Consider the following 56158-nt stretch of genomic DNA (forward strand, 5'->3'; position numbering starts at 1 on the left):
GTGGACTCGGTGACCACGGTCTCGATGAGCGAGGCACTCCCCCGCGGTACCAGGACGTCGACGAGACCGCGGGCGTTCATGAGGGCGCGCGCGCCCTCCCGCCCGAAGTCGTCGACGCTCTGGATCGCCTCGGGGTCGACGCCCTGCGCGCGCAGCGCGTCGCGCATGACCCGCACGAGTGTGGCGTTGCTGCTCTGAGCCGCCGAGCCGCCGCGCAGGACGACGGCGTTGCCGGATCGCAGCGCGAGCGAGGCGATGTCGACGGTCACGTTCGGACGCGCCTCGTAGATCGACCCGACCACGCCGAACGGCACGGCGACCTTCTGCAGCGCGAGACCGTTGGGAAGCGTGCGCGTATCGAGCACCCGGCCCACGGGATCGGGCAGCTCGGCCACCTCCCGCACGGCGGCGGCCAGGGCGGCGACGCGTCCCGCGTCGAGGCGCAGGCGGTCGAGCAGCGACTCGCCGATGGCATCCGCTCGACCGCGCTCGAGGTCTTCGGCGTTGGCGGCGACGATCTCGGAAGCGGCCTCGTCGATCGCCTCCGCCACGGCGAACAGCAGTGCGCTCTTGCGTGCGGAGTCGAGCAGCGCGATCTGACGCGCGGCGTCCTTGGCCAGACGCAAGCGCTCGTCGACGGATGCGGCGATCACGGTCATGCGCTCAGTGTACCGGCGCGCCCACAGCGCCCACGGGGCCCGTTGTCAGGGTGACGGGGTCGGGATGGGGAGCGAACCAGGTGCCCACCGCATCGCCGGCGAGGGCGGATGCCACCAGGTCGGCGCTCGTGACGAGCACCCCGACGCCGGCGGTGGAGGCGAGCTTCGCGGCGGAGGCCTTCGTGGCCGCTCCCCCGGTGCCCACGCCGTTCACGACGCCTGCGCCGAACTCGAAGTCGGACAGGTCGTCGCCCCAGGCCACGTCGGTGATCGGGCGGGCGCCGGGCTCGCTCGGCGGGCGGGTGAAGAGGGTCTCGATGTCGCTCAGGAGCACCAGGGCGTCGGCGCCGACGAGCTGGGCCACGAGCGCTGCGAGGCGGTCGTTGTCGCCGAAGCGGATCTCGTGGGTCGCGACCGTGTCGTTCTCGTTGACGATGGGAAGGATGCCGAGACCGAGCAGACGCTCCATGGCGCGACGCGCGTTGGAGCGGTGGGTGGCGTTCTCGAGGTCGCCGGCGGTCAGCAGTACCTGCCCCGCGAGCAGACCGAAACGATCGAGGGAGGTCTGATAGCGCCACATGAGCACGTTCTGGCCGACGGCGGCGGCCGCCTGCTGAGTGGCCAGATCGTTGGGGCGCCCCTCGAGATCGAGCAGGGGCAGGGCGGTGGCGATCGCACCCGACGACACGAGCACGACCTCGGTGCCGGCGCGGTGGGCCCGCGAGAGCGCGTCGACGATCGTGTCGATGCGGTAGGCGCCGTCGCCGCTGATCGACGACGACCCGACCTTCACCACGACGCGGGCGGCGCCGGGGATGTCGGCGCGCGTCGTCGCGGTCATCGCTCCTCGTCCTCGAGCGTCAGGGCCGTGGAGTCGCCGTCGGGCGAGATGCCCGCCGCACGCGCCGCGCGGCGTTCGGCCTCGAGCTCGGCGCGGGCGTCGGCCTTGGCATCCATGCGCTCGTGATACTGCTCGCGACGCTCCGAGGAGGTGCGGCGGGAGTTCTGGATGAGACGCGGGTCGGTGCCTCGCGGCGCCGTCATGAGCTCCGCCGCCGAGGTGAGCGTCGGCTCCCAGTCGAACACGATGCCGTCGCCGGGGCCGATGACCACGGTCGCTCCGGCGACCGCACCCGCGCGGAACAGGCCGTCTTCGACACCGAGACGTGCGAGGCGGTCGGCGAGGTAGCCCACGGCCTCCTCGTTCTGGAAGTCGGTCTGCTGCACCCACTTGACCGGCTTGTCGCCGAGGATGCGGTAGACGGGGCCGTACGTGCCGCCCTCGACCTTGATCTCGAAGTCCTTGACGGCGCCCTTGGGGCGGATCACCACGCGCTCCGCGGGGGCCTCGGCGATGGAGGCGATGCGGTGCTGCTCGACGATCTCGCCGAGGGCGAAGGTGAGCTCGCGGAGCCCGGCGCGGCTGACGGTGGAGATCTCGAACACGCGGAATCCGCGGGCCTCGAGGTCGGGGCGGACGAAGTCGGCGAGCTCGTGCGCCTCGGGGACGTCGATCTTGTTCAGGACGACGATCTGCGGACGCTCGAGGAGGGGGATCTGCCCCTCGGGCACGGGATAGGCGGCCAGCTCGGCGAGGATGATGTCGAGGTCGCTCAGCGGGTCGCGGCCCGGGTCGAGCGTGGCGCAGTCGAGCACGTGGACGAGCGCCGTGCAGCGCTCGACGTGACGGAGGAACTCGAGCCCCAGTCCCTTGCCCTCGCTCGCACCCTCGATGAGGCCCGGGACGTCGGCGATCGTGTAGCGGGCATCACCCGCCTGCACGACGCCCAGGTTGGGGTGGAGCGTGGTGAACGGGTAGTCGGCGATCTTCGGCCGTGCCGCCGACACGGCGGCGATCAGGCTGGACTTGCCGGCTGAGGGGAACCCGACCAGCGCCACGTCGGCGACGGTCTTGAGTTCCAAGACGACGTCGCCCTCCCAGCCGGGGGTACCGAGCAGCGCGAAGCCAGGGGCCTTGCGCTTCGGCGACGCCAGCGCGGCGTTGCCGAGACCGCCGAGGCCGCCGGGGGCGGCGACGAACCGCATGCCGGGGGTGAGCATGTCGACCAGCACGTTGCCGTCGGGATCCTTCACGACGGTGCCGAGCGGGACGGGAAGCTCCTGGTCTTCGCCCAGGGCGCCCGAGCGGTGGTCGCCCATACCGAAGCCGCCGTTACCCGCGGAGCGGTGCGGCGAGTGGTGGTACGACAGCAGCGTCGTCACCTGCGGGTCGGCGACGAGCACGACGTCGCCGCCGCTGCCGCCGTTGCCGCCGTCGGGACCGGCCAGCGGTTTGAACTTCTCACGGCGCACCGAGACGCAGCCGTTGCCGCCCTTGCCCGCACGCAGGTGCAGGGTCACGCGGTCGACGAAGGTGACCATGGCGGGTCCTTCCGGGTGGGCGGCGGCGGGGCCGACGCGGCGGGAGACGGGGATGCCGTCGGTGCAGGCGAGGTTCGGGTCAGCCGTGCACGGGAAAAAAGACGAGGGGGCGGGCAGTGCCCACCCCCTCGGAAGCGCCGGAGCGCTGAGGATTACTCCGCTGCAGCGACGATGTTGACGACCTTGCGGCCGCCCTTGTTGCCGAACTCGACCGCACCCGCGGCCAGAGCGAACAGCGTGTCGTCGCCACCACGGCCGACGTTGGCGCCGGGGTGGAAGTGCGTGCCGCGCTGGCGGACGAGGATCTCGCCGGCGAGGACGGCCTGGCCGCCGAAGCGCTTCACGCCGAGGCGCTGTGCGTTGGAGTCACGACCGTTACGGGTGGAGCTTGCGCCCTTTTTGTGTGCCATCTCTGCGTCTCCTGGCTCTTACTTGATGCCGGTGATCTTGACGCGCGTGAGGTCCTGACGGTGGCCCTGGCGCTTCTTGTAGCCGGTCTTGTTCTTGAACTTCTGGATCACGATCTTCGGACCGCGCTCCTCGCCGAGCACCTCGGCCGTGACCGAGACCTTCGCGAGCTTGTCGGCGTCGGTCGTGACCGCGTCGCCGTCGACGAACAGGACGGCGGGCAGCTGGATGCTCTCGCCGATCTTCGCCTTCTGGCGGTCGAGCACGACGACCGTGCCGACCTGGACCTTCTCCTGGCGGCCGCCGGCGCGCACAACTGCGTAAACCACTTCACACCTGTTTCGTTCGGGAGCGCACGGCTCCGGTTGTCTGATGACGTTGGGAGGGTCTGATGACCCAAGTCTCGGTGCGATCCGGCCGACGAAAGTCAGCGGGGTCACGCTCCGATGAGAGCGGACGCGACGCACCAAGGGTCAAGTTTAGCTCACCCGGGAGCATCCGGCAAAAGCATCCGTCCCGCGTGTCGACCGTAGGATCGCGGAATGGCGATCCTCATCGACGACCCGCAGTGGCCCGCGCACGGACGACTGTGGGCGCATCTGGTGAGCGACACCGATCTCGACGAGCTGCACGCCTTCGCCGCCGCCGCCGGCATCCCTTCGCGCGCCTTCGACCTCGACCACTACGACGTCCCCGATGAGCGGCACGCCGACCTGGTCGCGGCCGGCGCCGAGCACGTGGGCGGGAAGGAACTCGTGCGCCGCTTGCGCGCCTCCGGCCTGCGCATCACCGCCCGGGAGCGACGCGACGCGAGGCGCTGACGCCGATATCACCGACGGCTGGTCGCAGCGAACACGTGCGGTCGGTGGCATCCATCCCGTCCGACCGCATGCGTGAGGGGCCGCACGCCGTCGCCAACGATGCTCGGCGACGCAGGACGACCCCTCACGGGATGACGGCTCAGGACTCCGGGTTCGGCTGCGCGTTGACCGGGGTGCCGGTGAGGGCGGCGGTGGTCACGCGACGACGCGAGCGCCCCTGTCCCGGAGCCTTGGGCTCGGGCAGCGCCTCGAGCACGGACTCCAGGAGCGCGTCCTTCTCGGTGCGCGGGGCCTTGGGTTCGCGCTTCTTCCGCGGACGCTTCTCACGCGCCGGGGCGGCGGGCGCCTCGGACTCGGACTTGGCCTCGAGCACGGCCTCGACGGAGGCGACGACGGCCGCCTCGACGACGGCCGGGTCGTCGATGGTCGGCTTGACGGTGGATGCCGCGATCTGAGCGAGCGCGGACTTCACGCCCTCCGTGATCACGTGCGTGCCGCCGGCCGGGGCTGGCGCGGAACCGCCGTTGCCGCCGTTCTGCGCCGAGCCGTTGCCGGAGCCGCCGTTCTGCGCGTTGCCGTTCTGTCCGTTGCCGCCGCGACCGCGACGGTTCGACGAACCGCCGTTGCCGCCGTTGCCGTTGCCCCCGTTGCCGCCGGCCGATCCCGAGGTGCGGTGACGCACCACCGGGTCGTGGTGCACGACGACCCCGCGACCGGCGCACACCTCGCACGCCTCGCTGAAGGTCTCGAGCAGGCCGAGACCCAGCTTCTTGCGGGTCATCTGCACGAGACCGAGCGAGGTGACCTCGGCGACCTGATGCTTCGTGCGGTCGCGGCTCAGGCACTCGATGAGGCGGCGCAGCACGAGGTCGCGGTTGGACTCCAGCACCATGTCGATGAAGTCGACCACGATGATGCCGCCGATGTCGCGCAGGCGCAGCTGACGGACGATCTCCTCGGCCGCCTCGAGGTTGTTCTTCGTGACGGTCTCTTCGAGGTTGCCACCGGAGCCGACGAACTTACCCGTGTTGACGTCGACGACCGTCATCGCCTCGGTGCGGTCGATGACGAGCGAACCACCGGAGGGCAGCCAGACCTTGCGGTCGAGGGCCTTCTCGATCTGCTCCGTGACGCGGAACGCGTCGAACGGGTCCTGCTCGCCCTCGTACTTCTCGACACGCTCGAGGAGGTCGGGGGCGACGCCCTGGAGGTAGGACGAGATCGTCTGCAGCGCCTCGTCGCCCTGGATGAGCATGCGCGTGAAGTCCTCGTTGAAGACGTCGCGCACGATCTTCACCAGCAGATCGGGCTCGGAGTGCAGCAGGGCCGGCGCCTGAATGGTCTTCACCTGGCTCGACACGTGCTCCCACTGCGAGGTGAGGCGCTGCACGTCGAGGGTCAACTGCTCTTCGGTGGCGCCCTCGGCGGCGGTGCGCACGATGACGCCCGACGACTCGGGGAGCACCTCCTTGAGGATCTTCTTCAGGCGCGCACGCTCGGTGTCGGGGAGCTTGCGCGAGATGCCGTTCATCGTGCCGTTGGGCACGTAGACGAGGTATCGGCCGGGCAGCGAGATCTGGCTCGTCAGACGCGCACCCTTGTGGCCCACGGGGTCTTTGGTGACCTGCACGAGCACGCGGTCACCCGACTTGAGGGCCAGCTCGATGCGGCGGGGCTGGTTGTTGGTCTCGACGCCGTCCCAGTCGACCTCGCCGGAGTACAGCACGGCGTTACGTCCGCGGCCGATGTCGACGAACGCCGCCTCCATGCTCGGCAGCACGTTCTGCACGCGACCGAGGTAGACGTTGCCGATGAGCGAGGCGTCCTGGTTGCGGGCGACGTAGTGCTCGACGAGCACGTTGTCTTCGAGCACGGCGATCTGGATGCGACCGGCTTTCGAGCGCACGACCATGACGCGGTCGACGGCCTCGCGGCGTGCGAGGAATTCGGCCTCGGTCACGACGGGTCGGCGGCGACCGGCTTCGCGACCGTCGCGGCGACGCTGCTTCTTCGCCTCGAGGCGCGTGGAGCCCTTGATGCGCTGCGGTTCGGTGATGACCTCGACCGCGCGCTGGCGGACGGGGGCGGCCGGGGCCTCGGGGGCCTCGTCGGCGGACCCGGTGCTCGCTCCCCCGCGGCGGCGGTTGCGGCGGCGCGCGTTCGCGGAGCCGCGCTCGGCGGGGCCCTCGTCGTCGCGGTCGTCACGGTCCCAGGACTCCTCGCGCGCCGGTAGCGGCGGCAGCGCGGGGGCGTAGAAGTGCAGCGCGGTCGACACGGCCGACACGAAGTTCTCGGGCAGCAGGCCGAGCGACACGGCCGTGGGGCGCACCGGCTTCTCGGGCTCCGCAGCGACCTCGGGCTCGGCGGGCACCTTGGGCTCGGCCGGCGCCTCGGGCTCGGCGGCGGTGTCGGGCTCAGCCGGGCTCGCGGACTCGGCCGGGGTCGCGGGCTCGGCCGGGGTCGCGGGCTCGGTCTGCTCCGTGACCGCGTCGGACGAGGTCGGCGCCTCGTCGGGAACCGGAACGGATGCCGCGACGGCGGCGTCCTCCGAGGTTGGCGCCACGACGTCGTCGGGCGCCGGGATGTCCGTCACGTCGAGCACCGCGGGAGCCTCGGTGTCGTCGGACGCCGCGTCCTCGGCATCCTGGACCGCCGCCTGCTCCTCGTCGACCACGTCAGCGTCCGATGACATGGCGGTGTCGGGTGAGACCTGCGTCTCGTCGGCGGGGTTCTGTTCGTCTGTCACATCGGCCATATCGGGGTACTCCCTGGCGGGCGACACCGCGCGTCGCCCGACGAAATCTCATGCAGCGCCGCACCCGGCGGGGCCGCGAACTCACTCGGTCTGCAGCCGGCCTGCGGCTCGGGCTGCGAAGGGCGGTCATCGCCCGAAGTCTTCTGGGTGATGTTCCTGCGGCGCGGCCGCGGTCACATCAGCCTTCATTATCGCATGAACCGCCGCGAACGCTCGCGACCGCGCGGGACCGACCCATCGCATCCGCCCTTCCACGCCCGGAGGGGCCTGGGTAGGCTCGGAGTTCTGGCGAAGGGGGCCACCATGACCTGGTCCGAGGACTCGCTCAGCGCTCCGGAGCAGGCACGCGCACGCGTGCAGGCCCAGACGGCACAGGCCAGGGCGCTCGCGCACGATGCGGCCCGCATGGCCACCGACGTGCGCACCACCACCGCCACGCGCACTTCGGTCGGGCGGGAGGTGCGCGTTTCGGCAACCGCGGGCGGACGCGTGAATCGCGTCGATCTGTCCGCAAGCGCGATGGATCTGGATGCCGCGACCCTGTCGCGCATCATCACGGAGACCGTGCGCGAGGCGCAGCGCGACGCGGCGGACACCGCGCTTCGAACGATGACGGAGAGCCTCGGGGATTCCTCGGAGCTCGTCGCCACGACACGCCGGCGCATCGAGGAAGAGTACGCCGGTCCGACCACAGGGAGGCTGGACGCATGATCGATCATCTGGAGGTGACGCCGGCTCGACTCGCGACCGCCGCGCAGAACATCAAGGACGCGGGGTCGCGGATCGACCAGCTCGTCGAGACGCTGACGCGCGAGGCCGCGACACTTAGCACGCAATGGAGCGGAGAGGCACAGCAGGCCTACGCGTTCGCCCAGGCGCAGTTCGGCACGAGCGCGGCCAGCCGCACAGCCCTGCTGACGAGGACGTGCGGGGCGCTGGACGACCTCGCCGCCGCCTACAGCGAGGTCGACCTCGCCGGTGCTCGCGGTCTGGGGGCGACGGCATGAGGCGTCTCGTCCGCACGATCGCGGTCGTCGGCCTCGCGGTGGTCGCGAGTCTCGCCGCGGGCTGCAGCCAATCGCCGCTCGCCGACGATTCGTACAAGACGGAGATCCCCGCCGCACTCGAGGCCGCCGACCTCGGCATTTCGGATGCCTACGCCGATGTCAGCCTCGACGGGTTCACCGAGACCCTGACGGTGGGGGGAACCGTCACCCTCCCCACCGGGGAGGGGACGGAGGCGTCGCCGGAGTTCGTTCGCAGTGTGATCGGAATCGCCCTGGACGGGCGAAACCTGAACATGGAGTACCTCGACGTGGCTTTCCGCGACGGCGACGACACGAGGATCGACGTGGCATCAGCGCTCACGAGTCTCGGTGCGACGCCGAACTACGACGGGTCGAGCATCACCATGGACGAGGCGAGGACGATCGCGGAGGGGGCGACACGATGACAGCGGCGAACCAGCGCATCGAGATCGACGGCGGCGTTCTGAAGCAGCAGGCGTCCCTGGTGCGCGATGCGTCGGGCGCTTTCGCCTCGGCCGCGGACGGCGTTACCGCCGATCTGCCCCAGTGGGAGCAGCAGTACGCCGCACAGCACGGAGGCCCACCCCCCGGCCTCGACCTGTTCACGGGAGAGGTGGTCGATCACAGCGTCTTCGCGACGCGCGAGTGAGGCCGTTCGAAGCGACCGCATAGCGCGACGGTGCGAGAATCGCCTCCATGAGTGAAGCCGCCGCCCCCCGCCGTCCGGTCGTCGTCGCGATCTGGCTGATCTTCGCCGGGGTCGTCGGCTGGTGGGCGGCGTTCTCGCTCACCATGGAGCGCTTCCACCAGCTCATGAACCCGGGGGCCGCGGCATCCTGCGACTTCAGCGTTCTCGTCCAGTGCTCCACCAACCTGCAGTCGTCGCAGGGCAGCGTCTTCGGCTTCCCCAACCCGATCATCGGCCTGGGGGCCTGGATCGCCCCGATCGTGGTCGGAATGGCCCTGCTGGCGGGCGCCCGCTTCGCCCGGTGGTTCTGGGTGCTGTTCTGGCTCGGCTTCGTCTTCGCGATCGGTTTCGTCGTCTGGCTCATCTCGCAGAGCCTGTTCGTGCTGGCGACCCTGTGCCCGTGGTGCATGGTCACGTGGGCGGTCGTCATCCCGTCGTTCTTCGTCGTGACGCTGCACGTGCTCCGCGAGGGCGTCATCCCGGGCGCCCCGAAGGTGCGCGAGGTCGCCGACCGACTCATGGTCTGGGTGCCGCTCATGGCCTTCGCGTGCTACGTCGTCGTCGCGGTGCTGGCGCAGGTGCGCCTGGACGTGCTGTCGCAGCTCTGACGCGTCGGTGCGTCGCGCTGCGCACATCCTCCGCCATGCGCATGACCTCAGCTCGAGCGACCCGGATGCCACTGACCCGGCGCGCATCGCCGAGGTAGTGCGCGCACGGGCACCGGTGGCTTCGACAGGCTCAGCCACCTCGCGTCGACGCCGGGGCTCGTGTTCCCGGCCGCGTCGGAGGTCGCTGAGCTCGTCGACGATCGTCGGACCCCCGAAGGTCCCTGAGCTTGTCGAAGGGACCGGGAGCCGCGGGTAGGTAGCTTCGACAGGCTTCGCCACCTCACGTGGACGCTGCCCGCGGTGGCTTCGACAGGCTCAGCCACCTCGGGCCGCTCCGCACCTAGGGGAACGACGAAGGCCGCCGCCCTCACGGAGCGACGGCCTTCACGGCATCCGGGATCAGGCGAACCAGATCGCGAGCTCGCGCTCGGCGGATTCGACGCTGTCGCTGCCGTGCACGAGGTTCTGCTGCACCTTCAGGCCCCAGTCGCGGCCGAAGTCGCCGCGGATCGTGCCGGGGGCGGCGGTGGTGGGGTCGGTGGTGCCGGCGAGGGAGCGGAAGCCCTCGATCACGCGGTTGCCCGCGAGGCGGATCGCGACCGAGGGGCCGGACAGCATGAACTCGAGCAGCGGCTCGTAGAACGGCTTGCCCTCGTGCTCGGCGTAGTGCCGGGCGAGGGTCTCACGGTCGGGCTCGACCAGGCGGATGTCGACGAGGGCGTAGCCCTTCGCCTCGATGCGGGCGAGGATCGCGCCGGTCAGGCCGCGGGCGACGCCATCGGGCTTGACCAGGACGAGGGTCTCTTCGGTGGCCATGGGTCATTCTCCGTTCGAGAGGTCGGGGTCGGCGGTCCGCCGCGCGTTCGCGCGATCGAGGGCCGCTCCCTTGATCGTCGCATACGCCCACATGCCGCCGAAAATGACCGCGACCACGGCGAGGGCCGGAACGAGGAAACCGCCGAGCAGCAGGAGCACCTGCAGCCCCCACCCGGCGAACAGCGCCCAGCGGTGACGCAGCAGGCCCGACACCGCGACCATCGCGACGGCGAGCACGACACCGGCGACGATCCCCCACCACGGCTCGATGCCGAAGGGCAGCACCTTGAGGCCGTAGACGACGAGGCCGCCGAGGAAGACGATGATCGACTCGAAGCCGAGCACGACCGCGCCCAGCGACTCCTGCGCTCCGCGCTGACGACGCGGGCGCGGCGCGCGCGGTTCGCGGGGGCTCACGCCTGCCACCCCGATTTCCAATCCTCGAGCTCCGACAGACGCAGAGCTTCGCCGGCCAGCACGACGGAGCCGGCGATGACGACGGCCCGGCGGTCGGACTCCGCGGCCCACGCGCGCGCGGCCTCGGCCGCGTCCTCGAGGGTGGGGTGCACGGTGACGGGCAGATCGGCGGCCTCGGCGACGTCGGCGATCACGTCGGGGTCGGTCGCGCGGTCGCTGTCGGGGGCGGTGGCGAACACCCGCGCCACGGCGGGAACGAGCGCCGACATGATGCCCACGGCATCCTTCCCGTCGAGGATGCCGACGACGGCCCCCCACTCGTCGATGTCGAAGGCCTCGTCGAGGGCGGCGACCAGCGCGCGGGCGCCGTGCGGGTTGTGCGCGGCGTCCACGAGCACGGTCGGTGCGGTGCCGACGAGCTGCAGGCGCCCGGGCGAGGTGGCGTTGCCGAGTCCATCGGCCACCACGTCGGCGGCGAGCGGCTGCGTGCCCCCGCCGATCAGCGACTCCACCGCGGCGACGGCGAGGGCGGCGTTGGTGCCCTGGTGCGCGCCGTAGAGGGGCAGGTAGACCTCGCGGTACGTGCCGGCGACACCGCGGATGTCGAGCTGCTGGCCGCCGACCGCGAGCGTCTGCGCCTCGAGCGCGAAACCATCGCCGGCCACGGTGACGTGCGCGCCCTCCTTCTCGGCGCGCGAGCGGATCGCGCGGAGGGCCTCCTCGGGCTGGGCCGCCGAGACGACCGCGGCTTCGGGCTTGATGATGCCGGACTTGACCGTGGCGATCTCGGCGATCGTCGCGCCCAGCCGGTCGACGTGATCGACGTCGATGGGGGTGAAGACCGCGACGTCGCCGTCGGCGGTGTTCGTGGAGTCCCACTCCCCGCCCATGCCGACCTCCAGCACGAGCACGTCGATCGGCGCGTCGGCGGCGACCACGAAGGCGAGCACCGTGAGCAGCTCGAAGAACGTCAGCGGGGCGTCGTCGGCCGCGGCCAACTCGGCATCCACCATGCCGACGAACGGCTGGATCTCGTCCCACGCGTCGGCGATCGCAGCGTCCGAGACGGGCTCGCCGTCGATGAGGATGCGTTCGGTGAAGCGTTCGAGGTGGGGGCTGGTGAACAGCCCCGTGCGAAGGCCCATCGCGCGCAGCAGGCTCTCGATCATGCGGCTGGTCGAGGTCTTGCCGTTCGTCCCCGTGACGTGGATCACGCGATACGTGCGCTGCGGGTCGGCGAGCAGCTCGAGCACGCGGCGCGTGCGCTCCACGCGCGGCTGCACCCACTGCTCGCCCTGCCGTTCGAGCAGGGCGCTGTAGACGGCGTCGGCCCTGGTGCGATCGCTCATGCGGGGGCTCCGATCCGTGCGACGGCGACCGTGACGGCACCGACGTTCGCGTAGGTCTTGGCGGCGAGCACGTTCTCGAACTCCGCGGGGGCCAGGGACCCCCGCTCGACGAGTCGGCCCGCGGGACCGGCCAGCACGACGGCTTCGGCGAGAGTCTCGGAGGCCACCCCCGCGATGTCGAACGCCTGGGCCACGGCCTGCGCGTCGGCGTCTTCGACGAAGGTCAGCGAGAGGGAGATCCGGTCGCTCACGTCGAAGCCGGCCGCCTTGCGGGTGTCCTGGATGCCGCGGATCATGTCGCGTGCCAGGCCCTCGGCCTCAAGCTCCGGCGTGGTGACGGTGTCGAGCAGCACGAAGCTACCGCCCGCGAGCACGGCCAGCGCCTCTCCCTCGGGGCGACCCGCGGTCTCGACGACCAGGTCGTACTCGGCGGGCTCGAGGGCGATGCCGCCCGCGACGACCTGTCCGTCGACCTCACTCCAGTCGCCCTCGCGCGCCGCCTTGATGGCCTTCTGCACCTGCTTGCCCAGGCGGGGTCCCGCGGCGCGGGCGTTGACCGAGAGCCGGTGCGTGATGCCGTACGCGGCAGCGGTGCCCTCCTCGAGCGCGACCTGCTCGACGCTCTTGACGTTGAGCTCGTCGCGCAGGATGTCGTCGAACTGCGCCAGGCCCGCGGCATCCGGGGTTACCACCGTCAGACGCGGCAGGGGCAGGCGGACGCGCTTGCCCTCGCGCTTGCGCAGGGCGTTGGCGACGCTGGAGACCTCGCGGACGGTGTCCATCGCGGTGCGGATATCGGCGGACGCGGGGAACGCCGCGGCATCCGGCCAGTCGGTCAGGTGCACGCTGCGTCCACCGGTCAGACCCTGCCAGACGCGCTCGGTCACGAGAGGCAGCAGCGGGGCGGCGACGCGGGTGAGGGTCTCGAGAACCGTGTACAGCGTGTCGAAGGCCTCGCGGCTGCGCGGATCGTCGGTCACGCCCACCCAGAAGCGGTCGCGCGAGCGGCGGATGTACCAGTTGGTCAGCACCTCGGCGAAGTCGCGCAGGCGCTCGGCCGCGGTCGTGGAGTCCAGGCCCTCGAGGTCGGCGGCGACGTTCGTCACCAGGTCGCCGGTCAGCGCCAGGATGTACCGGTCGAGCACGTCGGTGGAGTCGGTGCGCCATTCGGCCTCGTAGCCATCGGCACCGGATGCGTTCGCGTACGTCGCGAAGAAGTACCACGCGTTCCACAGCGGGAGCAGGAACTCGCGCACGCCCGACCGGATGCCCTCCTCGGTCACGACGAGGTTGCCGCCGCGCAGCACGGAGCTCGACATGAGGAACCACCGCATGGCATCCGAGCCGTCGCGATCGAACACCTCGCGCACGTCCGGGTAGTTGCGCAGCGACTTCGACATCTTCTGCCCGTCGTTGCCCAGCACGATGCCGTGGCACGAGACCCCGGTGTACGCCGGGCGGTCGAAGAGCGCGGTCGAGAGCACGTGCATCACGTAGAACCAGCCGCGGGTCTGCCCGATGTACTCGACGATGAAGTCGGCCGGGGCGTGCTCGTCGAACCACTCGTGGTTCTCGAACGGGTAGTGCACCTGCGCGAACGGCATGGAGCCCGAGTCGAACCACACGTCGAGCACGTCTTCGATGCGGCGCATCGTCGACTGCCCGGTCGGGTCGTCGGGGTTCGGCCGGGTGAGGTCGTCGATGTAGGGACGGTGGAGGTCGACCTCGCCGTCCGCGTTCACCGGGAGGCGGCCGAAGTCGGCCTCCATCTCGGCGAGCGAGCCGTACACGTCGACGCGCGGGTAGTCGGGGTTGTCGCTCTTCCACACCGGGATCGGCGACCCCCAGTAGCGGTTGCGGCTGATCGACCAGTCGCGCGCACCCTCGAGCCACTTGCCGAACTGGCCCTCCTTGACGTTCTCGGGCACCCAGGTGATCTGCTGGTTGTTCGCCAGCAGGTCGTCCTTGATGTCGGTCACGCGCACGAACCAGCTCGACACGGCCTTGTAGATCAGGGGGTTCCGGCAGCGCCAGCAGTGCGGGTACGAGTGCTCGTACGAGGCCTCGCGCACGAGGCGACCAGCCTGCTTCAGCAGGCGGATGAGGGGCCGGTTGGCCTCCATCCACAGCTCCCCCGCAACGTCGGTGACGGCCGACAGGAAGCGGCCGCCGTCGTCGAGCGAGATGATGGTCGGCAAACCCGCGGCATCCGCGAGGCGCTTGTCGTCCTCACCGTAGGCCGGGGCCTGGTGCACGATGCCCGTGCCGTCGGAGACGGTGACGTAGTCGTCGACGAGGATCTTCCACGCGTTCTGCGTGCCCCAGGTCTCGGCGTCGGCGTAGTAGTCGAAGAGGCGGTCGTACGACACGCCCTCGAGCTCCGCGCCCAGGATCGTGGACTGCACGGCCGCGCGGGCGGCATCCGGGCTCTCGTACCCGAGGTCTTTGGCGTAGTTCGGCAGCAGATCCTCGGCCAGCAGGTAGCGGTGGGCGACGGCCTCGAAGGCCTCGTCGGGGGTGCCGTCGGCGGTGGTGTGCACGTCGGCGGCGCCGTTCGGGCCGCCCTCGATCACGGCGTACCGGATGCCGGGACCCACCGCGAGAGCGAGGTTAGTGGGGAGCGTCCACGGCGTCGTCGTCCAGGCCAGGGCGCGCACGCCAGTGAGACCGAGCGCCTCGGCCTTGGCGCCGACGAGGGGGAAGGTGACGGTGACCGAGGGGTCCTGGCGCATCTTGTAGACGTCGTCGTCCATGCGCAGCTCGTGCGTGGAGAGGGGGGTCTCATCGCGCCAGCAGTACGGCAGCACGCGGTAGCCCTCGTAGGCGAGACCCTTGTCGTGCAGGGTCTTGAAGGCCCAGAGCACGCTCTCCATGTAGGTCGTGTCGAGCGTCTTGTAGCCACGGTCGAAGTCGACCCAGCGCGCCTGGCGGGTGACGTAGTCCTGCCACTCCCGCGTGTACTCGAGCACCGACTCGCGGGCCTTGGCGTTGAAGGTCGCGACCCCCATGGCCTCGATCTCGTCCTTCTCGGTGATCCCGAGCTGCTTCATCGCCTCGAGCTCGGCCGGGAGGCCATGGGTGTCCCACCCGAACACGCGGTCGACCTTCTTGCCGCGCATGGTCTGAAAACGCGGGAAGACGTCTTTGGCGTACCCGGTGAGCAGGTGCCCGTAGTGCGGCAGGCCGTTCGCGAACGGCGGACCGTCGTAGAAGACCCACTCCTGGGCGCCCTCGCGGTTCGCGATCGAGGCGCGGAAGGTGTCGTCGGCCGCCCAGAACGCGAGCGTGTCGTTCTCGATCTCCGGGAAGCGGGGGCTGGGGACGACGGATGCCGTGGCGGCGGCGCTTCCGCCGGACGCAGGGGCCGTGGCATCCGGGGTCGACGCGGGCGTGCCCGCAAGACCGGCGTCGGCGGCGGGTCCGAAGGATGAGGGGCGAGGGTAGGTCATGTCTCTCCGCGGGTCGAGGTCTGCTCGCCGGGACGATCCGTCAGGACCGCGGTACCACCCTGCATTGCGCGCCCTGATGGCGCGCCACTCTCACTGCGGCGATGACGGGCCTGCCCCGCGCGGTTCTAGTGGTCCGGTCCCTGAGCGTGTCGAGGGGCCGGACGTTCTTCCGCGAGCTCCCCGGTGATGGCCGGATCGACGCTGTTGCCCTCATTCTACGCGAGCGCGGGGCTGCGCGCGCCGGCGCGGCGCTCGAGGCCGCGGGTCGGGGCCGCGTTCTGCGGCGGCGTCGGCCTCGCCGAAAGTCCGCACCACCGGGTCGTGATGCCGGTGTGGCCCGGGTGCTGTGGACCCTCACTGCGGAGCTGCGGCTCCGCCGGGTTCGGAGCGGAGGCCGGCCGCGGCCAGCAGCTCGCGCGTGAAGGGGTGCGCGGGGGCGGCGAAGACGCACGAGACGGCGCCCGAGTCGACCACCCGGCCGTCCTTCATCACGATCACGTCGTCGGCGATCGCGGCCACCACGTCGAGATCGTGCGTGATGAACACCATCGCGAGATCCCGCTCGGACTGCAGCGCGAGCAGGCGGTCGAGGATGCGCGCCCGCACCGACGCATCGAGGGCCGACACCGGCTCGTCGAGCACGAGCAGATCGGGCGACACCGCCAGGGCTCGCGCGATCGCGACACGCTGGCGCTGACCGCCCGACAGCTGCGCGGGCCGGCGACGAACGAACGCCGGCGAGAGGCCGACCTCCTCGAGCAGCGCGGCGACCGCGGCACGGCGCTCACCGCGCGGCACCCCTCCGGCGGCGACGGCCTCGCCGAGCGTGCGTCCGATCGTCCACCGCGGGTCGAGAGCACCCCACGGATTCTGCTGCACCAGCTGCACTCGCGTACGCGCGGCGCCGACGGCGACCCGCGACGACCAGGGCCGGGCGTCGAAGCGCAAAGACCCGGCATCCGGATCCGTCACCCCCACGATCATGCGGGCGAGGGTCGTCTTGCCCGAGCCCGACTCCCCCACCACCGCGAGGGTGCGTCCGCGACGCAGGGCGAGCGAGACGTCGTCGACGGCCACGCGGTCGCCGAAGCGTTTCCCGAGGCCGTCGGCGTGCAGCAGGGGCTCGTCGGTGCGCGGACTCCGTCCGAGCGGCTCGTGCGAGACCGCGGCCACCAGCGCCCGCGTGTGGGGATCGCGGGGGGATGCCAGCACCTCGGCCGTCGGGCCGGTCTCCACGACGCGTCCTTCGTGCAGGACGACGACCCGGTGGGCGACCCGCGCGACGGCGCCGAGGTCATGACTGATGAACACCACGGCCACGCCGTCGTCGGCGATGCGTCGCAGAAGCGCCAGCACCCGGGCCTGCACGGTGGCATCCAGAGCCGTCGTGGGCTCGTCGGCGACGAGCACCGCCGGGTGCGCCGCAAGCGCGGAGGCGATGAGCGCGCGCTGACGCAGACCCCCCGACAGCTCGTGCGGATACTGCCGTGCCCGCACGTCGGGCTCGGGCATCGCCACGCGCGCGAGGCTGTCGCGCACGCGAGCGGCGAGGGCGGCACCGCGCACCGAGGGCTCGTGGATGCGGACCGGTTCGGCGACCTCGGCGCCGATGCGGCGGAGCGGATCGAGGGACACGAGCGCGTCCTGCGACACCAGCGCAATGCGGCGGCCGCGCAGTCGTCTCCACTGCCGCTCGCCGAACGTGCGCGTGTCGACGCCGTCGATCTCGAGCTCGTCCGCCGAGCTGCGCAGACCCGTCGGCGTGAGCCCCAGCAGGGCCCGGGCGCTCACCGATTTGCCGGTCCCCGACTCCCCGACGATCGCGACGCACTCCCCCGGCGCGACATCGAGATCGAGATCGCGGACGATCGAGCCCGACGGCCCGTCGATCCGCAGGCCCCGCACCCGCACGCCGCTCATGCGCCCCGCTCCTCGGCTCGCGCACGCAAGATGCGGCCGACCACGCTGACGCTCACGACGGTGGCGGTGATGGCCAGCCCGGGGAACAGCGCGACCCACGGTGCCTGCAACAGGAGGTTGCGTCCCGCGGAGAGCATGAGGCCCCACTCCGCGGTCGGCTCGGTGGGGCCGAGCCCCAGGAAGCTGAGCCCCGCGGCCGCCAGGATGCTCGTGCCGATGCCGATGGTCGCGAGCACGCTCACGGCGCCGAGAACGCCCGGCAGCACGTGGCGCACGTGCACCACCGCAGCGGGTACGCCGATGAGGCGCGCCGCTTCGACGTGCTCGGCCGCCGCGAGCGAACGCGTCTGCGCGCGCGCCAGTCGCACGTACACCGGGACCGCCGCGATCGTCACCGCGATCGCGACGTTCACGGCTCCGGGACCGAGCACCGCGACGACCAGCAGCGCCACGAGGAACTCGGGGAAGGCCAGCAGCACGTCGACCACGCGCATCGCCGCGGCGTCGACGAGGCGCGGCGCGACGGCCGAGAGCGAACCCGCGACGACCCCGACGACGAGGGCGAGAGCCGTGGCGAGCAGGCCGATGCCGACCGACCGGCCCGCCCCGTACACGACGCGCGAGTAGACGTCGCGTCCGCTCTGATCGGTGCCGAACCAATGCGCCGCGCTGGGCGGCTGGAGCGTGGAGCGCACGTCGGTGAGCAGCGGATCGTGGGTGGCCAGGAGACCGGGCGCGACGGCGGCGACGGCGATGACGGCGAGGACGGTACCGGCGGCGATCAGCGCGGCCCGGCGCGCCGGACGGGGCCCGCTCACGACGGCACCGCCGTCCGCACGCTCAGCGCGGGTTCCGCGGCACGCAGGCGGGGGTCGATCAGGGGCACGACGAGGTCGACGATCGTGTTGATCACGACGAAGACGAGCGCGCTGAGCAGGATCACCCCGGTGATCACGGGCAGGTCGCGGTCGGTGATGGCCGTGAGCGTGACGCGACCGATTCCGGGACGGGCGAACACCGTCTCGACCAGCACCGCTCCGCCCAGAAGCGACCCCACGAGGTACGCGGCGAGCGTGAGTCCCCCGGCCCCGGCGTGGCGCAGGGTGTGGTGCACGCTCTCGCGCACCGCGCCGGCGCCGCGGGCCCGCACGGTCAGCAGGAAGGGCTCGCGCTCGGCCGCCTCGACGCCGTCGCGCAAGACCTGCGACAGCAGAGCGGCGACGGGGAGCGCCAGCGTCACCGCGGGGAGCACGATGGCGGCGCCGTCCCGCGCCCCCGACACCGGGAACCACCCCAGCTGGAACGAGAACACGCTCAGCAGCACGAGGCCCGTCCAGAACACCGGCGACGACAGCACCACGAGCTCGATCCCGGATGCCACCGCACGACCGGTCCGCCCGCGAACGAGCAGAGCGGATGCCAGCGCCAGCACCACCGCGATGACCAGGGCGAGCGCCGACAACTGCAGCGTCGGCCCGAGCTGGCGGCCGATGACCTCGGTCACGGGCAGGCGCAGCTGGTACGACTCGCCCAGATCGCCCCTCGCGAGGCGCGCGATGAACGACGCGTACTGCTCCAGCACCGGCCGATCGAGGCCGAGGTCGCTACGCATCGCCGCCTTCACCGCATCGCCGACCTGCGCCTGCGGCCCCAGCATCACCTCGACGGGATCGCCGGGGATGACCCGGAACGCCACGAACGCCAGGGTCGCGGCCCCCCAGAGCACCAGGACGACGGATGCCACGATCCCGCCGATGCGCGTGAAGATCGCGCGCGGGCGAGAGCGTGGCATCCGGGGTCCGTCGTCAGCGGTGGACTCAGCCGACCGAGGCGGTGGCGAAGAGCGGACGACCGTACAGGTCGAAGCTCAGCCCGGTGACGTCGGGACGCACGGCGCTGATCAGCGTGGGGCTGTACAGAGGCACGATCGCGGCGTGCTCGGCGTTCCACTGCTGCACCTGGGCGTACACGTCGTTGCGCGCGGCGGCATCCGTGGTCGAGGCGCCCTGTTCGAGCAGCGCGTCCATCGCCGGGTCGCTCACCTGGGACGCGTTCTGGAAGCCGTCGGTGGCGAGGTGGCTGCGCAGCAGGTCGGGGTCGACGCCCGAGAAGCCCCAGTCGGTCACGTCGTAGGTCTTCGGTCCGTACTGCTCGTTGTAGGCACCGGGCTCGAGAACCTCGCGCTGCAGGTCGAAGCCCACGGTCTTCAGGTCGCTCTGCACGGCGTTGGCCAGGGCGGCGCGGTCGTCGGGCACGGGGGTCCAGGCGATCCAGCGGGCGGTGAGACGCTGTCCGTCCTTGGTGCGGATGCCGTCGGCATCCCGTCCCGTCCAGCCGGCCTCGTCGAGCAGGGCGTTCGCCTCCGCCTGGTCGAAGGGCCAGGAGTTCTCGAGGCTCGCGTCGTAGCCGGGGGTGGTGGCGCCGAGGATGCTCCATGCCCGCGGGTACTGGCCGAAGAAGATCTCGTCCACGGCCGTGTCGACGTCGATCGCCCGGGTGAACGCCTGGCGCACCTTCTCGTCGGCGAAGACGCCGTACTTCTCGTTCAGGAACAGCGAGTAGGGCAGCCCGGGGTAGGCGATCGACTGCACGGTGTCGTCGGCGGGCACCTGCGACACGAGGTTCGGGGGCAGGTTGGTCACCACGTCGGCCTGGCCGCTGGAGAGCGCCCCCACGCGCACCGAGGCCTCGGGGAGGATGTCGACGCGGAGCGTCTTGAAGGCGGGCGCGCCGGCCCCGTCGGGACCCCACGTGTAGTCGTCGTTGCGGGTGTAGACGATGTCCTGATCGGGCGTGTACTCGGTCAGTTCGAACGGACCCGTGCCGACGGTGACGTCGGGGCCGCCCGCGGCGAGCTGGTCGGCCTTGGTCTCGAGCACGGTCGGCGAGTAGAAGCCGAGCAGCGCGGTGCTCGCGGCCTGCAGGAACGGCGCGTAGGGCTGCGTGAAGCGCACGCGCACGGTGTGCTCGTCGACGACGTCGGTGCCCGCGTACAGGTCGCCGCCCAGCATGCTCGCGGCCTGGGCGGAGGCGGTGTCGGGGTCGACGATGCGATCGAAGTTCGCCTTGACGGCGGCGGCGTCGAAGGGCGTGCCGTCGTGGAAGGTCACGTCGGTGCGCAGGCGGAAGAGGTAGCTCGCACCGTCGTCCTCGATGTCCCACGACTCGGCGAGCCACGGCGAGAATGATCCGTCGGGCTCCTGGAACACGAGCGAGTCGAGCACGGCGCGCTGCACCATGGCGGTGACGTCGAGCTGGCTGGTCTGCGGGTCCATCTTGCCGGCCGAGAGGTTCGCGCCCTCGATCGCCCAGACGATCTCGCCGTCACCGGACGCCGCCGGGTCGGTCCCCGCGCAGGCGGAGAGAGACAGAGCGGCGACCGCGCCGACGGCCACGGCCGAGAGCACGCGCCGGGAAAGCTGAGAAGGCATGACGAAACCTCGAAGTCTTCGGTGGGGGAACCCCCAGCCTACCCGCGTTCCTGGACCGGGTGCGGAAAGTCCGCAGTTCGCGGCCGCGCGGCCGCGCTGAGGCGCCCGTGCTCCGCGTCGAGTGGTGGCGTTGCGCCCACACCCTCCGCGATGCGCACTTTCGCGCAGCCGCGCCCCGTCGCCGCACGCGGGGCCGCACAGCCGGCACGGCACACGTCCGCGCGTGCCCCGACACGAGGACCCCGGCCCGATACGATGGATGCCGCACCCATCAGGCACGCTCACACAGTGCCGCCCATATCGCTCGAGGAGTTTTTCCATGGCCACGATCCCCGACAAGCCCGCGCTGGAAGGCCTCGAGCAGAAGTGGGACGCCGCGTGGCGCGAGCGCGGCACCTATGTCTTCGACCGCCTGCGCGCCGCCGAGGCCGGCCGCCAGGGCGTCTACTCCGTGGACACGCCGCCGCCGACGGCATCCGGAAGCCTGCACATCGGGCACGTGTTCTCGTTCACGCACACCGACGTGAAGGTGCGCTTCGAGCGCATGCGCGGCAAGACGGTGTTCTACCCGATGGGCTGGGACGACAACGGCCTGCCCACCGAGCGCCGCGTGCAGAACTACTACGGCGTGCGCTGCGATCCCTCGCTCCCCTACGACGCCGACTTCACCCCGCCGTTCGCGGGCGGCGACAACAAGAGCAGCAAGGCCGCCGATCAGGTGCCCATCAGCCGCCGCAACTTCATCGAGCTGTGCGAGCAGCTGACGGTCGAAGACGAGAAGCAGTTCGAAGACCTCTTCCGCGAGCTGGGCCTCAGCGTCGATTGGACGCAGACCTACCGCACGATCTCCGACGACTCGATCCGCACGAGCCAGCTGGCATTCCTGCGCAACATCGAGCGCGGCGAGGCGTACCAGGCCCTGGCGCCGACGCTGTGGGACGTGGACTTCCGCTCCGCGATCGCCCAGGCCGAGCTCGAGGACCGCGACCAGCCCGCCGCCTACCACCGTGTGGGTTTCGCCAAGACCGACGGCTCGGGCGACGTGTTCATCGAGACCACCCGCCCCGAGCTCCTCGCAGCGTGTGTAGCCCTCGTGGCGAACCCCGACGACGAGCGCTACCAGCCGCTGTTCGGCACCACCGTGCGCACCCCGCTGTTCGACGTCGAGGTGCCCGTGCTCGCCCACCCGCTCGCGCAGAAGGACAAGGGGTCGGGTATCGCCATGATCTGCACCTTCGGCGACGTGACCGACATCATCTGGTGGCGCGAGCTCGATCTCCCCAACCGCACGATCATCGGCAAAGACGGGCGGATCGTCGCCGACGCCCCCGACGTGATCGTGACGGATGCCGCGAAGGCGGCGTACGACGAACTCGCCGGCAAGACCGTGTTCAGCGCCAAGAAGCGCATCGTCGAGCTCCTGCAGGAATCCGGCGCCATGGAGGGTGCCCCGAACCCGTTCACGCACCCCGTGAAGTTCTTCGAGAAGGGCGACCGACCGCTCGAGATCGTGTCGACGCGGCAGTGGTACATCCGCAACGGCGCGCGCGACGCCGAGCTGCGCGAGCGTCTGGTGGCCCTCGGTCGCGAGATGTCGTGGCATCCGGACTTCATGCGCGTGCGCTTCGAGAACTGGACCAACGGCCTCACCGGCGACTGGCTCGTGTCGCGCCAGCGCTTCTTTGGCGTGCCGATCCCGGTCTGGTACGGCCTCGACGACAGCGGCGAGCGGGACTACTCCCGCGTGCTCACCCCCGATCTCGCGTCGCTCCCCGTTGACCCCACGGTCGATGTGCCCCCGGGCTACACCGAGGACCAGCGGGGCGTTGCCGGAGGGTTCGACGCCGAGCGCGACATCCTCGACACGTGGGCGACCTCCTCGCTCACCCCGCAGCTCGCCGGTGGCTGGCAGCGCGACGAGGAGCTGTGGAACCTCGTCTCGCCGTTCGACCTGCGCCCGCAGGGCCAGGACATCATCCGCACGTGGCTCTTCTCGACCATGCTGCGCAGCGCCCTCGAAGACGACCGCAGCCCCTGGACGGATGCCGCGATCTCTGGCTTCATCGTCGACCCCGACCGCAAGAAGATGTCGAAGTCGAAGGGCAACGTCGTCACGCCCGCCGACATCCTGAAGCAGCACGGCTCCGACGCGGTGCGCTACTGGTCGGCATCCAGCCGTCTCGGCACCGACGCGGCCTTCGACCCGCAGAACCCCACGCAGGTGAAGATCGGCCGCCGCCTGGCCATCAAGCTGCTGAACGCGGCGAAGTTCGTGCTGTCGTTCCCCGTGCCCGAGGGCGCCGAGGTGACGCACGCGCTCGACGCGTCGATGCTCTCGACCCTGGATGCCGTGGTGCGCGACGCGACGGCCGCCTTCGAGGCCTACGACCACGCGCGGGCGCTGGAGATCACGGAGTCGTTCTTCTGGACGTTCTGCGACGACTACCTCGAGCTCGTCAAGGAGCGCGCCTACGACCAGTCCGACGTGGGTCAGGCCTCGGCCGCCCTCGCGCTGCGCACGGCCCTGTCGACGCTCGTGCGCCTGTTCGCTCCCGTGCTGTCGTTCGCGTCGGAGGAGGTGTGGTCGTGGTTCGAGGAGGGCTCGGTGCACACCGCCGCGTGGCCCGAGCCGCTGGGCATCGAGGGCGACCCGGCCGTGCTCACGGCCGTGAGCGCCGCGCTCATCGGCATCCGTCGCGCCAAGACCGAGGCCAAGGCCTCGCAGAAGACGCCCGTGACCTCCCTCACCGTGGCCGGTCCGAACGTCGAGGCGCTGCGTCTCGCCGAGGGCGACCTGCGCGCCGTGGGTCGCATCGAGACGATCGCCTTCGCCGAGGGCGACTCCACCACCGTCACCGACATCGTGTTCGCACCCCAGGAGGACTGATGCAGCTCGGAACCCGTTGGACCGCCCGTGAGCAGCCGCCGAAGGCCGTTCCCGAGGCGCTGCACGCGCAGATCGCCGCGGTCGAGGCCGCGCTCAACCCCGACGGCCTGAGCGCCCCCGCCCCGCGGTGGACGCTGACCTTCCTCGAGGGGCGGCCCGTCGCCGAGCTCGACACGGGGGTCATCGTGTCGCAGGAGGCATCGGGCGAGGTCGTCGTGCGTTACGACGACGACGCCGAGTTCGCCTGAGTCGCCCGCTCCGGCCGTCGAGCCCGCCGCCGCCTTCGGGCGGTCGGCGGGCTTTCCCGTTCGGCGTCGAGGTGCCCCGGTCCCTTCGACAGGCTCAGGGACCTCCGCCGGGGAGGTGGCTGAGCGTGTCGACGCCACCAGACGCGCAGGTCCCGGTCCCTTCGACACGCTCAGGGACCTCCGCCGGCGAGGTGGCTGAGCCTGTCGACGCCACCGGGACGGGCTCACGCTGTGCCGCGATCTGCGCCGGACCTCGGCCTAGGCTGGACCGATGACGGATTCCCCCAATCCCCTCCTCGCGCCGCCCTCCCTCCCCTACGACCTGCCCCCGTACGGCAGCATCCGCGCGGAGCACTATCTGCCCGCGTTCCACGCCGGCTTCGCCGCCCAGCGCGCCGAGATCGACGCGATCACCGCGCAGACCGACCCGCCCACGTTCGAGAACACGCTGATCGCGCTCGAACGCAGCGGCGAGGTGCTCGGTCGTGTGAGCCGCACGTTCTACACGGTCACCGGTGCCGACGGCACCCCGGAGATCCAGGCCATCGAAGAAGAACTCGCACCGCTGATGTCGGCCCACCGCGACGCCATCCAGCTCGATACGGCGCTCTTCGCCCGCGTCGCCGCCGTGCACGCCCAGCTCGACGAGCTCGACCTCGACGCCGAGTCGCGCTACCTCGTCGAACGTCACCACCGCGAGATGTCGCTCGCCGGGGCCGCACTCGACGACTCCGAGAAGCAGCGCCTGACCGGGCTCAATCAGGAGCTCTCGGTGCTCACCAACACCTTCGAGAAGAACCTCCTCGCCGACACCAACGACCTCGCCGTGGTCTTCGACACCGCAGCCGAGCTCGACGGTCTCAGCGAGGGCGAGCTGTCGGCCGCCGCTCAGGCCGCGACGAGCCGCGGACTGGACGGCCGCTACGTCGTCACCCTCACCCTGTACACCGGTCACCCGCTGCTCGCCTCGCTGACGAACCGCGAGAGTCGCCGCCGCCTGCTCGAGGCCTCGCGCTCCCGCGCGATCCGCGGCAACGCCCACGACAACCGCCCGGTACTCCGCGACATCGCCCGCCTGCGCGCCGAGCGCGCCGCTCTGCTCGGCTACCCCTCCCACGCCGCTGCCGTCCTCGCCGATCAGACGGCGGGATCCCCGGATGCCGCCCGCGACCTCCTCCGCCGGCTCGCCGCCCCTGCTGCCGCCAACGCCCGCTCCGAGCAGGAGGCGCTGCAGCGGATCGCGGACGCCGACGGCATCCGGATAGAGGCCCACGACTGGGCTTTCTACACCGAGAAGGTGCGCGCGGAGCGCTACGACCTCGACCGTGCGGCGCTGCGCCCGTGGTTCGAGGCCGAGCGCGTGCTGCGCGACGGCGTGTTCTTCGCGGCGGAGCAGCTCTACGGCATCCGCGTATCGGAGCGGCACGATCTGCAGGGCTACCACCCCGACGTGCGCGTCTTCGAGGTGCACAACGCCGACGGCACCGAGCTCGGACTGTTCCTGCTCGACCTCTACACCCGTGACACCAAGCGCGGCGGCGCGTGGATGAACTCGATCGTGACGCAGTCGGCCATCCGCGGCACGGCCCCGGTCGTCGTCAACAACCTCAACGTGAACAAGCCCGCCCCCGGCACCCCGACGCTGCTGACGCTGGATGAGGTCACCACCCTCTTCCACGAGTTCGGTCACGCCTTGCACGGCCTCTTCGCCACCGTCACCTATCCCCACTTCGCCGGCACGGCCGTCTACCGCGACTTCGTCGAGTTCCCCAGCCAGGTGAACGAGATGTGGATCCTGTGGCCGGAGATCCTGTCGAACTACGCCCGTCACATCGACACCGGCGAGCCTCTCCCCGCCGACGTCGTCGAGCGCCTTCACGCCTCGGAGGCCTTCAACCAGGGCTTCGCCACGAGCGAGTACCTCGCGGCATCCTGGATCGACCAGGCATGGCACGGACTCTCGGTCGATGAGGCCTCGGCCGACATCGACGTGGCGGAGTTCGAGGCGCGGGCCCTTGCCGACATCGGGCTCGACAACCCGGCGGTTCCCACGCGTTACGCCTCGACGTACTTCGCGCACGTGTTCTCGGGCGGCTACAGCGCCGGGTACTACTCCTACATCTGGAGCGAGGTGCTCGACGCCGACACCGTGGAGTGGTTCCGCGAGAACGGCGGACTCACGCGCGAGAACGGCGATCGCTTCCGCCAGCGGCTGCTGGGCGTCGGTGGTTCCGGCGATCCTCTCGCCGCGTATCGCGACTTCCGAGGTCGGGATGCCAAGATCCAGCCGCTGCTGGAACGTCGCGGTCTCGCCGGCTGAGGCGCTCTCGCGGCCCGGGGCCCCAGGGCGGGGTCAGCTCCCGACGGAGTACTTGAAGCCGATGTGAGAGTCGGCGAAGCCGAGCCGGGTGTAGAACCGGTGGGCGTCGACGCGAGCGGCGTCGGAGGTGAGTTGCACGAGGGCCGCGCCGGTTGCGGGTGCGGCGACATGCATTACCCAGCGCATCACCGCGCTGCCGATCCCCCCGGAACGCACACCCGAAGACACCCTGACCGCCTCGACGAGCAGCCGGGTGGCTCCCTGACGTGCCATGCCAGGGATGACGGTGAGTTGCAGGGTGCCGATCACCTCACCCGCCGCGTCGTCGACGACGATCAGATCGTTCAACGGCGCCTCGAGGACGCTCCGCAAGGCGGTGGCATACGTTCGCTCGTCCGAGGCGTCGGCGCGATCGCCGCGCGCGGCACTGACGGGGTCATCTGCCAGAAGCGCCATCAAGGCGGGCAGGTCGGTCTGCGTCGCCCGGCGGACGGTCACCTCGCCGATACGGGCGGTGACGGTCGTGGGCAGATCGAGGTCGGAGAGCACCCTCACCATGATGCCGTGCGCGTCAGCGCCAGCCGAGCACCTCGCGCACGACGGCTTGCGACGCCGGTGAGCCGTCGTTCTTGATGGAGAGCAGCTTCTCACTCGAGATGAGAGCCCCCGACCCTTCGTACGCGTCGGAAAGGCCCTGAACCGCCCGACGGACGAGAGGCGCCGCGTCATTGCGATCGGCACCGCCGCGCACCGAATAGTGGGGGTAGACGAGCAACTCCGCCCCCTTGGTCGTCCGTCGTGCACATGCGACGACCACGGTGGGAGTGGCTCCCCTCCAGAATTTGGGGAAGAACTCCAACCCCGTCCCCTCCGCGAAGAACTCGACGACTCCGCGCTTCCACGACTTCGCCACGTCGCCGAGGCGGACGTCGCGGGCGACCCACTCCGACCCGCTCTCTTGGATCGCGGTGGCGAAGGCGTCACCCCCGTCGGAGAATCCCGCCGCGATGAGCGCATCCACGGCGCGGCGGACCGCCGCGGCGGGCTCGTCACGAACGAGCATCCGCGCCCCGCCCCGCGTCAGTCCGTTCCATCGGACGGGACCGACGTGGGCGTCTTCTCCGAATCCACGCATGGTCACAGCGACCACGCCCTCCCCACGGCGTCGTCGGCTTCGCGGTAGGCCTGGGCCGCCGTCCGGGCCGCATCAGCGGCCGCGCGGCCGACATCGGCCATGCGGGTCATCTCGGAGAGCCACTCCCCCTGCTTGGCGGCGTACGCGTCAGCCGCGTCACCCTGCCACCCCCCGAGGAGGGCGTTGCGTGCAGAGGCGAGTGTCACTGTCTCGGCGGCGGTGCGCTGAGCGGCGGCGTCGATGGACGAAGCCGTCTCTACGAGCCGATCGGGCGTGATCGAAAAGGACGTCATGAGCGGGGCTCCCCCTTCACACGTCGCGACGCGCGAGGTCGAGCGCGTCACGGATCTTGGCCAGGGCTTCGGTGTAGCGCTCGTGCGATTGTCGAACGGCGGCGTCGAACTCGGCGTCGGGTGAGGGACGATCGTCGTCGTCCGCGACGTCCTCGTCGACCTCGTTCCACGACTCGCGCAGTGCGCGGAGATTCTGGGCTGTCATCTTCCGCAGAGCCTGTGCGGCGGAAGTCTGGTCCTCGCCGCGGAAAATCGCTTCGAGGCTGGTCTCACCGAGGTCGATACGCGACTGCACGGTGCGCCATTCTGCCCCCATCTCGCCGGCGCGCGCACGGGCGGCGCGACGCTCGTCCGCCTCTCGGCGCTCCTCCGCCTCGATCGCGGCGCGCCGAGAGTCGGCGCGGTCCCCGGCGAGGAGGGCGGAGTGTTGATGCCGAGCGACGCGGCGACCTGAGCGATCGCGTCGTGCGCCGACTGCTCGGCGGCGCGATAGGCGGCGACCGTCTCGCCCATCCGCTCGGTGCCGATGCCGAAAGCCTGCGACGACATGTCGGCGACGCGCTTCCCCACGTCGACGATGCCGTCGCTGATCGGCTGGAACAACTGCAGGATGAGGCCCAGCTCTCCCGCGTTCAGGCGGGCATACGATTCGAGGTGCTCCCCGATCGCCTGCCCGTATCCGGCTTGCCTCTCCAGCACCTGCTGCGCAAGGGAGAGCTGGTCGGTGTCGACATCCACTCGGTCCCCCCGGTCCCTAGGTGAAAGTGTGAGCGAAGCGGGTTACGCACTCCGCCGCTTCTGCGCCAGCACGATCGTCGGCTGCGCTCCGTCTTCGACGGACGCGCGCGTGATGACGACCTTCGCGATGTCGTCGGCCGAGGGCACCTCGAACATGATCGGACCGAGGACGTCTTCGAGGATTGCGCGCAATCCGCGAGCACCGGTCTTGCGGGCGACGGCGAGGTCGGCGATCGCCCGCAGAGCGTCTTCGTCGAACTCGAGCTGAACACCGTCGAGCTCGAACATGCGCTGGTACTGCTTGACCAAAGCGTTTCGCGGCGCGGTGAGGATCTCCATCAGCGCGTCCTGGTCGAGGGGCGAGACGGATGCCACCACCGGCAGACGACCGATGAACTCGGGGATCAGGCCGAACTTGTGCAGATCTTCGGGCAGCGCCTCGCTGAAGAGGTCGGGCGCGTCTTCCTTGCGGTGCAGCGGAGCACCGAAGCCGACGCCATGCTTGCCCACGCGGGCCGAGATGATCTCCTCGAGTCCGGCGAAGGCTCCCGCCACGATGAACAGCACGTTCGTCGTGTCGATCTGGATGAATTCCTGGTGCGGGTGCTTGCGACCACCCTGCGGCGGAACCGACGCGACCGTGCCCTCGAGGATCTTCAGCAGCGCCTGCTGCACGCCCTCGCCCGACACATCGCGGGTGATCGAGGGGTTCTCGGCCTTCCGGGCGATCTTGTCGACCTCGTCGATGTAGATGATGCCCTGCTCGGCGCGCTTGACGTCGAAGTCGGCGGCCTGGAGGAGCTTGAGCAGGATGTTCTCGACGTCTTCACCGACATAGCCGGCCTCGGTGAGGGCCGTGGCATCCGCCACCGCGAACGGGACGTTCAGGCGCTTCGCGAGCGTCTGGGCGAGGTAGGTCTTGCCGCAGCCCGTGGGCCCGAGCAGCAGGATGTTGCTCTTGGCGATGTCGATCTCTTCGGCGCGCGCCTCGGCGGGCTGGAGCGTGCCGTGCGCGCGGACGCGCTTGTAGTGGTTGTAGACGGCGACCGCCAGAGCGCGCTTCGCGGGCTCCTGTCCGACGACGTACTCCTCGAGGAAGGAGAAGATCTCGCGGGGCTTGGGCAGATCGAACTCGGCGACCTCGCCGGCCGAGGACTCGGCCATGCGCTCTTCAATGATCTCGTTGCAGAGCTCGACGCACTCGTCGCAGATGTAGACGCCCGGACCGGCGATCAGCTGTTGCACCTGCTTCTGGCTCTTGCCGCAGAAGGAGCACTTGAACAGGTCGGCGCTCTCACCGATGCGTGCCATCCCGGTTCCTCCCGTCACCCGGCCCCCGCCGGTGTGTACCCGAGCCTAACCCGAGCCCGCGACATCCGAGGGCATTTGCGCTTCCGGCGGTGTCGTGATCGCCGACGGCGGACACGTGGCATCCGGTCTCCCCCGCGTCACTCGCCGACTTTCGTCGCCTGGGGGTCGCCCGAAGCGACCATTTCTGGCGACTCACGCGATGGCGCGCCGCACACGACGAAGCCCCGCAGACCGAAACGGGTCTGCGGGGCTTCGTGACGCGAGGGTCAGGCCGTGAGGGCCGCGGGCTGACGCTTGCGGGTCGTGAGGACCTGGTCGACGATGCCGTACTCCATCGCCTCGTGCGCCGAGAGGATCTTGTCGCGGTCGATGTCCTTGTTGACCTTGGCGACGTCCTGACCGGTGTGACGGGCCATGGTCTCTTCGAGCCAGGTGCGCATGCGGAGGATCTCCTGCGCCTGGATCTCGATGTCGGACGCCTGCCCGTGACCAGCCTCGCCCATCGCGGGCTGGTGGATCAGGATGCGGGCGTTCGGCAGGGCGAGACGCTTGCCGGGGGCACCGGCGGCCAGGAGCACGGATGCCGCGGAGGCGGCCTGTCCGAGCACGACCGTCTGAATCTGCGGCGATACGTACTGCATCGTGTCATAGATCGCCGTCATGGCCGTGAACGAGCCACCGGGCGAGTTGATGTACATGATGATGTCGCGGTCGGGGTCCTGCGACTCGAGCACGAGGAGCTGCGCCATGACGTCGTCGGCCGAGGCGTCGTCGACCTGGACGCCCAGGAAGATGACGCGGTCCTCGAACAGCTTGTTGTAGGGGTCCTGGCGCTTGTAGCCGTAGGCCGTGCGCTCCTCGAACTGGGGCAGGACGTAGCGGCTCGAGGGCATGTGAGCTGCGGCGCCGCCGAAGGTGGGGATGTTCATGTCGGTGTCCTTTTCCTCTCGCCTCAGGCCGCGGTTCCGCCGCCGCCGGTGACGTCGGTGGCGTGCTCGCGCATGTGGTCGACGAAGCCGTACTCGAGGGCCTCCTGCGCCGTGAACCAGCGGTCCCGGTCGCCGTCGGCGTTGATCTGCTCGACGCTCTTGCCGGTCTGGTTCGCGGTGATCTCGGCCAGGCGGCGCTTCATGTCGAGGATGAGCTGCGCCTGCGTCTGGATGTCGCTCGAGGTGCCGCCGAAGCCGCCGTGGGGCTGGTGCAGCAGCACGCGCGCGTTCGGCGTGATGTAGCGCTTGCCCTTGGTGCCGCTGGTCAGCAGCAGCTGGCCCATCGACGCCGCCATGCCGATGCCGACGGTGACGATGTCGTTCGGCACGAACTGCATCGTGTCGTAGATCGCCATACCGGCCGTGATGGAGCCGCCGGGCGAGTTGATGTAGAGGTAGATGTCCTTCTGCGGGTCTTCTGCCGCGAGCAGCAGGATCTTGGCGCAGATCTCGTTCGCGTTCTCGTCACGCACCTCCGAACCGAGCCAGATGATGCGGTCCTTCAGCAGCCTGTCGAAGACGCTCGTTGCCATAAGGGGTTCGGGCATGTGTGCTCCTCTTCCGGTGATCTGCAACGAATCTACCGGCGGGCTCCGGGGCAGGATGCCGTGTTCGCCGCGGGCGGATCAGCGGGGGTTCTCGGCGATTTCTCGCGCGTATCCGGTCACGGAACGGGTATAGCGCGGCAGGTGCGGCGCGAGCGCCTGAAGAGCGACGGATGCCGCGCGCTCCGGCTCCCCGCTCGACACGAGAGCCAGGGAGTAGAAGGCGGCGGCCGCGTCGTGCAGCGCTCCGCGGGGCTCGCGCTCGTACTCGGCGCGGAGCATTGCGAGAGCCTCCTCGGTCTTGCCGAGGTTGCGGATCGTGCTGGCCAGCTGGATCGTGGCCTGCGTTCGCCGGTCGTCGTCGAGGCCGATCGCCAGCGCCCGACGGTACAGCGCCTCGGCCTCGTCTTCGATCCCGGCCGAGTCTCGCGCTCCGGCGCGCTCGAAGAGCGCCACGGCGTCATCGGGGTCCCGCTCGGCGGCGAGCTCGTCGATCCGCCCGATCACTTGATCCGGGCTGAGCGCCTCATCGGCCCACACGGCATCCACTCTGCTCTGCCAGTCACTCACGCATCCATCCCTCTCTCGTCGTGCGGCGTCGAGCCGTCCGCCCCTGGCGGGTGTCCACGACACGCCGTGACGCGCGTCGCCGGTACGGCGTGTCTCGGACACCCACGGCATCCGGGTACGAGAAAGGGGGCGGATGCCGTGGCATCCGCCCCCTTCGTCGCGACTTACTCGCTGTCGGCGGCGTCGGCCTTCTTCTTGGCCGGGGCGCGCTTCTTGGCGGGAGCCTTCGCGGGGGCCTCCTCGGCGGGAGTCTCCTCGGCGGGAGCCTCGTCGGCAGCGGCCTTCTTCTTGGCGGGGGCGCGCTTCTTGGCGGGAGCCTTCGCGGGGGCCTCTTCCGCTGCGGGGGCCTCGTCGGTCTCGACGGCCTCGTCCTCGTCACCCTCGGCGGGCTCTTCGCCCTCGACGGCGACGAAACCGGTCAGGTCGACGGGCTTGCCGTCGGTGTCGACGACGGTGACCTTGCCGAGAGCGATCGCGAGCGCCTTGTTACGGGCGACCTCGCCGACGAGCGCCGGCAGCTGGTTGCCCTGCTGCAGGGCGTTGACGAAGTCCTGCGGCGCCATGTTGTACTGCGCGGCCGACTGGATGAGGTACTGCGTCAGCTCGTCCTGCGACACCTGGACGTTCGCGTCTTCGGCGATCTTGTCGAGCACCATCTGCGTGCGGAACTGCTTCTCGCTCGCCTCGGTGACCTCGGCGCGGTGCTCGTCGTCCTCGAGGCGGTTCTCACCCTCGAGGTGGTTGTGCACCTCGTCTTCGATGAGCTGCGGGGGCACGGGGATCTCGACGGCCTCCAGGAGCGCGTCGATGAACTTGTCGCGCGCGGCCGAGCCCTGCGTGAAGACGGCCTGCTGCGACACGCGCTCGCTGAGCGACTCACGGAGCTCGGCGATGGTGTCGAACTCGGATGCCATCTGGGCGAAGTCGTCGTCGGCGTCGGGGAGCTCGCGCTCCTTGACGGCCTTGATCGTGACGGCCACCTCGGCCTCTTCTCCGGCGTGCTCGCCACCGACGAGCTTCGAACGGAAGGTGGTCTGCTCGTCGGCGGTGAGGGACTCGATCGCCTCGTCGATGCCCTCGAGCAGCTCGCCGGAGCCGATCTCGTACGACACGCCCTCGGCGCGGTCGATCTCGTTGCCGTCGATCGTGGCGACGAGGTCGAGCTCGACGAAGTCGCCGGTGGCGGCCGGACGATCGACCGTGACGAGCGTGCCGAAGCGGGCGCGCAGACGGTCGAGCTCGGCGTCGATGCCGGCCTCATCGGCCTCGGCGGCGTCGACGGTCACCGTGATGGTGTCGTAGGCGGGCAGCTCGAACTCGGGGCGCACGTCGACCTCGACATCGACGACGAGGTCGCCGGAGAAGTCCTTCAGCTCGGGCAGCTCGACGATCTCGGCGCTCGGGCGGCCGATGACGCGGAGGTCCTGCGCCTCGACGGCCTGACGGTAGAACCCGTCGAGACCCTCGTTGACGGCGTGCTCGATGACCGCGCCGCGTCCCATGCGCTGGTCGATGATGGGAGCGGGGACCTTGCCCTTGCGGAAGCCGGGTATCTGCACGTCGCGGGCGATGTGCTCGTAGGCGTGGGCGATGCTCGGCTTGAGCTCGTCGGGCGAGACCGTGATGTGGAGCTTGACCCGGGTGGGGCTGAGCTGCTCGACGGTGCTGTTGACCATGCGGTGTGTTCTCCTCGTGTGGCCCGCGCGCACGCGGGGGCCGTGTGGGCCTGTGGTCTGTGGGGCCGTTGCGTCGGGGCGACAGGATTTGAACCTGCGGCCTCCCGCTCCCAAAGCGGGCGCTCTACCAAGCTGAGCTACGCCCCGGGGCGACGCGCGCGAACGCGTTCGACGAAACGACCTCGGAAAGTCTAGTCGATCGGCCTGGGAGCACCGGTTTTCTCGCGGTGCGGGGTGAAATCGGCCGCCGACCCACGCCTCCGACGCGCGGTGCGTTCGCGGCCGCCTGCGCCGTGTCGTACAGTAGACGAGTCCGACTTCGCGGCTCGATCCGAGCGGCGTAATTCGGGGCTGTAGCTTAGTGGTAAAGCCTCTGTCTTCCAAACAGATGATGCGAGTTCGATTCTCGTCAGCCCCTCCATCACGAACAACGGCCCGCCCCCTCGGGGGCGGGCCGTTCTTCATTCGACGGTGATCAGCCGCCGAGCGTGTTGCAGGCGACCTCGTTGCCGTTCACGACGACGGTGCCGGTGAACCCGGCGACCTCGCACGCCTGGTACGCCGCGGCGCCGAAGCCAATGGCCGAGACCACGACGATCGCCACGATGATGCCGATGACCGTGAGCACGGCGCCGACGATGATCGCCGCGACGGCGAAACCGTTCTTGTGCCCCGCCTTACGGCTCTGCACGAGTGCGACGATGCCCAGGATCAGGCCGATGACATTGAAGAAGATCGCCACGACGAGCGCGACGATGCCCAGGGTGCGACCGGGAACGGGGCCGGACGCGGGGCGGTTGTATTCGACGGACATGGATCCTCCAGAACGCTGCTGTTGATGCCGTACGCATCGGACATTAGCGCGCGACGTGGCTTCCTGGGTGTTTCCTGTGCCCCGTGATGACCAGCGGAGACGTTCCGCGTTCGGCTTCGCCTGTCGAGCGCATGTCGATGCTCGGACGCGCCTGTGATGGGACCTATCCCGCGCCTCTTCGACGATCATCTGCGCGCTTGCTACGTTGCTGGGGGGCGCACTGCCTCGCTGCAGCGGAAATGAGGCCGAAAATACAGAATCAGAGACGGCGTGCGGTGTGGCGAACGATGACGGGGGCGGCGACCGTCTCGTTGATCGTCGGTCTCGCCGCGTGCAGCGGGGGAACTGATGCCGGCGGCGAGTTCTCCGCCGAACGCAAGACCGTCGAAGCCTTCATGGACGCTCTCCAGAACGGCGACGCGCAGCAGGCGTCGACGTATCTCGCCGACAGGTCCAGCTTCCCCGCCGACGCGTTGACGGACGACTTCTATTCGTCGGCCCTAGAGCGTCCTCAGGACGCGCGCATCGCGGTCGCGACGGAAAGCCAGGGCACCGTCTACGTCCAGGTCGACTACCGGCTGGGCTCGGACGACCGAGAGCTGGATCTCGTCATGGCGAGCGGAGACCGATCGCTCATCGAGGGATGGTCGGGCACGCCGACGATCCTGCGGTCGGCCGCCGGCGACGGTCGGGTCACCGTGTCCGACGCGCTCGAGATCGAGGTGGGGACGGCGGCAAGCTACACCTCGCTGCTTCCCGGCCGTTACTCCGTGTCGTACACGGGTGCTGGCGATGCCGTCGGCCCGTTCGAACTCGACTTCCCTGTGAAGGCCCCGGAATCCGACTCTCAGCTGCCCACGGGCGTGTCATTCGCGGGTGGCGCCCTCGAGTTCGCGGGCTGAGCGCTCAACTCGCCCGAGCTGCTCAGCCCCGGCAACCCGTCACGGCCTTCAGCGCTGCGGAACGATGGCGTCAGGGCGCGGCGATGCGCGGGGCGTCCGTCGGAGGAGAGCGTCCGCGGTCGCCCTCACACGCGCCGCGCGTCGGCGTGACGCGACGTGTGCCGCAGATAGGTCTGGGCGTTTCGGAGGATACCCGCGCGTTCGTCGTCGCTGAGCGCTCGGCGCACCTTCGCGGGCACTCCCGCCACGAGCGAGCCGTCGGGCACCACCGTCCCCTCGAGCACCACCGCTCCCCCGGCGATCAGACACCCCGCCCCGATCCGCGCCCCCGAGAGCACGACGCTCCCCATGCCGATGAGCGAGCCGTCGCCGATCTCGCAGCCGTGCACGACGGCGTTGTGCCCCACCGAGACGTCGGCACCGATCACGACGCCGTGCCCGGCGTCGACGTGCACCGAGACGTTGTCCTGCAGGTTGCTGCGCGCACCCACAACGATCGACGCGCTGTCCCCGCGCAGCACGGCGTTGTACCAGACGCTCGCGCCCTCCCCGAGCCGGACGTCGCCGACGATACGTGCCCCGGATGCCACGAACGCGGTGTCGTGCACGGAGGGCACGGCGCCGTCGAGGGCGAGCAGGGAGGCGTCGGGTGCGATCGTCATGCGCCGAGGTTAACCGCACGGGCGCACTACTGGCGACTACTGGGCCGAGGAGACAGCCGTAGCCCCGGTCGGCGAATCGGTAGCGGCTCGCGACGCGCTCCGCTCTAGCTTCGGTCGCAACCCCGTCGCCGTGGCCCCAGGAGTCGTCATGTCACTCGAAACAGCATCCCCCACCCGCGCCTCCCGCGCTGCGCGCCCCGTCCGTCGCCATCGACGCGCGACCGCGATCGCGCTCATCACCGTCGGGGCCGCCCTGCTCTCGGTGGGGGGAGGGTCGTACGCTTACTGGTCCACTCAGACCGCCCTCACCGCCGGCCCGGTCAGCGCCGGTGACCTCAACCTGTCGCTGGGAACGGGAAGCTGGACGCTGAAGGGCGTGCTCGGAACGGCTCAACCGGTCGCCAACCTCACGACGGTGAAGATCGTCCCGGGGGACGTCCTGACGCTGACGCAGCCCCTCGACGTGACGCTGGTGGGCAACACGATCGCCGCCGACCTCAAGGCCGAGGTGGGGTCGACCTTCACCTCCGGCGCGCTGGGCGGCAACCTCGACATCGCGCTGTCGGTCGCCGGTTACGGCACCGCCACCGGCACCAACACCTACCGACTGACCTCGGCCAACAGCGGTGCGGCGACGGCGACCCTCACGATCACCTTCAAGCCCGGCACGACCGGTCGCACGGGTGCGACGCAGAGTGTCGACCTCAACGACATCGCCTTCACCCTCACGCAGGCGTCCAGCTGAGACGCGTCCCGTGCGCACGCGAGCCGAGGCCGTCTCGCGACGGCTGCAGTGGGCCGGCGCGCTGACCGTCGTCTTGTTCACCGTCTCGGCAGCGACGGCGGCGCAGGCCCTCTGGCACAGTCGCACCGCGCTGGCGGCCGGCACACTCACCGCCGGTTCCCTCGATCTGGCGACGCAGTGGGTCGGCGCGTGGACGTCGTGGAACCCGCTGTATCCCGGACGCGCGAGCGACACGGCCACGCTACGGGTCACCGAGACCGCGGCCGGCGGAACGACGCTGCGCTGGCGTCTGACGGCCACTCCCGTCGTCTCGGCCGATCTGGCGCCCTACGTCACGACGCAGGTGTACGTCGGCGCCTGCGGATCGGGCACCCCGATCAGCCCCACCACCGGGTACGCGCCCGCTGGCGGCCTGTCCCCCGGACAGAGCGTCGACCTGTGCCTGCGGGTGACCCTCGCCACGAGTGCGCCGCCGAACGTACAGGGCAAGGCGGTCGCGCCGGCGATCACGGTGACGGCCGACCAGGTGATGTCGTGACCAGGCGTGGTCGAGGAGCGCTCCTCGTCGCCGCGCTCGCGATCACCGCCGTCGCCGTCGTCCCCGACACGGGTCCCGCTGCCGCGGCGTGGCAGGTGTCCGTTCCCGCGCCAGCATTCACCCTCGCCGCCGGATCGCTCACCGCACCCGCGGCCACGTGCCAGACCACGACCTCTTCGCCTCCGGCCGCGCGTATCTCGTGGCCGGCGGTGGACGGGGCCACGGGATATCGCGTCGTCCTCGGCAACACCGTCAACTCCTCGACCTCGGAGCTCGCGGCGAACCAACCGGGAACCAGTTACGACGTGACGGGGTCGACCCTGGGGAATCTGCTGTTGGTGCTGGGAAGTCTCCTCACGGGGGGATCGGTGCACGTCACGGTCACGGCGCTCAATCAGAACTGGAGCTCGTCGCCGAGCACCCGTCAGCACATCGTGCTGGCCGGCAGCGTGTTGACGGGACTCGCCGGAGGACTGAAGTGTCAGTCGGGGTAGGTCTGCGACGGGACCGGGCGAACGCCCCCACGTCGGGCGCGCGGCGGGGGTGGCGGCGGACTCGAGGTGCGCTGGCCACCGCGGTGCTCGTCGTGGTGTCGACCTTCGCGTTCTTCACCGTGGTCGTTCCCCTGCTGCTCGGCGCGCAGACCTACACGATCCTGACCGGGAGCATGCAACCGGGGTTGCCTCCGGGGAGCCTCATCGCGGTGAGACCGGTGTCGATCGACGAGGTGAGCGTCGGTGACGTGGTGACCTACCAGATCCGATCCGGCGATCCCGCGGTGGTCACCCATCGGGTGGTGGGGACGACGTCGAGCACGGGTGGCGATCGCCTGCTCATCACCCGTGGGGATGCGAACGATCTCGACGACCCCCCGGTCCAGCGCGAGCAGCTGCGCGGCTCCGTCGTGCTCGCGCTGCCGTATCTGGGATACCCGGCGGCACTGTTCGGCGGGCAGGCCCGCGGAGCGGTGATCGCGTCGGCGGGGGTTCTCATCGTCGGATACGGCGCAGCGCTCCTCGCCCTCGACCTCGCCCGATCCAAGCGGTCGCCGCGGCGCCGCGAAACGACCCTCGCCCTCATCGTCGTCCTCTCGACCGGCATCGCGGCATCCGCCACCTCTCCCCTTCCCGCCGAGGCCGCGGACGGTACCGCGGACGCGCGGCTCCTGCTGAGCGTCGACGGGAACACCTTCGTCGCCGACGGCGTCGTGTCGCTGTTCCGCTCGGACCTGCCGCTCGTTCCGGGTGGGTCCGCCGGCTCGATCCTGTGGATCCGCAACGCCAGCACAGACCCCGCACGGGCGGGGATCCGCATCGACGCGAGCCCGCTGAGCGGGAGCCCGACGGATCACGAGATGGCGGACGACCTTCGGCTCGTCGTGGACGACGCGCCGGTCGCCCCGGGAGGAGAGTGGGTCAGCGATCCGATCTCCGCCGGGGCGACGCTCCGTGTCGACGTCGCGCTGGGGTTGGATGCCGACGCCCCGAACGCATCGCGCCGGGGCGAGGCGCGGGTCACACCCTCGGTTCGGTTGACGCAGGTCGTCGACGAGCACCCGTCGGGACGGGAGGCGGGCGGCGTCCTCCCACGGACGGACGGGGCGGCCCCTCTCCCGGTGGGCCTGTTGGGAGCGGGCCTGCTCGCGCTGGTGTGCGGGATCGGTCTGCGTCGACGGGCCACCGAGGGGAGGTAAGGATTGCCTCCTCACCGGGGATTTAGCCGAGCCTCATCTTGCTTGCGGAATGTCCGGGCGTGAGTAGCGTTGCATCCAACAGACTTCGTTCACTGCGACAAGGAGCAGACATGAGCACCGTTCAGACCCCCGCCGCCACCACCGTCGACCCGACGATGGCCGCCGGCACGGCCCAGTTCCTCTCCCCCGTCGTGATCGACCTCGAGGCGCTCGTCGTCAACGGCAAGCAGGCGCACTGGCACGTGCGCGGCTCGAACTTCATCGGCGTGCACGAGCTCCTCGACACGGTGGTCGCTCACGCGCAGGACTGGGCCGACCTCGCCGCCGAGCGCATCGTCGCCCTGGGCCTTCCGATCGACTCGCGCCTTTCGACCGTCGCCGCCAAGGCGAAGGCGACCGAGGTGCCCGCCGGTTTCGCGCAGTCCGACGTCGTCATCCGCGCCGTGATCGCCGACATCGACGCGGTGCTCGTCGACATCGAGGCCGCCATCGAGGGTCTCGACGAGATCGACATGTCGAGCCAGGACGTCGCGATCGAGATCAAGCGCGGTCTCGACAAGGACCGCTGGTTCCTCTTCGCGCACCTCGCGGCGTAAGCGGAACGGAGGGGGCGGCGCTTCGGCGTCGCCCCCTTCGTCGTCCCCGTATCGCTCGTGATGAGCGCACGTGGATGGTCACGTCCTGTCGCCGCAGCGCCCGCCGGGCGACGAGAACGCACGCGCACGCCTGAGAGAGCACGGGAGGGGCGATCAGACCCCGTGGGTCACCCGGCCGGCGAGCAGCGTCGTCCGCACGGGCATTGACCGCAGCGCACGCTCGTCGGCGCTCAGCGGATCGGCGCCGACGATCACGAGGTCGGCGACCGCCCCCGGCGCGATCTCGGCCGGAGCCGTCGATCCTCCAGCGGTGGATGCCGCGATCGCGGTGCCGATCTCCACCCGCTGGTGCGCCTGCCAGGGCTCGCGCCCGTCGCGGGTGCGGAACACCGCGGACGCCATCGCCGCCCACGGATCGAGCGGCGCCACCGGCGCATCCGAGCCGAACCGCAGGTTCGCGCCACTGTCGGCGAGGGCACGCAAGGGGTAGGGCTGCGCCGACTGCCCGGCCCAGATGGCATCCGTCATGTCGCGATCGTCGAGAGCGTGCTCCGGCTGCACGCTCGCCGTGACGCCCAGGCGGGCGAAGCGCGGGATGTCGGCGTGGGCGACGAGTTGCGCGTGCTCGATCGTCCCGACCGCGCCCGTCACCGCGTAGGCGTCGAGGGCATGGCTGTTCGCGACGTCGCCGATCGCGTGGATCGCGCACTCCAGGCCCGCGGCGGTCGCGCGCGTCATCATCTCGACGAGGTCGTCGGGTGCGACGGTCAGCAGACCGCGGTTGCCGGGGTCGCCCGGATACGGGTGCGCGCACGCGGCGGTGCGCGTGCCCAGGGAGCCGTCGGTGATGGCCTTGAGCGGCCCGACCCGGATGAGGTCGCTCCGCCCGCCCCGCACACGGTCTCCCGTGCGCAGTCCCTCGGCGATCGCCCGGTCGAGATGCTGCGGGTACGTTCCGTACGACACGCGCAGAGCGTCGAAACCGCGAGCGGCACGTCGCTGCCACGGCTCGTCGTTCCAGGTCATGTCGAGGTCGACGAGTCCGACGAGGCCCCGCGCCGCGGCGGCGTGCGCCATGCGCTCGACGGCGTCGTCGGCGACGTCGGGCGCGACGGCGTTGAGGCGCCGCGAGATCTCGAAGGCGTCCTCCTCCACCAGCATCCCGGATGCCACGGGGGTGAAGCCCTCCCGGTGGAAAGCCGCCGTGTTCAGCCAGACGCTGTGCACGTCGGCGTTGATGAGGTACGTCGGCACCTCGCCGGTCGTGGCATCCAGAAGCTCCAGGGTCGGCTCGTCGGGCCACAACCCGTCGCGGAAGCCGGAGCCGATGCGCCGCCCGTCGCTCACCGGAGCGAGCGCCATGACGGCCGCCGCATCGTGCGCCGAGGCGACCTCGCCCAGCGGGACGCGATCCGCGGCGAGGGCCCACTGCAGCACGTGCACGTGGTGGTCCCACAGGCCCGGGAGGAGCCATCCCCCCTCGCCTTCCACCACGAACCCGGTGGGGCGAAGGTTGCCCGTGGGCGCGATGTCGGCGATGACGCCGTCGACGAGGACGAGGTCGACCGGTTCGTCGGTGGGCAGCAACTCCCGGCCGGGACCGGCGACGCGCACCGCGCGGATGAAACCGGCGTCCTCGCCGATCACGGACGCACCCGCGCGTCGGCGGCGCGCTGCATCTCTGCGGCGAGCACGGGGTTGTGCGACTCAAGGCCCTCGATGATCGTGTCGACCACCTCGGCACTGCGGTTTTGACTGAGCTTGCGCTTCGCCGTCACGCGCGTCGGCGTCAGACGGAAGCCGACCGTGCCGCGTTCGAGCCGTTCGACGAAGGCCGCGTCATTGGGGAGCGTGTACAGCCCCCGCGCATCGGCACCGTCTCCCTCGAAGCGGTCGACGAGCCGATCGAGCACGCGGAGGTTCTCCTCCGGCGACAGCAGTTCCGGGATGCCGGACAGGTGCGCCGACACGAAGTTCCAGGTCGGCACGGCGGCGACGTCGCCGTACCAGCGCGGGGTGATGTAACCGTGCGGACCCTGCACGACGACGAGCAGTTCGCGGTCGCCGAGGCCGAGGATGACGTCGTCGGGCTTTCCCACGTGACCGACGATCGTGAGGTCGTCGCGCGTGTCGTCGAGCATGACGGCGTAGTGCGAGGCGACGAGGCCGTCGTCGGTGTGACTGACGAGGGTCACCCACGGATTGAGGTCGACGAGACGGCGGATCTCGCCGATGTCGGTCATCGCGAAACTCGGGTTCTGGCGCACCGGACCAGCCTAGAACGCGCGGCCCGCCGCGGTCGGCTTCGACGGACGCAGCCTCCTCCGCCCCAGGTCCCTGAGCCCGTCGAAGGGACCGGGACCCACGACCGCCCGGAGACTTCGACAGGCTCAGCCTCCTCCGCCCCAGGTCCCTGAGCCCGTCGAAGGGACCGGAACCCACGACCGCCCGGAGGCTTCGACAGGCTCAGCCTCCTCCGCGCCAGGTCCCTGAGCCCGTCGAAGGGACCGCAGCCCACGACCGCCCGGAGACTTCGACAGGCTCAGCCTCCTCCGCCCCAGGTCCCTGAGCCTGTCGAAGGGACCGGGACCCGCGGACGGGCCGCCGGGTCAGCGTCCCGAGGAGCACGTCACGCCTGACAGCGAGGGCACCAGTACAGCTTGCGCCCCGCGGCCTCCTCCATGAGCACCGTCGTCCCGCACACCCGGCACGGGAGCCCCGCCCGGTGGTAGACCCAGTGCCGGTCGTCGCGGTGCGCCATGGCCCGGCGGTACGCCTCGGGATCGAGGTCGTCCATCGTCATCATCTGACCGGTCTCGACGCCGATGGGCAGCAGCCGCGCCCAGTCGCGCCACAGATCGCGCACGACCTCCTCGGGCACCTCCCGCCCGGGGGTGTGCGGGTTCTGGCGCGCGCGGAACAGCAGCTCGGCACGGTAGACGTTGCCGATGCCGCTGACCACGGACTGGTCCATGAGCAGCAGCCCGATGGGGGTCGGCTTCTTCCGCACGACCGCGGTGAATCGTTCCTCCCCCTCGGCGACGTCATCGACGAGCGGGTCGGGGCCCAACTTCGCGATCGTCGCCGCGACCTCGTCGGACGACTGCAGCGCGCACGCCGTCGGTCCGCGCAGATCGGCGCAGGTGGTGTCGGTGAGCAGGCGCAGCCGCACCGCACCCACGACCGGCGGGGGCCACTCCATCTGCTCGTCGAGCCCCGTCGTCTGCTCCGACATGCGCACTCGCGCGCGTCGCGGAGCGCCGATGGAGCTCAGGGAGTTCTCGCCCGCGGCATCCAGGATCGGCTCATCGTCCGCGACGGTGCCGCGCTGATTGGTCTGCCCCATGCGTCCGTTCGCGGACGCGATGGTGGCATCGACCGAGACCTCGCCGGCGAAGTCCCAGGCCCCGTACATACCGAGGTGCACGCGAAGCCAGACGTCTCCGTCGAAACGCAGGAACATCTGCTTCGCGACCGCCCGCGCCTCGAGCGCTTCTCGTCCGTCGATGACGGCAGCGCCCTCGACGAAGCGCCCCTGGGGGCTGGATGCCGAGACCGTGCGTCCGACGATGTTGCGCTCGAACTGACGAGCGATCCGATGGACGGAGTGCCCTTCGGGCATCAGCCTGCCTCGGGGTCGAACGAGTCGCTGGCGTCGGTCATCGTGTTCTCCGAACGCCCGGCACGCGGGTCGGGCAGCAGCACGCCGTCCTGCTCGAACGCGGCGAGCTGGCCGATGCGGCGCGCGTGGCGCTCCTCGCCCGAGAACGGCGTGGCGATGAACCGGTCGATGAACGACGCGGCCTCGTCGAAGGTGTGCTGGCGCGCGCCGATCGAGATGACGTTGGCGTCATTGTGCTCACGAGCGAGCTCGGCCGTGGAGATGTTCCACACGAGTGCCGCCCGCACGCCCAGCACCTTGTTCGCCGCGATCTGCTCGCCGTTGCCGGAGCCGCCGAACACGACACCGAGGGCCTCGACGCCCTGAGCCTGATCGCGCACGACGGCTTGAGCCGCGCGGATGCAGAACGCCGGGTAATCGTCGAGCGGGTCGTACTCGATCGGTCCGTGATCGATGACCTCGTGCCCCTGGGCGGCGAGGTGGTGCTGGATCTGGGTGGAGAACTCGAGACCGGCGTGATCGGTGCCGATGTGGATGCGCATGGGGCCAATCCTATTGAGCAGTGCCGACATCGGGCCCGCGGATGACGCCTCACCGCACCCTCTCCGGTCCACCGAGCGCGCACACGACGACGCCGCCCGCTCGCAGGAAGGAGACGGGCGGCGTCGATGGGGCTCAGGGGCGCAGTCCCGCAGCGACCGGCTTGAAGCCGGCGCGGATGTTCTCGCAGCACCCGGGGCGGCAGACGTCGTACCAGGGACCGAGATCGGTCAGGTGCGGCCGCTCGGACTTCGGCGCTCCGGTGAGACGTTCCTCGACGAGGTCGACGAGACCCGACACGTAAGCGGGATCGATACCGGGCGTCGGGGTGCGCACGGCCCGGATGCCGGCCTCTTCGGCGGCCTCCATGGCCTCGGTGTCGAGGTCCCACAGCACTTCCATGTGGTCGCTGACGAACCCGAGCGGAACGATGACCACGGCCTCGGCGCCTCGGCCGGGCAGCTCCGCGATGACGTCGTTGACGTCGGGCTCGAGCCACGGCTGCGTGGGCGGGCCCGAGCGCGACTGGTAGACGAGCTCCCACTCCACGTCGGCGACGGCCGCGGCGACCTCGGCCATGACGAACGCGGCGACGGCCTTGTGCTGGGCCTCGTAGGCGCCGCCCTCGCCGAAGTCGACGTCGCGCGGGCCGGAACGCTGCGCGTCGGCCGTGGGGATGGAGTGGGTGGAGAAGAGCACGCGGATCTTCTCGGGCGCGATGCCGTCGGCGACGAAGGACGAGACCGCCTCGGTGACGCCCGTGACGAACGTCGAGACGAATCCGGGGTGATCGAAGAACTGACGCACCTTGTCGATGGTGACCGTCTCACCCAGACCCGTCGCCTCGAGCACCCGCGCGTAGTCCTCGCGGTACTGACGGCAGCTCGAGAACGAGCTGTAGGCGCTGGTCGCGATGGCCAGCAGCGTGGTGTCGCCGGCCTCGGCCGCCTCGGTCACGGCCTCTTCGAGGTACGGCGACCAGTTGCGGTTGCCCCAGTAGACCGGAAGGCCCAGACCGCGCTTGGCGATCTCCGCCTCGAGGGCCGCTTTGAGCTCGCGGTTGTGCTGGTTGATGGGGCTCACGCCGCCGAAGTGGCGGTAGTGGTGGGCGACCTCTTCGAGGCGCTCGTCGGGGATGCCGCGTCCACGCGTCACGTTGCGCAGGAACGGGATGACGTCGTCCTGCCCCTCGGGCCCGCCGAAACCGGCGAGGAGGATGCCGTCGTAGGCCACCGGCGTCTCGACCCACTTGGGTCCGGACGCCGCGGCAGGCGACGCGTAGAGGACGGTCTCAGGGCTGGTGTCCGTGTCGGTCGTGCTCACGCACACATCCTCCCACCCCGCCGATGGGCCTGGACGTGAGATATCTCGCGACTAGGCTATTACGGTTGCCATCGTCGCCGACGGCGTCCGCCGTGACCCGCGCCGGAGCGTCATCCGCGACGATCCCACCCTCATCCCCGGGAGACGCCAGTGCCAGGAGAAAACCTCACCCGCATCGAAGCGCAGGAGCGCCGTGCGATCGTCGACACGCACGAGTACGACGTGCAGCTCGACCTCACCCGCGGAGACGAGGTGTTCTCCTCACGCACGGTCGTGCGCTTCGCCGCCACCGAGGGAGCGTCGACGTTCATCGACCTCATCGCGCGCACGGTGCACTCCGTCACGCTGAACGGCCGTTCGCTCGACCCCGCCACGGTGTTCGCCGACTCCCGCATCGCGCTCGACGACCTCGCCGCCACGAACGAGCTCGTGGTCGAAGCCGACTGCGAGTACACCAACACCGGCGAGGGCCTGCACCGCTTCGTCGACCCCGTCGACGGCGAGGTCTACCTCTACTCGCAGTTCGAGGTGCCCGACTCGCGCCGCATGTACACGGTGTTCGAGCAGCCCGACCTCAAGGCCGCCTTCACCTTCTCGGTCACCGCTCCCGCGCGCTGGAAGGTCGTCTCCAACTCCCCCACCCCCGAGCCCGTCGCCCTCGACGGCGATTCCGCGCGCTGGGACTTCCCTCCCACCCCCCGCATCTCGTCGTACATCACGGCCCTCGTCGCGGGCCCCTACGAGGCCACCTACAGCGAGCTCACGAGCGCCGACGGCCGCGTCATCCCGCTCGGTGTCTTCGCCCGCAAGAGCCTGTGGCAGTACCTCGACGCCGACTACGTGTTCGAGAAGACCCGCGAGGGCTTCGCGTACTTCGAGGAGAAGTTCGGCTTCCCCTATCCCTTCGCCAAGTACGACCAGCTCTTCGTGCCCGAGTTCAACGCCGGCGCGATGGAGAACGCGGGGGCGGTCACGTTCACCGAGACCTACGTCTTCCGCTCCAAGGTGACGGATGCCGTCAAGGAGCGTCGCGTCGTGACGATCCTGCACGAGCTCGCGCACATGTGGTTCGGCGACCTCGTGACCATGAAGTGGTGGAACGACCTGTGGCTGAACGAATCGTTCGCCGAGTGGGCCTCCACCATCGCCACCGCCGAGGCGACCGAGTGGGAAGCCGCGTGGACGACCTTCAACGCGATGGAGAAGACCTGGGCGTACCGCCAGGACCAGCTGCCCTCGACCCACCCGGTCGTCGCCGAGATCAACGACCTCGAAGACGTGCAGGTCAACTTCGACGGCATCACCTACGCCAAGGGCGGATCCGTCCTCAAGCAGCTGGCGGCCTGGGTCGGCATCGAACAGTTCTTCGCCGGTGTCGCGGCGTACTTCCAGAAGCACCAGTGGTCGAACACCGAGGTCGGCGATCTGCTCACCGAGCTCGAGACCACGAGCGGACGCGACCTGGGCGACTGGGCCAAGAAGTGGCTCGAGACCGCGGGCGTGAACACGCTCACCCCGCTCATCGAAGAGGGTGCCGACGGCACCATCTCGCGCTTCGCGATCGTGCAGACCGCGCCGAGCGACTACCCCACGATCCGCCCGCACCGCCTCGGCATCGGCTTCTACTCGCTGAACGACGCCGGAGCGCTCGAGCGCGTCCACCACGTCGAGCTCGACGTCGACGGCGACCGCACCGAGGTGGCCGAGCTGCGCGGCATCCGTCGTCCCGACCTCGTGCTGCTCAACGACGACGACCTCGCCTACGCGAAGATCCGTCTCGACGAGCGCTCGCTGGCGACGGCCATCGCCCACCTCAAGGACATCTCCGACCCCCTCGCCCGCTCGCTCGTCTGGGGCGCCGCGTGGGATCAGACCCGGGATGCCGAGGCCTCGGCGACCGACTACCTCGACCTCGTGCTGCAGAACATCGGCTCCGAGACCGAGTCGACCACCGTGCGCACGACGCTGGCCCAGCTGCAGCTCGCCGCGAACTCCTACGTCGCCCCCTCCACGCGGGATGCGGCGCGTGAGCGCGTCGCCGACGGACTGTGGGCCCTCGCCCAGCAGGCCGAGGCCGGGAGCGACAGCCAGCTGCAGTTCGTCACGGCGTTCGCGTCGGCGGCATCCACTCCGGCCCACGCCGAGACGGTGAAGGCCCTGCGCGACGGGTCGACGACCCTCGAGGGTCTCGAGATCGACACCGACCTGTCGTGGCAGCTGCTGGTGTCGCTCGCCGCGGCGGGCGTCGTCAGCGCGGCTGACATCGAGGAGGCCCGCGCGGCCGACAACACCGCCAAGGGCGGCGAGTTCGCGGCGATGGCGAAGGCGTCGCTGCCCTCGCGCGAGGCCAAGCAGGAGGCGTGGGACTCGTTGATCGTCCGCACCGACGCGCCGAACACGATCGTGCGCTCGACCGCCGCCGGGTTCACCAACCCCGCGACGGTCGACGTGCTCGCCGACTTCGTCGAGCCGTACTTCGCGATGCTTCTGCCGATCTGGGAGTCGCGCAGCTACCAGATCGCGCAGTACCTCATCGTGGGTCTGTACCCCGCCGCCCTGGCGAACAAGTCCCTGCGCGACGCGACCCGTCAGTGGCTCTCGCAGAACGCCGACGCGGCCCCGGCGCTGCGCCGTCTCGTCGGTGAGAACCTCGCCGGCGTCGAGCGTGCGCTGGCCGTGCAGGAGCGCGACGCGCAGTAGACCGCACCCCGACGACGGATGCCCTCTCCCCCACCGGGAGGGGGCATCCGTCGTTCCGGGTCATCCTCGCGATGACGCGGGATCATCCCCGCGACCGACGCCCGCGCCGGGGGCTGATCCGTAGCGTCGAACGCATGATCGTTGCAGACAATCTCACCAAGCGATACGGCGCGAAGACCGCCGTCGACGGTGTCTCGTTCACCGTCGCCCCGGGCCGGGTGACCGGCTTCCTCGGGCCCAACGGCGCGGGCAAGTCCACGACCATGCGCATGATCGTGGGGCTCGATCGCCCCACCTCCGGCCGGGTCACGGTCTCGGGACGGGAGTACCGCCATCTGCGCTCTCCGCTGACCGAGGTCGGCGTGCTCCTCGACGCGAAGGCCGTGCACACGGGCCGCTCGGCACGCAACCATCTGCGCGCCCTCGCCGCGACCCACGGCATCGGCCGGGAACGGGTCGACGAGGTCATCGAGCTCACGGGCATCGGCGCGGTCGCGGGGAAGCGCGCGGGCGGGTTCTCGCTCGGGATGGGGCAGCGCCTCGGCATCGCGGCGGCGCTGCTCGGCGACCCGCACACGCTGATCCTCGACGAGCCCGTGAACGGCCTCGACCCCGAGGGAGTCCGCTGGGTGCGACAGTTCGTGCGGCACCTCGCCGCAGAGGGCCGCACGGTCCTGCTGTCGAGCCACCTCATGAGCGAGATGGCGCAGACCGCCGACCACGTCATCGTCCTGGGGCGTGGCCGCGTCCTCGCCGATGCTCCCCTCGCCGACCTCGTCGCGGCCTGGACCACCACGACCCTCGTCGTGCGCTCGCCCCGCCTCGACGACCTCGTCGCCGCGCTGCAGACCCCGGATGCCACGATCACGGCGATCGAGCCGGGTGCGGCCCAGATCACCGGGGTCCCCTCGCAGACGGTCGGCGACATCGCCGCCGAGCGCGGCATCCCCCTCTACGAGCTCAGCCCGCGCGTCGGATCCCTCGAGGACGCCTACCTCGCCCTGACCGACGACTCGGTCGAGTACAAGACCAAGGAGATCGCATGACCACCCTCGCCGCCGGACCCCGCAGGTCCACGCACGCTCCGGCTCATGGCCTGAGCTTCACCCGCCTCCTCCGCGGGGAGGCGATCAAGATCCTCACCCTGCGCTCGACGTGGTGGTCGCTCGGGGTCACCGCCGCCCTGTCGGTCGGTATCTCGCTCCTGATCGCCGTGGCGACCAGCGATACGGACGGGTCGATGGCGCCGACGAACGTCATCCTGGCCCCCACCCAGTTCACGATGCTCGTGGCGGGCATCCTCGGTGCGATCGTCGTGACCGGCGAGTATTCCACCGGCATGATCCGCTCGACCCTGACCGCCGAACCGCGTCGGGGAGCCGTGCTGCTGGCCAAGGCGATCGTCGTGGCGGTGACCATGATGGTCACCACGGTCGTGATCTACGCCGTCGCGATGGCCTTCACCGCACCCTTGACGACCGCGGGGATCGATTGGGCGTCACCCGCGGACTCGATCGTCCCGCTCGGCTGGGGCGTGGTGTCGATGGCGTGCTTCACCCTCATGGGTGTCGGCTTCGGCTTCCTGCTGCGCAGCGGAGCGGCCGCCATCGCGGTCACGGTGGGCGTGCTGTTCGTGCTGCCGATCGTCCTCAGCCTCTTCGCGATCGCGGGTCCCAACTGGATGTGGGTCGTCGAGGCGGGCCGGTACCTCCCCGTGGACGCGGCCGGCGCGCTGACGCGGCCCGGGGCACGGGACCTCCTCGAGCCCGCGCTCACCTTGGCCGGGTGGGTCGTCGGGCCGCTCGCGCTCGGGTGGATCGCCCTGCGGACGCGCGACGCCTGACCCCTCCTCCCCATCCCCGTACCCTCCACGGATGCCTCGACGCTCAGCCGGCGCCGAGGCATCCGTCGTTAGTCTGATTCCCGATGTTCGTTCTCGCCGAAAACCCCGATCCCAGCCCGTCGCCCACGATCACCTCGCCCGGAGATCTCGCCAACCTCGACACCTGGACCTGGATCGGCGGCCGGCTGCTCGACTTCGGCGGTGTACTCCTGCAGATCCTCGGGATCATCGTCGGCGTCGCCGTCGCCGCCTGGGTCCTGCGCCTCGTCATCCGACGCGTCGTCGACCGCATCGTCAACGGTGCCAAGGTCAAGGCACGGGTCGACGACACGCAGGCCCTCGACCGCTCTCCCCTCAGCGCCGTCCGGCTCGTGCAACGCACGCGCACTCTCGGCACGATTCTGCAGAACATCGTCAACGTCATCCTCGTGATCGTCGCGCTCGTGTGGATCGCCGGCATCGTCGCGCCCGACGCCCTCGCATCGCTCACCCTGCTCACCGCGGCGATCGGCGCCGGCCTCGGCTTCGGCGCTCAGAACATCGTCAAAGACGTTCTCAACGGCATCTTCATCGTCGCCGAAGACCAGATCGGCATCGGCGACGTGGTCGACCTGGGACTCGCGACGGGCATCGTCGAGTTCGTGAGCGTCCGCATCACGCACGTGCGCGACGTCAACGGCACGCTCTGGTACGTACGCAACGGCGAGATCACGCGCATCGGCAACATGTCGCAGGGCTGGTCGCGCGTCATCATCGATCTCGCCGTGCCGGTGGATGCCGACATCGACGACGTCGAGAAGGCCATGCTCAGCGCGGCGAAGGCGATGTCGAAGGAGCAGAAGTGGCGTTCCCGCATCATCGAGCAGCCCGAGATCTGGGGCCTCGAGTCGATCAGCGGTGATGCCCTCGTCATCCGTCTCGTCATGAAGACGCGATCGAGCGCCAAAGACGACGTCGCCCGTGAGCTGCGGGCGCGCCTGAAGCGCGCCATCGACGCGATGGGGATCGCCCTGCCCCACCTGAACTCCATCGTCCTCACCGGCGCCGAGGGCGCGCAGAGCGTGCGGGGAGCCCACCCGCCGAAGACGAAGGAGACGCCCGTCGCCGTCGTCAACGATCGTCCGCGCTGGAAGCCGCGAGGGCGTCGCCTCGACGTCTCGGATACGGTGGAGGACCGCACCGAGCACGATGCCGCTCCGGCGCCGAAGGTCGAGAAGACCAAGACGCGGCGCGACGACACCCCCACTTCGGTTGTCGACCTGCCCGAAGCGCCGGGTGCCGACACGCCGAAGCCGACTCCCCCGGCCGCACGCGCCGACGAAGAGGGCACCCCATGAGCGAACCGGTGAGCTTCTACGACCAGGTCGGGGGCATGGAGACCTTCCGCCGGCTCGTCGACGCGTTCTACCGCGGCGTCGCGTCCGACGAGGTGCTCAAGCCCATGTACCCCGAAGAGGATCTCGGTCCGGCCGCGGAGCGGCTGACGCTCTTCCTGGCGCAGTACTGGGGCGGTCCGGCCACCTATGGTGAAACGCGCGGGCATCCGCGACTGCGCATGCGCCACATGCCGTTCCACGTCGACCCCGACGCGCGCGACCGGTGGCTCCGCCACATGCGCGCGGCCGTCGACGAGATCGCCCTGCCTCCCGCGTTCGAAGCGCCCCTCTGGGATTACCTCGAGCGCGCCGCCTACGCCATGGTCAACACGTTCGAGCCGCGCGGGATCGGTCCGCAGCAGAACGGACGACCCGACACCGGACTGCCCGTCCGCGCGAGCGACTGACGTCGTTCCGCCCGGCGGGCCGGTGCCGCCCCTCCTCAGCGGCCGAGGAAGTCCCCGAAGCCGGGGAGGTCGAGGTTCGACAACCCCTCGCCGAAGCCGCTGAGCTGTTCTCCGGCTCCGGTCACGGCATCCTGAGCTCCTCCCGCCCACTCGCCGACGACGCCGCCGTCGGCCAGCGACGCGAGGTCGACACCGGATGCCAGGGCCTCGAGGTCGACGCCCTCGGCGAGCCCCGCGAAGTCCACGCCCATCTGACCGGCCTGAGCGAGCAGCGGACCGGCGACGGCACTGACGACCGCGCCGCCCGCGACCGCCGCCAGAAGACCGCCGGCTCCGACGACACCCGCGCCCACGAGCCCGCCGCGCCCTGCCTTCGCGAGCAGGGCGGACATCCGGCCGGGGCGCGTCGCCTCGGCTCGCGCGGCGGTGCGGGCAAGGTCGTCCGGCGCGTCCGAGCGCGGCCGCTCGTGCGGTGAGAGCTCGGCATCCATCCGCTCCCGCACGTGCGCACGCTGCTCGGGAGTCAGGCGGGCGAAGGCCTCACGGTGCATCTGCTCGACGTGCTCGGGGTCGGCCGTGCGCACGAGGTAGTCGTAGCGGGCGATCGCCGAGCGGTCGGCCGCCGAGAGGGACGACCGGGAGGCCGTGCCACGGGCGGCCGGCGGGGCGTATCGGTCCCCGCGGGGCGCGGAAGGGGCCACGGCGTCACGCGAGCGGGCGTCGCCGGTCACGGCGTCGGCGGCGGAACGCACCATGTCGCGCCAGTCGCGGCCTGCGGGAGCGGAGCCTGAGCCCTTCGCGGACGCGGCCTTTCCGGCGGCCTTCGAGGCGAGATCGAACAGACGGGAGAACGAGACCATGGGAGAACCTCTCGACGGGCGGCATGCTGCCGCGACGTCAAGGTCTCCTCCGCCCTTTCGGACCGACGCACCCGGAATCCAACCGTGGACTCGTGATGACGGATACGCCGTGTCGGGAGTACTCCCCTTGCCCGTCCGATCGTAGGGATCGCACCTGTGTGCGGGCTGGGTCAGCTCCCGGTCGCGCGCACCGCCGTGAGGCCCGACCGCACCGGACCTCGCACGAGGACGTGACCGCGGGCGAGACTGACGCGCGTCCAGGCGCCGCTCCGACGCACCGGTGCCTCCTCGCTCCCCGCGATGAACCCGAGGGCGAACGCGGCGAAGGCCACACCCAGCGGGAGGTCCGCGAGAGCCGCGTCGGGCTGCCCCCACACCTGCGCCCGGATCACCCGCACCACATCTTCGCCCGCGTCCGCCGGCAGGGCGTCGGCGACGGCAGCGACGCCGTACTGCGCGCGAGCCGCGAGCACGGAGGCGTCGATGATGCCCGTCTGCTCCCAGCCGCCCTGCGGCGGCGAGATTCCCGCCCACGCCGGAGACGTCGCGGTCTCGGGCAGGACGACGGCGTTCGCGTCGTCGGGGGCGGGCAGGAGCGCCGACGCCTCGACGACGAGGTCGCACTCGAGTTCGGGGTCGATCGCCGACGCGCGCAGCCCGAGAACGGTGGGCGTCGCGTCCATCAGGCCGCGGGGGGCGAGCGGCGCGGCCGTCGTGACCAGGACTCCCCCGCGGGCGCGGAGGCGCACGGTTCCGTCGCCGAGACGGATCGTCCGGCTCGAGAAGGTGAGCAGGTCGGCTGCCGCCTGCGGGTCGGGGAACAACAGGCGCGCGGACACCCGCTCTAAACTAGCAAGCGGTGCGCACCTCGTCGCACCGGAACGGGAGTCAGCGTGACCGACGCCATCGATCCCGTGGCGTCTTTGCTCGCGGTCCTTGACCTCCGCGATGCCGGCGCCCGGACGACCGAAGACATCTTCACGGGGGTGTCGCAGGCCATGCCGACCGGCCGTGTCTACGGCGGACAGGTGCTCGCGCAGACGATCGTCGCCGCATCGCGCACGCTCCCGCCCGAGCGCACCGTGCATTCGATGCACGGCTACTTCCTGCGTCCGGGCGACCCGAGCGACGGCATCACGTTCTCGGTCGACCGCATCCACGACGGTCGCTCCTTCTCGACGCGGCGAACGCAGGCGTTCCAGTCGGGAGTGCCGATCTTCTCGATGATCGCGTCGTTCCAAGACGAAGACCCCGGTCTCGAGCACTTCGAGCCCATGCCCGACGGCATCGCCCAGCCCGAGGACACGGCGCCCGTCGACGTCGAGACGCTGCATCCCATCAGCCGCCGCATGCTGTCGGCGAGTCCCGTCGACGTGCGTCACGTCTCGTCGCCGGTGTACGCGTCGGTCGAGGGGCCGCACGTGCCGCGGCAGGCCGTGTGGATGAAGCTGCGCCGCCCCATCACCGACGACCCGGCCGTCCATCGCGCCGCCCTCGCGTACCTCAGTGATCTGACGATCCAGGAAACGATCCTGCGCGCCCACGGCGTGGCCTGGAACGCCCCGGGGCTGCGCGTGGCGAGTCTCGATCACGCGATGTGGTGGCACCGCCCCGGACGCGTCGACGACTGGCTGCTCTACGTGCAGGAGTCGCCGAACGCCCGCGGCGGGCGTGGTCTGTCGACGGGCCGCGTCTACACGCCGGACGGCGTGCTGCTGGCGAGCGTCGCACAGGAGGTCATGGTGCGCGTGCCCCGCGACTGACCGGATGATGCGGATGCCGCCACCCGGCGGCATCCCTCCGGCGTCTCACGGTCATCACGACGGCGTGAGACTGGGGCCCCGCCACGACGGCTCGGCTCAGCCCTTCGCGGCTCGGCGACGATATTCGATCGGGTCGCCGACGTAGGGTCTCCACGCCGCGCGCTCGGCTTCGCTCCAGCGGATGGGCCGGCCGCTCGCCGTGTCGACGAGGACGACGACGGCGGTGGCCCGCGCATAGAGCACCTGATCGGCGTCGCCGATCGGACTGAACACCTCGAAGCAGATGTCGGCGCTGGATCCGCCCATCGCACCGATCCACATGCGCACGTCGAGAGGGCGCTGGCTGTAGGGCACCGGGCGGAGGTACTCGATCTCCTGTCGAGCGATGAGCGTCGCCCGCTCGCCGCCGCTCTCGAGGACGCTCATGTCGAAGACCGCCGTCGGCAGCGCCTCGCCCTCGCCGTCGCCGCGCCAGAACGCGCGCAGGCGCGCCTCTTCGAGCAGCTTGAGCATCGACGTGTTGTTGACGTGCCCGAGCGCGTCGAGATCGCCCCACCGCAGCGGGATCGGCACGTGGAGCCGCTCGGGCCCCGCCGCGGCGGGGCCCGAGTCGGGGGTGAGGCGTGAGTCAGTCACGCGTGAGCTTGCGGTAGGTCGACCGCGACGGGTTGGCGGCATCCGCGCCGAGGCGCTCGATCTTGTTCGCCTCGTAGGCCTCGAAGTTGCCCTCGAACCAGTGCCACTGGTCGGGGTTCTCCTCGGTTCCCTCGTAGGCGAGGATGTGCGTCGCGATGCGGTCGAGGAACCACCGGTCGTGGGTGATGACGACGGCGCAACCGGGGAACTCGAGGAGAGCGTTCTCGAGCGAGCTCAGCGTCTCGACGTCGAGGTCGTTGGTCGGCTCGTCGAGGAGCAGCAGGTTGCCGCCCTCTTTCAGCGTCAGGGCGAGGTTCAGGCGGTTGCGCTCACCACCGGAGAGCACACCAGCCTTCTTCTGCTGGTCGGGCCCCTTGAAGCCGAACTTCGACACGTAGGCGCGCGAGGGGATCTCGGTCTTGCCGACCGTGATGATGTCGAGGCCGTCGGACACGACCTCCCACAGCGTCTTCTCGGGGTCGATGTTCGCGCGCGACTGGTCGACGTAGCTGATCTTGACGGTCTCGCCGATCTTCAGCGTTCCGCCGTCGAGAGGCTCGAGGCCGACGATCGTCTTGAACAGCGTGGTCTTTCCCACGCCGTTCGGACCGATCACGCCGACGATGCCGTTCGGGGGCAGGTTGAAGCTCAGGTTGCTGATGAGCGAGCGGTCTCCGAAGCTCTTCTGGAGCTTCTTCGCATCGATGACGATGCTGCCCAGGCGCGGACCCGCGGGGATCTGGATCTCATCGAAGTCCAACTTGCGCGTGCGCTCCGCCTCGGCCGCCATCTCCTCGTATCGAGCCAGACGGGCCTTCGACTTGACCTGACGGCCCTTGGCGTTCGAGCGGACCCACTCGAGCTCGTCCTTGAGTCGCTTCGCGAGCTTCGCGTCCTTCTTGCCCTGGACGTCGAGGCGCTGCGCCTTCTTGTCGAGGTACGTGGAGTAGTTGCCCTCGTAGGGGTAGAGGTGACCGCGGTCGACCTCGGCGATCCACTCCGCGACGTTGTCGAGGAAGTACCGGTCGTGGGTGATGGCGATGACCGCACCCTTGTAGGCCTTGAGGTGCTGCTCGAGCCAGAGCACGCTCTCGGCGTCGAGGTGGTTGGTGGGCTCGTCGAGCAGCAGCAGGTCGGGCTTCTGCAGCAGCAGCTTCGCCAGCGCCACGCGGCGACGCTCACCACCCGAGAGTGGCACGACCGAGGCGTCCGCCGGGGGCGTGCGCAGGGCGTCCATCGCCTGCTCGAGCTGCGAGTCGAGGTCCCAGCCGTCGGCGGCGTCGATCTCTTCCTGCAGCGTGCCCATCTCGGCCAGCAGCGCGTCGAAGTCCGCGTCGGGGTCGGCCATGAGAGCGGAGATCTCGTTGAAGCGGTCGAGCTTCGGCTTGATCGCCACGCCGTCCTGGATGTTCTCCAGCACGGTCTTGCTGTCGTCGAGCTCGGGCTCCTGCATCAGGATGCCGACCGTGAAGCCGGGGCTGAGGCGCGCCTCACCGTTGGAGGGCGTGTCGAGGCCGGCCATGATCTTGAGGATCGTGGACTTTCCCGCGCCGTTCGGACCGACCATGCCGATCTTGGCGCCGGGGAGGAACGACATCGTGACGTCGTCGAGGATCAGTTTTTCGCCGACTGCCTTGCGGGCACGGACCATGGAGTAGATGTATTCGGCCATAACCGTTCCAGTCTAGGGGCGGC

General features: G+C 70.4%; 56 protein-coding genes and 2 tRNA genes (1 of these 58 only partly in view). 22 read left to right on the forward strand and 36 right to left on the reverse strand.

Going from position 1 to position 56158, the window contains the following annotated elements; all coding sequences use genetic code 11:
• From RWH44_RS10210 to rplU, 5 genes are all read right to left on the reverse strand, one after another.
• Positions 1–659: the 5' portion of a glutamate-5-semialdehyde dehydrogenase gene (locus RWH44_RS10210; protein ID WP_316004489.1), read on the reverse strand. Its footprint begins 601 nt before the window's first position; the window shows 659 of its 1260 coding nt (coding positions 1–659); its start codon is at positions 657–659; the stop codon falls past the left edge of the window.
• A 4-nt stretch (positions 660–663) separates the two neighbouring features.
• Complete coding sequence (proB, locus tag RWH44_RS10215) at positions 664–1500, reverse strand: glutamate 5-kinase (protein WP_316004490.1); 837 nt, start codon at positions 1498–1500, stop codon at positions 664–666.
• Positions 1497–3041: a GTPase ObgE gene (gene obgE / locus RWH44_RS10220; protein WP_298872547.1), complete on the reverse strand. Its 1545-nt coding sequence runs from the start codon at positions 3039–3041 to the stop codon at positions 1497–1499. Before obgE ends, proB begins: the two co-directional genes overlap by 4 nt.
• Positions 3042–3193: 152 nt before the next feature.
• Positions 3194–3451 carry a 50S ribosomal protein L27 gene (gene rpmA / locus RWH44_RS10225; RefSeq protein WP_298872544.1) on the reverse strand — a complete coding sequence of 86 codons (258 nt, stop codon included), beginning with the start codon at positions 3449–3451 and terminating at the stop codon, positions 3194–3196.
• Between the two features lie 18 nt (positions 3452–3469).
• Positions 3470–3778 carry a 50S ribosomal protein L21 gene (gene rplU, locus RWH44_RS10230; RefSeq protein ID WP_055836929.1) on the reverse strand — a complete coding sequence of 103 codons (309 nt, stop codon included), beginning with the start codon at positions 3776–3778 and terminating at the stop codon, positions 3470–3472.
• A 213-nt stretch (positions 3779–3991) separates the two neighbouring features.
• On the opposite strand from rplU, the gene RWH44_RS10235 reads away from it, so the two are divergent.
• A complete protein-coding gene (locus tag RWH44_RS10235) occupies positions 3992–4270 on the forward strand; it encodes a DUF4031 domain-containing protein (RefSeq protein ID WP_298872542.1) in 279 nt (92 codons plus the stop codon).
• 139 nt (positions 4271–4409) lie between these two features.
• Here RWH44_RS10235 and RWH44_RS10240 read toward each other — a convergent pair whose 3' ends face one another.
• On the reverse strand, positions 4410–7025 hold the full coding sequence (locus RWH44_RS10240; RefSeq protein ID WP_316004491.1) for an Rne/Rng family ribonuclease: 2616 nt from the start codon (positions 7023–7025) through the stop codon (positions 4410–4412).
• Positions 7026–7328: 303 nt separating this feature from the next.
• On the opposite strand from RWH44_RS10240, the gene RWH44_RS10245 reads away from it, so the two are divergent.
• Genes RWH44_RS10245 through RWH44_RS10265 form a run of 5 tightly spaced genes read left to right on the forward strand, consistent with a single transcriptional unit; the run spans position 7329 to position 9349 of the window.
• A complete protein-coding gene (locus tag RWH44_RS10245; RefSeq protein ID WP_316004492.1) occupies positions 7329–7736 on the forward strand; it encodes a YbaB/EbfC family nucleoid-associated protein in 408 nt (135 codons plus the stop codon).
• Positions 7733–8032, forward strand: coding sequence for a WXG100 family type VII secretion target (locus RWH44_RS10250; RefSeq protein ID WP_316004493.1), 300 nt, complete (start codon positions 7733–7735; stop codon positions 8030–8032). The genes RWH44_RS10245 and RWH44_RS10250 overlap by 4 nt, the downstream gene beginning before the upstream one ends.
• Complete coding sequence (locus RWH44_RS10255; protein ID WP_316004494.1) at positions 8029–8478, forward strand: hypothetical protein; 450 nt, start codon at positions 8029–8031, stop codon at positions 8476–8478. Before RWH44_RS10250 ends, RWH44_RS10255 begins: the two co-directional genes overlap by 4 nt.
• The gene (locus RWH44_RS10260) at positions 8475–8702 is read left to right on the forward strand and encodes a hypothetical protein (RefSeq protein WP_316004495.1); all 228 of its coding nucleotides are present in this window, start codon (positions 8475–8477) and stop codon (positions 8700–8702) included. The genes RWH44_RS10255 and RWH44_RS10260 overlap by 4 nt, the downstream gene beginning before the upstream one ends.
• Positions 8703–8749: 47 nt before the next feature.
• Positions 8750–9349 (forward strand): vitamin K epoxide reductase family protein, encoded by a 600-nt coding sequence (locus RWH44_RS10265; RefSeq protein WP_316004496.1) that lies wholly within the window; start codon positions 8750–8752, stop codon positions 9347–9349.
• A 399-nt stretch (positions 9350–9748) separates the two neighbouring features.
• On the opposite strand, the gene ndk is transcribed toward RWH44_RS10265, so the two are convergent.
• From ndk to RWH44_RS10305, 8 genes are all read right to left on the reverse strand, one after another.
• On the reverse strand, positions 9749–10165 hold the full coding sequence (gene ndk / locus RWH44_RS10270; RefSeq protein ID WP_058231506.1) for a nucleoside-diphosphate kinase: 417 nt from the start codon (positions 10163–10165) through the stop codon (positions 9749–9751).
• Positions 10166–10168: 3 nt separating this feature from the next.
• Positions 10169–10591 carry a DUF4233 domain-containing protein gene (locus RWH44_RS10275; protein WP_316004497.1) on the reverse strand — a complete coding sequence of 141 codons (423 nt, stop codon included), beginning with the start codon at positions 10589–10591 and terminating at the stop codon, positions 10169–10171.
• Positions 10579–11931: a bifunctional folylpolyglutamate synthase/dihydrofolate synthase gene (locus RWH44_RS10280; protein ID WP_316004498.1), complete on the reverse strand. Its 1353-nt coding sequence runs from the start codon at positions 11929–11931 to the stop codon at positions 10579–10581. Before RWH44_RS10280 ends, RWH44_RS10275 begins: the two co-directional genes overlap by 13 nt.
• Positions 11928–15380 carry an isoleucine--tRNA ligase gene (gene ileS, locus RWH44_RS10285; protein ID WP_316004499.1) on the reverse strand — a complete coding sequence of 1151 codons (3453 nt, stop codon included), beginning with the start codon at positions 15378–15380 and terminating at the stop codon, positions 11928–11930. Before ileS ends, RWH44_RS10280 begins: the two co-directional genes overlap by 4 nt.
• 354 nt (positions 15381–15734) lie before the next feature.
• Positions 15735–17300: a dipeptide ABC transporter ATP-binding protein gene (locus RWH44_RS10290; protein WP_316004500.1), complete on the reverse strand. Its 1566-nt coding sequence runs from the start codon at positions 17298–17300 to the stop codon at positions 15735–15737.
• A complete protein-coding gene (locus RWH44_RS10295; RefSeq protein WP_316004501.1) occupies positions 17297–18118 on the reverse strand; it encodes an ABC transporter permease in 822 nt (273 codons plus the stop codon). The genes RWH44_RS10290 and RWH44_RS10295 overlap by 4 nt, the downstream gene beginning before the upstream one ends.
• Positions 18115–19092, reverse strand: coding sequence for an ABC transporter permease (locus RWH44_RS10300; RefSeq protein ID WP_316004502.1), 978 nt, complete (start codon positions 19090–19092; stop codon positions 18115–18117). Before RWH44_RS10300 ends, RWH44_RS10295 begins: the two co-directional genes overlap by 4 nt.
• Positions 19093–19117: 25 nt before the next feature.
• On the reverse strand, positions 19118–20731 hold the full coding sequence (locus RWH44_RS10305) for an ABC transporter substrate-binding protein (protein ID WP_316004503.1): 1614 nt from the start codon (positions 20729–20731) through the stop codon (positions 19118–19120).
• 319 nt (positions 20732–21050) lie between these two features.
• On the opposite strand from RWH44_RS10305, the gene valS reads away from it, so the two are divergent.
• The 3 genes from valS to RWH44_RS10320 all read left to right on the forward strand — a co-directional run bounded on the left by valS (position 21051) and on the right by RWH44_RS10320 (position 26186).
• The gene (gene valS / locus RWH44_RS10310) at positions 21051–23618 is read left to right on the forward strand and encodes a valine--tRNA ligase (protein ID WP_316004504.1); all 2568 of its coding nucleotides are present in this window, start codon (positions 21051–21053) and stop codon (positions 23616–23618) included.
• Entirely contained in the window at positions 23618–23866 is a 249-nt protein-coding gene (locus RWH44_RS10315; RefSeq protein ID WP_298872502.1) for a hypothetical protein, read from the forward strand. Before valS ends, RWH44_RS10315 begins: the two co-directional genes overlap by 1 nt.
• 271 nt (positions 23867–24137) lie before the next feature.
• Positions 24138–26186, forward strand: coding sequence for a M3 family metallopeptidase (locus RWH44_RS10320; RefSeq protein ID WP_316004505.1), 2049 nt, complete (start codon positions 24138–24140; stop codon positions 26184–26186).
• A gap of 33 nt (positions 26187–26219) precedes the next feature.
• Here RWH44_RS10320 and RWH44_RS10325 read toward each other — a convergent pair whose 3' ends face one another.
• From RWH44_RS10325 to RWH44_RS10375, 11 genes are all read right to left on the reverse strand, one after another.
• Entirely contained in the window at positions 26220–26735 is a 516-nt protein-coding gene (locus RWH44_RS10325; protein ID WP_316004506.1) for a GNAT family N-acetyltransferase, read from the reverse strand.
• A gap of 22 nt (positions 26736–26757) precedes the next feature.
• On the reverse strand, positions 26758–27249 hold the full coding sequence (locus tag RWH44_RS10330; RefSeq protein WP_316004507.1) for a hypothetical protein: 492 nt from the start codon (positions 27247–27249) through the stop codon (positions 26758–26760).
• A gap of 74 nt (positions 27250–27323) precedes the next feature.
• Positions 27324–27614 (reverse strand): WXG100 family type VII secretion target, encoded by a 291-nt coding sequence (locus RWH44_RS10335; protein ID WP_316004508.1) that lies wholly within the window; start codon positions 27612–27614, stop codon positions 27324–27326.
• 16 nt (positions 27615–27630) lie between these two features.
• A complete protein-coding gene (locus RWH44_RS10340; protein WP_316004509.1) occupies positions 27631–27819 on the reverse strand; it encodes a hypothetical protein in 189 nt (62 codons plus the stop codon).
• Positions 27816–28352: a hypothetical protein gene (locus RWH44_RS10345; protein ID WP_316004510.1), complete on the reverse strand. Its 537-nt coding sequence runs from the start codon at positions 28350–28352 to the stop codon at positions 27816–27818. Before RWH44_RS10345 ends, RWH44_RS10340 begins: the two co-directional genes overlap by 4 nt.
• A 42-nt stretch (positions 28353–28394) precedes the next feature.
• Positions 28395–29663, reverse strand: a complete 1269-nt coding sequence (clpX, locus tag RWH44_RS10350) for an ATP-dependent Clp protease ATP-binding subunit ClpX (protein WP_298872494.1) — start codon at positions 29661–29663, stop codon at positions 28395–28397.
• A 266-nt stretch (positions 29664–29929) separates the two neighbouring features.
• Positions 29930–30592, reverse strand: coding sequence for an ATP-dependent Clp protease proteolytic subunit (locus RWH44_RS10355; protein ID WP_108320609.1), 663 nt, complete (start codon positions 30590–30592; stop codon positions 29930–29932).
• Positions 30593–30615: 23 nt separating this feature from the next.
• A complete protein-coding gene (locus tag RWH44_RS10360; protein ID WP_058231493.1) occupies positions 30616–31200 on the reverse strand; it encodes an ATP-dependent Clp protease proteolytic subunit in 585 nt (194 codons plus the stop codon).
• Between the two features lie 78 nt (positions 31201–31278).
• Positions 31279–31767, reverse strand: coding sequence for a tetratricopeptide repeat protein (locus RWH44_RS10365; protein WP_316004511.1), 489 nt, complete (start codon positions 31765–31767; stop codon positions 31279–31281).
• A 164-nt stretch (positions 31768–31931) separates the two neighbouring features.
• Positions 31932–33443 (reverse strand): trigger factor, encoded by a 1512-nt coding sequence (gene tig, locus RWH44_RS10370; RefSeq protein ID WP_316004512.1) that lies wholly within the window; start codon positions 33441–33443, stop codon positions 31932–31934.
• A gap of 73 nt (positions 33444–33516) precedes the next feature.
• Positions 33517–33590: transfer RNA gene (locus RWH44_RS10375), tRNA-Pro, on the reverse strand.
• A gap of 200 nt (positions 33591–33790) precedes the next feature.
• Here RWH44_RS10375 and RWH44_RS10380 point away from each other — a divergent pair.
• A tRNA-Gly gene (locus RWH44_RS10380) sits at positions 33791–33864 on the forward strand.
• Positions 33865–33918: 54 nt separating this feature from the next.
• On the opposite strand, the gene RWH44_RS10385 is transcribed toward RWH44_RS10380, so the two are convergent.
• On the reverse strand, positions 33919–34257 hold the full coding sequence (locus RWH44_RS10385; protein WP_298872485.1) for a DUF4190 domain-containing protein: 339 nt from the start codon (positions 34255–34257) through the stop codon (positions 33919–33921).
• Positions 34258–34532: 275 nt separating this feature from the next.
• Between RWH44_RS10385 and RWH44_RS10390 the strand changes: the two genes are divergently transcribed.
• Positions 34533–35159, forward strand: a complete 627-nt coding sequence (locus RWH44_RS10390) for an outer membrane protein assembly factor BamD (protein WP_316004513.1) — start codon at positions 34533–34535, stop codon at positions 35157–35159.
• Between the two features lie 125 nt (positions 35160–35284).
• On the opposite strand, the gene RWH44_RS10395 is transcribed toward RWH44_RS10390, so the two are convergent.
• A complete protein-coding gene (locus RWH44_RS10395) occupies positions 35285–35821 on the reverse strand; it encodes a gamma carbonic anhydrase family protein (RefSeq protein WP_316004514.1) in 537 nt (178 codons plus the stop codon).
• Positions 35822–35969: 148 nt separating this feature from the next.
• On the opposite strand from RWH44_RS10395, the gene RWH44_RS10400 reads away from it, so the two are divergent.
• The 5 genes from RWH44_RS10400 to RWH44_RS10420 all read left to right on the forward strand — a co-directional run bounded on the left by RWH44_RS10400 (position 35970) and on the right by RWH44_RS10420 (position 39393).
• Positions 35970–36566, forward strand: a complete 597-nt coding sequence (locus RWH44_RS10400; protein ID WP_316004515.1) for an alternate-type signal peptide domain-containing protein — start codon at positions 35970–35972, stop codon at positions 36564–36566.
• Between the two features lie 10 nt (positions 36567–36576).
• Positions 36577–37104, forward strand: a complete 528-nt coding sequence (locus RWH44_RS10405; protein WP_316004516.1) for a hypothetical protein — start codon at positions 36577–36579, stop codon at positions 37102–37104.
• The gene (locus RWH44_RS10410; RefSeq protein ID WP_316004517.1) at positions 37101–37598 is read left to right on the forward strand and encodes a hypothetical protein; all 498 of its coding nucleotides are present in this window, start codon (positions 37101–37103) and stop codon (positions 37596–37598) included. The genes RWH44_RS10405 and RWH44_RS10410 overlap by 4 nt, the downstream gene beginning before the upstream one ends.
• Positions 37583–38797, forward strand: a complete 1215-nt coding sequence (locus RWH44_RS10415; RefSeq protein WP_316004518.1) for a signal peptidase I — start codon at positions 37583–37585, stop codon at positions 38795–38797. Before RWH44_RS10410 ends, RWH44_RS10415 begins: the two co-directional genes overlap by 16 nt.
• A 110-nt stretch (positions 38798–38907) precedes the next feature.
• Complete coding sequence (locus RWH44_RS10420; RefSeq protein ID WP_316004519.1) at positions 38908–39393, forward strand: Dps family protein; 486 nt, start codon at positions 38908–38910, stop codon at positions 39391–39393.
• A gap of 153 nt (positions 39394–39546) precedes the next feature.
• Here the strand turns inward: RWH44_RS10420 and RWH44_RS10425 are convergent, their stop codons facing one another.
• From RWH44_RS10425 to RWH44_RS10445, 5 genes are all read right to left on the reverse strand, one after another.
• A complete protein-coding gene (locus tag RWH44_RS10425) occupies positions 39547–41040 on the reverse strand; it encodes an amidohydrolase (RefSeq protein WP_316004520.1) in 1494 nt (497 codons plus the stop codon).
• A complete protein-coding gene (locus RWH44_RS10430; RefSeq protein WP_298872462.1) occupies positions 41037–41660 on the reverse strand; it encodes an FMN-binding negative transcriptional regulator in 624 nt (207 codons plus the stop codon). Before RWH44_RS10430 ends, RWH44_RS10425 begins: the two co-directional genes overlap by 4 nt.
• 362 nt (positions 41661–42022) lie before the next feature.
• A complete protein-coding gene (locus tag RWH44_RS10435) occupies positions 42023–43015 on the reverse strand; it encodes an Fpg/Nei family DNA glycosylase (RefSeq protein WP_316004521.1) in 993 nt (330 codons plus the stop codon).
• Positions 43015–43557 (reverse strand): ribose-5-phosphate isomerase, encoded by a 543-nt coding sequence (locus tag RWH44_RS10440; protein WP_298872457.1) that lies wholly within the window; start codon positions 43555–43557, stop codon positions 43015–43017. The genes RWH44_RS10435 and RWH44_RS10440 overlap by 1 nt, the downstream gene beginning before the upstream one ends.
• 133 nt (positions 43558–43690) lie before the next feature.
• Positions 43691–44878, reverse strand: coding sequence for a ferrochelatase (locus RWH44_RS10445; protein ID WP_298872454.1), 1188 nt, complete (start codon positions 44876–44878; stop codon positions 43691–43693).
• Between the two features lie 150 nt (positions 44879–45028).
• Here RWH44_RS10445 and pepN point away from each other — a divergent pair, with 150 nt between their 5' ends.
• The 5 genes from pepN (at position 45029) to RWH44_RS10470 (ending at position 51204) form a co-directional block, all read left to right on the forward strand.
• On the forward strand, positions 45029–47578 hold the full coding sequence (gene pepN / locus RWH44_RS10450) for an aminopeptidase N (protein ID WP_316004522.1): 2550 nt from the start codon (positions 45029–45031) through the stop codon (positions 47576–47578).
• A gap of 134 nt (positions 47579–47712) precedes the next feature.
• Positions 47713–48624 (forward strand): ABC transporter ATP-binding protein, encoded by a 912-nt coding sequence (locus RWH44_RS10455; protein WP_316004523.1) that lies wholly within the window; start codon positions 47713–47715, stop codon positions 48622–48624.
• Positions 48621–49421 carry an ABC transporter permease subunit gene (locus tag RWH44_RS10460; protein WP_316004524.1) on the forward strand — a complete coding sequence of 267 codons (801 nt, stop codon included), beginning with the start codon at positions 48621–48623 and terminating at the stop codon, positions 49419–49421. Before RWH44_RS10455 ends, RWH44_RS10460 begins: the two co-directional genes overlap by 4 nt.
• Positions 49422–49504: 83 nt before the next feature.
• Positions 49505–50758 carry a mechanosensitive ion channel family protein gene (locus tag RWH44_RS10465; protein ID WP_316004525.1) on the forward strand — a complete coding sequence of 418 codons (1254 nt, stop codon included), beginning with the start codon at positions 49505–49507 and terminating at the stop codon, positions 50756–50758.
• Positions 50755–51204, forward strand: a complete 450-nt coding sequence (locus RWH44_RS10470; protein WP_298872442.1) for a globin — start codon at positions 50755–50757, stop codon at positions 51202–51204. Before RWH44_RS10465 ends, RWH44_RS10470 begins: the two co-directional genes overlap by 4 nt.
• A gap of 35 nt (positions 51205–51239) precedes the next feature.
• Here RWH44_RS10470 and RWH44_RS10475 read toward each other — a convergent pair whose 3' ends face one another.
• Both RWH44_RS10475 and RWH44_RS10480 read right to left on the reverse strand, forming a co-directional pair.
• A complete protein-coding gene (locus RWH44_RS10475; protein ID WP_316004526.1) occupies positions 51240–52064 on the reverse strand; it encodes a cation-transporting ATPase in 825 nt (274 codons plus the stop codon).
• 170 nt (positions 52065–52234) lie between these two features.
• Positions 52235–52903 carry a DUF8185 domain-containing protein gene (locus RWH44_RS10480; protein ID WP_298872436.1) on the reverse strand — a complete coding sequence of 223 codons (669 nt, stop codon included), beginning with the start codon at positions 52901–52903 and terminating at the stop codon, positions 52235–52237.
• Between the two features lie 54 nt (positions 52904–52957).
• On the opposite strand from RWH44_RS10480, the gene RWH44_RS10485 reads away from it, so the two are divergent.
• On the forward strand, positions 52958–53827 hold the full coding sequence (locus RWH44_RS10485; protein WP_316004527.1) for an acyl-CoA thioesterase: 870 nt from the start codon (positions 52958–52960) through the stop codon (positions 53825–53827).
• A gap of 96 nt (positions 53828–53923) precedes the next feature.
• Here RWH44_RS10485 and RWH44_RS10490 read toward each other — a convergent pair whose 3' ends face one another.
• Both RWH44_RS10490 and ettA read right to left on the reverse strand, forming a co-directional pair.
• The gene (locus RWH44_RS10490; RefSeq protein WP_316004528.1) at positions 53924–54463 is read right to left on the reverse strand and encodes an acyl-CoA thioesterase; all 540 of its coding nucleotides are present in this window, start codon (positions 54461–54463) and stop codon (positions 53924–53926) included.
• Positions 54456–56135, reverse strand: coding sequence for an energy-dependent translational throttle protein EttA (ettA, locus tag RWH44_RS10495; RefSeq protein ID WP_298872426.1), 1680 nt, complete (start codon positions 56133–56135; stop codon positions 54456–54458). The genes RWH44_RS10490 and ettA overlap by 8 nt, the downstream gene beginning before the upstream one ends.
• Positions 56136–56158: the final 23 nt, after the last annotated feature.

The sequence above is a fragment of the Microbacterium phycohabitans genome, from assembly GCF_032464935.1.
GTDB lineage: Bacteria > Actinomycetota > Actinomycetes > Actinomycetales > Microbacteriaceae > Microbacterium > Microbacterium phycohabitans.

Coding starts and splice junctions, on each gene's coding strand:
- RWH44_RS10250 (WP_316004493.1), top strand. CDS start 7,733: ATGATCGATCATCTGGAGGTGACGCCGGCTCGACTCGCGACCGCCGCG.
- RWH44_RS10335 (WP_316004508.1), bottom strand. CDS start 27,614: ATGACGTCCTTTTCGATCACGCCCGATCGGCTCGTAGAGACGGCTTCG.
- obgE (WP_298872547.1), bottom strand. CDS start 3,041: ATGGTCACCTTCGTCGACCGCGTGACCCTGCACCTGCGTGCGGGCAAG.
- RWH44_RS10440 (WP_298872457.1), bottom strand. CDS start 43,557: ATGCGCATCCACATCGGCACCGATCACGCCGGTCTCGAGTTCTCCACC.
- RWH44_RS10320 (WP_316004505.1), top strand. CDS start 24,138: ATGACGGATTCCCCCAATCCCCTCCTCGCGCCGCCCTCCCTCCCCTAC.
- RWH44_RS10255 (WP_316004494.1), top strand. CDS start 8,029: ATGAGGCGTCTCGTCCGCACGATCGCGGTCGTCGGCCTCGCGGTGGTC.
- ndk (WP_058231506.1), bottom strand. CDS start 10,165: ATGGCCACCGAAGAGACCCTCGTCCTGGTCAAGCCCGATGGCGTCGCC.
- RWH44_RS10300 (WP_316004502.1), bottom strand. CDS start 19,092: ATGCCACGCTCTCGCCCGCGCGCGATCTTCACGCGCATCGGCGGGATC.
- ettA (WP_298872426.1), bottom strand. CDS start 56,135: ATGGCCGAATACATCTACTCCATGGTCCGTGCCCGCAAGGCAGTCGGC.
- RWH44_RS10385 (WP_298872485.1), bottom strand. CDS start 34,257: ATGTCCGTCGAATACAACCGCCCCGCGTCCGGCCCCGTTCCCGGTCGC.
- RWH44_RS10360 (WP_058231493.1), bottom strand. CDS start 31,200: ATGCCCGAACCCCTTATGGCAACGAGCGTCTTCGACAGGCTGCTGAAG.
- valS (WP_316004504.1), top strand. CDS start 21,051: ATGGCCACGATCCCCGACAAGCCCGCGCTGGAAGGCCTCGAGCAGAAG.
- RWH44_RS10330 (WP_316004507.1), bottom strand. CDS start 27,249: ATGCTCGTTCGTGACGAGCCCGCCGCGGCGGTCCGCCGCGCCGTGGAT.
- proB (WP_316004490.1), bottom strand. CDS start 1,500: ATGACCGCGACGACGCGCGCCGACATCCCCGGCGCCGCCCGCGTCGTG.
- RWH44_RS10240 (WP_316004491.1), bottom strand. CDS start 7,025: ATGGCCGATGTGACAGACGAACAGAACCCCGCCGACGAGACGCAGGTC.
- RWH44_RS10465 (WP_316004525.1), top strand. CDS start 49,505: ATGTTCGTTCTCGCCGAAAACCCCGATCCCAGCCCGTCGCCCACGATC.
- RWH44_RS10395 (WP_316004514.1), bottom strand. CDS start 35,821: ATGACGATCGCACCCGACGCCTCCCTGCTCGCCCTCGACGGCGCCGTG.
- RWH44_RS10355 (WP_108320609.1), bottom strand. CDS start 30,592: ATGAACATCCCCACCTTCGGCGGCGCCGCAGCTCACATGCCCTCGAGC.
- RWH44_RS10265 (WP_316004496.1), top strand. CDS start 8,750: ATGAGTGAAGCCGCCGCCCCCCGCCGTCCGGTCGTCGTCGCGATCTGG.
- RWH44_RS10340 (WP_316004509.1), bottom strand. CDS start 27,819: ATGACAGCCCAGAATCTCCGCGCACTGCGCGAGTCGTGGAACGAGGTC.
- RWH44_RS10470 (WP_298872442.1), top strand. CDS start 50,755: ATGAGCGAACCGGTGAGCTTCTACGACCAGGTCGGGGGCATGGAGACC.
- tig (WP_316004512.1), bottom strand. CDS start 33,443: ATGGTCAACAGCACCGTCGAGCAGCTCAGCCCCACCCGGGTCAAGCTC.
- RWH44_RS10280 (WP_316004498.1), bottom strand. CDS start 11,931: ATGAGCGATCGCACCAGGGCCGACGCCGTCTACAGCGCCCTGCTCGAA.
- RWH44_RS10290 (WP_316004500.1), bottom strand. CDS start 17,300: ATGAGCGGCGTGCGGGTGCGGGGCCTGCGGATCGACGGGCCGTCGGGC.
- RWH44_RS10305 (WP_316004503.1), bottom strand. CDS start 20,731: ATGCCTTCTCAGCTTTCCCGGCGCGTGCTCTCGGCCGTGGCCGTCGGC.
- RWH44_RS10400 (WP_316004515.1), top strand. CDS start 35,970: ATGTCACTCGAAACAGCATCCCCCACCCGCGCCTCCCGCGCTGCGCGC.
- RWH44_RS10460 (WP_316004524.1), top strand. CDS start 48,621: ATGACCACCCTCGCCGCCGGACCCCGCAGGTCCACGCACGCTCCGGCT.
- RWH44_RS10455 (WP_316004523.1), top strand. CDS start 47,713: ATGATCGTTGCAGACAATCTCACCAAGCGATACGGCGCGAAGACCGCC.
- RWH44_RS10260 (WP_316004495.1), top strand. CDS start 8,475: ATGACAGCGGCGAACCAGCGCATCGAGATCGACGGCGGCGTTCTGAAG.
- ileS (WP_316004499.1), bottom strand. CDS start 15,380: ATGACCTACCCTCGCCCCTCATCCTTCGGACCCGCCGCCGACGCCGGT.
- RWH44_RS10435 (WP_316004521.1), bottom strand. CDS start 43,015: ATGCCCGAAGGGCACTCCGTCCATCGGATCGCTCGTCAGTTCGAGCGC.
- RWH44_RS10475 (WP_316004526.1), bottom strand. CDS start 52,064: ATGGTCTCGTTCTCCCGTCTGTTCGATCTCGCCTCGAAGGCCGCCGGA.
- RWH44_RS10245 (WP_316004492.1), top strand. CDS start 7,329: ATGACCTGGTCCGAGGACTCGCTCAGCGCTCCGGAGCAGGCACGCGCA.
- rpmA (WP_298872544.1), bottom strand. CDS start 3,451: ATGGCACACAAAAAGGGCGCAAGCTCCACCCGTAACGGTCGTGACTCC.
- RWH44_RS10315 (WP_298872502.1), top strand. CDS start 23,618: ATGCAGCTCGGAACCCGTTGGACCGCCCGTGAGCAGCCGCCGAAGGCC.
- clpX (WP_298872494.1), bottom strand. CDS start 29,663: ATGGCACGCATCGGTGAGAGCGCCGACCTGTTCAAGTGCTCCTTCTGC.
- RWH44_RS10235 (WP_298872542.1), top strand. CDS start 3,992: ATGGCGATCCTCATCGACGACCCGCAGTGGCCCGCGCACGGACGACTG.
- RWH44_RS10420 (WP_316004519.1), top strand. CDS start 38,908: ATGAGCACCGTTCAGACCCCCGCCGCCACCACCGTCGACCCGACGATG.